This is a genomic window from Hymenobacter baengnokdamensis, assembly GCF_008728635.1.
Taxonomy (GTDB): Bacteria; Bacteroidota; Bacteroidia; order Cytophagales; family Hymenobacteraceae; genus Hymenobacter; species Hymenobacter baengnokdamensis.
In genome coordinates this window covers 400315-457985 of the sequence record NZ_CP044285.1, presented here as the reverse complement: position 1 = coordinate 457985, position 57671 = coordinate 400315, and the positions used below count along the sequence as shown (strand labels likewise).

Annotated in this window: 51 protein-coding genes and 4 tRNA genes (2 of these 55 only partly in view); 31 read left to right on the top strand and 24 right to left on the bottom strand. The window is 55.5% G+C overall.

What is annotated here, in order from left to right; all coding sequences use genetic code 11:
- Positions 1-952, top strand: the 3' portion of a protein-coding gene (locus F6X24_RS01975; RefSeq protein WP_151086140.1) for an alpha/beta hydrolase-fold protein. 245 nt of this gene lie to the left of the window's left edge; 952 of the gene's 1197 nt are visible here — the last part of the coding sequence; the start codon falls outside the window, past its left edge; its stop codon occupies positions 950-952.
- On the opposite strand, the gene nth is transcribed toward F6X24_RS01975, so the two are convergent.
- The 3 genes from nth to F6X24_RS01960 form a co-directional block, all read right to left on the bottom strand.
- Positions 889-1575: an endonuclease III gene (nth, locus tag F6X24_RS01970; protein WP_151086139.1), complete on the bottom strand. Its 687-nt coding sequence runs from the start codon at positions 1573-1575 to the stop codon at positions 889-891. The genes F6X24_RS01975 and nth overlap by 64 nt on opposite strands.
- Before the next feature lie 118 nt (positions 1576-1693).
- Entirely contained in the window at positions 1694-1867 is a 174-nt protein-coding gene (locus F6X24_RS01965; RefSeq protein ID WP_229725284.1) for a hypothetical protein, read from the bottom strand.
- Entirely contained in the window at positions 1857-2492 is a 636-nt protein-coding gene (locus tag F6X24_RS01960) for an RNA polymerase sigma factor (RefSeq protein ID WP_151086135.1), read from the bottom strand. Before F6X24_RS01960 ends, F6X24_RS01965 begins: the two co-directional genes overlap by 11 nt.
- A gap of 286 nt (positions 2493-2778) precedes the next feature.
- On the opposite strand from F6X24_RS01960, the gene F6X24_RS01955 reads away from it, so the two are divergent.
- Together F6X24_RS01955 and F6X24_RS01950 are read left to right on the top strand one after the other, a co-directional pair.
- Positions 2779-3471, top strand: coding sequence for an alpha/beta fold hydrolase (locus F6X24_RS01955; RefSeq protein ID WP_191906418.1), 693 nt, complete (start codon positions 2779-2781; stop codon positions 3469-3471).
- 56 nt (positions 3472-3527) lie between these two features.
- Positions 3528-4523: a glycoside hydrolase family 43 protein gene (locus F6X24_RS01950; RefSeq protein WP_151086131.1), complete on the top strand. Its 996-nt coding sequence runs from the start codon at positions 3528-3530 to the stop codon at positions 4521-4523.
- 1 nt (position 4524) lies between these two features.
- On the opposite strand, the gene F6X24_RS01945 is transcribed toward F6X24_RS01950, so the two are convergent.
- Entirely contained in the window at positions 4525-6831 is a 2307-nt protein-coding gene (locus F6X24_RS01945) for a patatin-like phospholipase family protein (RefSeq protein WP_191906417.1), read from the bottom strand.
- 231 nt (positions 6832-7062) lie between these two features.
- On the opposite strand from F6X24_RS01945, the gene F6X24_RS01940 reads away from it, so the two are divergent.
- Positions 7063-7422 (top strand): hypothetical protein, encoded by a 360-nt coding sequence (locus F6X24_RS01940; protein ID WP_151086127.1) that lies wholly within the window; start codon positions 7063-7065, stop codon positions 7420-7422.
- Positions 7423-7531: 109 nt separating this feature from the next.
- Here the strand turns inward: F6X24_RS01940 and F6X24_RS01935 are convergent, their stop codons facing one another.
- The 6 genes from F6X24_RS01935 to F6X24_RS01910 all read right to left on the bottom strand — a co-directional run bounded on the left by F6X24_RS01935 (position 7532) and on the right by F6X24_RS01910 (position 14726).
- The gene (locus F6X24_RS01935) at positions 7532-7714 is read right to left on the bottom strand and encodes a hypothetical protein (protein ID WP_191906416.1); all 183 of its coding nucleotides are present in this window, start codon (positions 7712-7714) and stop codon (positions 7532-7534) included.
- 348 nt (positions 7715-8062) lie between these two features.
- Positions 8063-10108, bottom strand: coding sequence for an excinuclease ABC subunit UvrB (uvrB, locus tag F6X24_RS01930; protein ID WP_151086124.1), 2046 nt, complete (start codon positions 10106-10108; stop codon positions 8063-8065).
- Between the two features lie 569 nt (positions 10109-10677).
- Positions 10678-12252 (bottom strand): hypothetical protein, encoded by a 1575-nt coding sequence (locus tag F6X24_RS01925; protein ID WP_151086122.1) that lies wholly within the window; start codon positions 12250-12252, stop codon positions 10678-10680.
- 18 nt (positions 12253-12270) lie between these two features.
- Complete coding sequence (locus F6X24_RS01920; RefSeq protein WP_229725282.1) at positions 12271-12960, bottom strand: RNA polymerase sigma factor; 690 nt, start codon at positions 12958-12960, stop codon at positions 12271-12273.
- A gap of 260 nt (positions 12961-13220) precedes the next feature.
- Complete coding sequence (locus F6X24_RS01915) at positions 13221-13958, bottom strand: shikimate dehydrogenase family protein (protein WP_151086120.1); 738 nt, start codon at positions 13956-13958, stop codon at positions 13221-13223.
- A gap of 117 nt (positions 13959-14075) precedes the next feature.
- Complete coding sequence (locus F6X24_RS01910) at positions 14076-14726, bottom strand: DedA family protein (protein ID WP_151086119.1); 651 nt, start codon at positions 14724-14726, stop codon at positions 14076-14078.
- Positions 14727-14838: 112 nt separating this feature from the next.
- On the opposite strand from F6X24_RS01910, the gene F6X24_RS01905 reads away from it, so the two are divergent.
- From F6X24_RS01905 to F6X24_RS01895, 3 genes are all read left to right on the top strand, one after another.
- The gene (locus tag F6X24_RS01905; protein WP_151086117.1) at positions 14839-15762 is read left to right on the top strand and encodes a bestrophin family protein; all 924 of its coding nucleotides are present in this window, start codon (positions 14839-14841) and stop codon (positions 15760-15762) included.
- 297 nt (positions 15763-16059) lie between these two features.
- Positions 16060-18897 carry a T9SS type A sorting domain-containing protein gene (locus F6X24_RS01900; protein WP_191906415.1) on the top strand — a complete coding sequence of 946 codons (2838 nt, stop codon included), beginning with the start codon at positions 16060-16062 and terminating at the stop codon, positions 18895-18897.
- Positions 18898-19123: 226 nt separating this feature from the next.
- Entirely contained in the window at positions 19124-21334 is a 2211-nt protein-coding gene (locus tag F6X24_RS01895; RefSeq protein WP_151086113.1) for a T9SS type A sorting domain-containing protein, read from the top strand.
- A gap of 96 nt (positions 21335-21430) precedes the next feature.
- Here F6X24_RS01895 and F6X24_RS01890 read toward each other — a convergent pair whose 3' ends face one another.
- The 6 genes from F6X24_RS01890 to F6X24_RS01865 all read right to left on the bottom strand — a co-directional run bounded on the left by F6X24_RS01890 (position 21431) and on the right by F6X24_RS01865 (position 29162).
- Positions 21431-22261 (bottom strand): phosphosulfolactate synthase, encoded by an 831-nt coding sequence (locus tag F6X24_RS01890; RefSeq protein WP_151086111.1) that lies wholly within the window; start codon positions 22259-22261, stop codon positions 21431-21433.
- Positions 22262-22397: 136 nt separating this feature from the next.
- A complete protein-coding gene (locus tag F6X24_RS01885) occupies positions 22398-23795 on the bottom strand; it encodes a tetratricopeptide repeat protein (protein WP_151086109.1) in 1398 nt (465 codons plus the stop codon).
- Between the two features lie 137 nt (positions 23796-23932).
- Entirely contained in the window at positions 23933-24949 is a 1017-nt protein-coding gene (locus tag F6X24_RS01880) for an NAD-dependent epimerase/dehydratase family protein (RefSeq protein ID WP_151086107.1), read from the bottom strand.
- A gap of 34 nt (positions 24950-24983) precedes the next feature.
- Positions 24984-25769: a tyrosine-protein phosphatase gene (locus F6X24_RS01875; RefSeq protein ID WP_151086105.1), complete on the bottom strand. Its 786-nt coding sequence runs from the start codon at positions 25767-25769 to the stop codon at positions 24984-24986.
- A 10-nt stretch (positions 25770-25779) separates the two neighbouring features.
- Positions 25780-28287 carry a polysaccharide biosynthesis tyrosine autokinase gene (locus F6X24_RS01870; RefSeq protein WP_151086103.1) on the bottom strand — a complete coding sequence of 836 codons (2508 nt, stop codon included), beginning with the start codon at positions 28285-28287 and terminating at the stop codon, positions 25780-25782.
- A gap of 35 nt (positions 28288-28322) precedes the next feature.
- The gene (locus tag F6X24_RS01865; RefSeq protein WP_151086102.1) at positions 28323-29162 is read right to left on the bottom strand and encodes a polysaccharide biosynthesis/export family protein; all 840 of its coding nucleotides are present in this window, start codon (positions 29160-29162) and stop codon (positions 28323-28325) included.
- A 356-nt stretch (positions 29163-29518) separates the two neighbouring features.
- Between F6X24_RS01865 and F6X24_RS01860 the strand changes: the two genes are divergently transcribed.
- From F6X24_RS01860 to hpf, 4 genes are all read left to right on the top strand, one after another.
- Positions 29519-30667 (top strand): acyl-CoA dehydrogenase family protein, encoded by a 1149-nt coding sequence (locus tag F6X24_RS01860; RefSeq protein ID WP_151086100.1) that lies wholly within the window; start codon positions 29519-29521, stop codon positions 30665-30667.
- A 190-nt stretch (positions 30668-30857) separates the two neighbouring features.
- On the top strand, positions 30858-31052 hold the full coding sequence (gene rpsU, locus F6X24_RS01855) for a 30S ribosomal protein S21 (RefSeq protein WP_151086098.1): 195 nt from the start codon (positions 30858-30860) through the stop codon (positions 31050-31052).
- Positions 31053-31201: 149 nt separating this feature from the next.
- Positions 31202-32086: a tyrosine-type recombinase/integrase gene (locus tag F6X24_RS01850; RefSeq protein ID WP_151086096.1), complete on the top strand. Its 885-nt coding sequence runs from the start codon at positions 31202-31204 to the stop codon at positions 32084-32086.
- A gap of 141 nt (positions 32087-32227) precedes the next feature.
- Complete coding sequence (hpf, locus tag F6X24_RS01845; RefSeq protein ID WP_151086094.1) at positions 32228-32527, top strand: ribosome hibernation-promoting factor, HPF/YfiA family; 300 nt, start codon at positions 32228-32230, stop codon at positions 32525-32527.
- Between the two features lie 69 nt (positions 32528-32596).
- On the opposite strand, the gene metK is transcribed toward hpf, so the two are convergent.
- The 3 genes from metK to F6X24_RS01830 form a co-directional block, all read right to left on the bottom strand.
- Positions 32597-33859, bottom strand: coding sequence for a methionine adenosyltransferase (gene metK, locus F6X24_RS01840; protein WP_151086093.1), 1263 nt, complete (start codon positions 33857-33859; stop codon positions 32597-32599).
- A gap of 130 nt (positions 33860-33989) precedes the next feature.
- Complete coding sequence (locus F6X24_RS01835; protein WP_229725281.1) at positions 33990-35144, bottom strand: class I SAM-dependent methyltransferase; 1155 nt, start codon at positions 35142-35144, stop codon at positions 33990-33992.
- Between the two features lie 141 nt (positions 35145-35285).
- Positions 35286-35906, bottom strand: coding sequence for a hypothetical protein (locus F6X24_RS01830; protein ID WP_151086089.1), 621 nt, complete (start codon positions 35904-35906; stop codon positions 35286-35288).
- A gap of 96 nt (positions 35907-36002) precedes the next feature.
- Here F6X24_RS01830 and ahcY point away from each other — a divergent pair, with 96 nt between their 5' ends.
- Positions 36003-37322: an adenosylhomocysteinase gene (gene ahcY, locus F6X24_RS01825; protein ID WP_151089479.1), complete on the top strand. Its 1320-nt coding sequence runs from the start codon at positions 36003-36005 to the stop codon at positions 37320-37322.
- A gap of 101 nt (positions 37323-37423) precedes the next feature.
- Here the strand turns inward: ahcY and F6X24_RS01820 are convergent, their stop codons facing one another.
- Both F6X24_RS01820 and F6X24_RS01815 read right to left on the bottom strand, forming a co-directional pair.
- Positions 37424-38293, bottom strand: coding sequence for an SDR family NAD(P)-dependent oxidoreductase (locus F6X24_RS01820; protein ID WP_151086088.1), 870 nt, complete (start codon positions 38291-38293; stop codon positions 37424-37426).
- 60 nt (positions 38294-38353) lie between these two features.
- A complete protein-coding gene (locus tag F6X24_RS01815) occupies positions 38354-39115 on the bottom strand; it encodes a hypothetical protein (RefSeq protein WP_151086087.1) in 762 nt (253 codons plus the stop codon).
- Between the two features lie 61 nt (positions 39116-39176).
- Between F6X24_RS01815 and F6X24_RS01810 the strand changes: the two genes are divergently transcribed.
- From F6X24_RS01810 to nadD, 6 genes are all read left to right on the top strand, one after another.
- The gene (locus F6X24_RS01810) at positions 39177-39947 is read left to right on the top strand and encodes a glycosyltransferase family 2 protein (protein ID WP_151086086.1); all 771 of its coding nucleotides are present in this window, start codon (positions 39177-39179) and stop codon (positions 39945-39947) included.
- The gene (locus tag F6X24_RS01805; protein ID WP_151086084.1) at positions 39944-40981 is read left to right on the top strand and encodes a glycosyltransferase family 9 protein; all 1038 of its coding nucleotides are present in this window, start codon (positions 39944-39946) and stop codon (positions 40979-40981) included. The genes F6X24_RS01810 and F6X24_RS01805 overlap by 4 nt, the downstream gene beginning before the upstream one ends.
- Positions 40982-41140: 159 nt before the next feature.
- Complete coding sequence (locus F6X24_RS01800; protein ID WP_151086083.1) at positions 41141-41791, top strand: sigma-70 family RNA polymerase sigma factor; 651 nt, start codon at positions 41141-41143, stop codon at positions 41789-41791.
- A gap of 51 nt (positions 41792-41842) precedes the next feature.
- The gene (locus tag F6X24_RS01795) at positions 41843-42139 is read left to right on the top strand and encodes a hypothetical protein (protein WP_151086081.1); all 297 of its coding nucleotides are present in this window, start codon (positions 41843-41845) and stop codon (positions 42137-42139) included.
- A gap of 12 nt (positions 42140-42151) precedes the next feature.
- Positions 42152-42742: a guanylate kinase gene (gene gmk / locus F6X24_RS01790; RefSeq protein WP_151086080.1), complete on the top strand. Its 591-nt coding sequence runs from the start codon at positions 42152-42154 to the stop codon at positions 42740-42742.
- The gene (gene nadD / locus F6X24_RS01785; RefSeq protein WP_229725280.1) at positions 42739-43335 is read left to right on the top strand and encodes a nicotinate (nicotinamide) nucleotide adenylyltransferase; all 597 of its coding nucleotides are present in this window, start codon (positions 42739-42741) and stop codon (positions 43333-43335) included. The genes gmk and nadD overlap by 4 nt, the downstream gene beginning before the upstream one ends.
- A gap of 82 nt (positions 43336-43417) precedes the next feature.
- Here the strand turns inward: nadD and frr are convergent, their stop codons facing one another.
- The 3 genes from frr to F6X24_RS01770 form a co-directional block, all read right to left on the bottom strand.
- Complete coding sequence (frr, locus tag F6X24_RS01780) at positions 43418-43981, bottom strand: ribosome recycling factor (RefSeq protein WP_151086078.1); 564 nt, start codon at positions 43979-43981, stop codon at positions 43418-43420.
- A gap of 79 nt (positions 43982-44060) precedes the next feature.
- Entirely contained in the window at positions 44061-44852 is a 792-nt protein-coding gene (gene pyrH / locus F6X24_RS01775) for a UMP kinase (RefSeq protein WP_151086076.1), read from the bottom strand.
- 40 nt (positions 44853-44892) lie between these two features.
- Positions 44893-45396: an acetyl-CoA carboxylase biotin carboxyl carrier protein subunit gene (locus F6X24_RS01770; protein ID WP_151086075.1), complete on the bottom strand. Its 504-nt coding sequence runs from the start codon at positions 45394-45396 to the stop codon at positions 44893-44895.
- Positions 45397-45492: 96 nt separating this feature from the next.
- Between F6X24_RS01770 and F6X24_RS01765 the strand changes: the two genes are divergently transcribed.
- The 13 genes from F6X24_RS01765 to rpoB form a co-directional block, all read left to right on the top strand.
- Complete coding sequence (locus tag F6X24_RS01765) at positions 45493-48057, top strand: M1 family metallopeptidase (RefSeq protein ID WP_151086073.1); 2565 nt, start codon at positions 45493-45495, stop codon at positions 48055-48057.
- A 170-nt stretch (positions 48058-48227) separates the two neighbouring features.
- A tRNA-Tyr gene (locus tag F6X24_RS01760) sits at positions 48228-48307 on the top strand.
- A gap of 23 nt (positions 48308-48330) precedes the next feature.
- Positions 48331-48403: transfer RNA gene (locus F6X24_RS01755), tRNA-Gly, on the top strand.
- 23 nt (positions 48404-48426) lie between these two features.
- Positions 48427-48498 (top strand) — tRNA-Thr (locus F6X24_RS01750).
- 166 nt (positions 48499-48664) lie between these two features.
- Complete coding sequence (tuf, locus tag F6X24_RS01745) at positions 48665-49855, top strand: elongation factor Tu (protein ID WP_151086072.1); 1191 nt, start codon at positions 48665-48667, stop codon at positions 49853-49855.
- Between the two features lie 746 nt (positions 49856-50601).
- Positions 50602-50675, top strand: a tRNA-Trp gene (locus tag F6X24_RS01740).
- 53 nt (positions 50676-50728) lie between these two features.
- Positions 50729-50926: a preprotein translocase subunit SecE gene (gene secE / locus F6X24_RS01735; protein ID WP_151086070.1), complete on the top strand. Its 198-nt coding sequence runs from the start codon at positions 50729-50731 to the stop codon at positions 50924-50926.
- 11 nt (positions 50927-50937) lie between these two features.
- Positions 50938-51495: a transcription termination/antitermination protein NusG gene (gene nusG / locus F6X24_RS01730; RefSeq protein ID WP_151086068.1), complete on the top strand. Its 558-nt coding sequence runs from the start codon at positions 50938-50940 to the stop codon at positions 51493-51495.
- A 116-nt stretch (positions 51496-51611) separates the two neighbouring features.
- Positions 51612-52055: a 50S ribosomal protein L11 gene (gene rplK, locus F6X24_RS01725; RefSeq protein ID WP_068340394.1), complete on the top strand. Its 444-nt coding sequence runs from the start codon at positions 51612-51614 to the stop codon at positions 52053-52055.
- Positions 52056-52075: 20 nt separating this feature from the next.
- A complete protein-coding gene (rplA, locus tag F6X24_RS01720) occupies positions 52076-52774 on the top strand; it encodes a 50S ribosomal protein L1 (RefSeq protein ID WP_151086067.1) in 699 nt (232 codons plus the stop codon).
- 15 nt (positions 52775-52789) lie between these two features.
- Positions 52790-53344, top strand: a complete 555-nt coding sequence (gene rplJ, locus F6X24_RS01715) for a 50S ribosomal protein L10 (RefSeq protein ID WP_151086065.1) — start codon at positions 52790-52792, stop codon at positions 53342-53344.
- Positions 53345-53404: 60 nt separating this feature from the next.
- Positions 53405-53785 (top strand): 50S ribosomal protein L7/L12, encoded by a 381-nt coding sequence (gene rplL / locus F6X24_RS01710; protein WP_151086063.1) that lies wholly within the window; start codon positions 53405-53407, stop codon positions 53783-53785.
- Positions 53786-54207: 422 nt separating this feature from the next.
- A protein-coding gene (rpoB, locus tag F6X24_RS01705) for a DNA-directed RNA polymerase subunit beta (RefSeq protein ID WP_151089477.1) crosses the window boundary here: on the top strand, positions 54208-57671 show its 5' portion. 403 nt of this gene lie beyond the right edge of the window; the window shows 3464 of its 3867 coding nt (coding positions 1-3464); it begins with the start codon at positions 54208-54210; the stop codon falls past the right edge of the window.

Below are 57671 nucleotides of genomic sequence, written 5' to 3'. Positions count from 1 at the left end.
CGGCAGCTGGGCTACCATCGAAACCGATGCCGATAACCGGGCCATGCCCAACCGGCGCTGTCAGTTTGGGCCGCGCCCGCGCGTGGTATCACTCCAGGTGCTCAATTGGGAAGACCAGGGTGGTATCATTCCGCCCCGCCAGCATTCGGCCTCACCCAATGTGCACATTCTGGCCCCGGCTTTTCCGATGCCGCAGCTGCGGCGTACGCGGCGCGTGTGGGTGTATCTGCCGCCCGGCTACGCGGCCGGCACCCGCCGCTACCCGGTGCTGTACCTGCAAGACGGCCAGAATGTATTTGACCAGTTTACGTCCTTTAGCGGCGAGTGGGGCGTCGATGAAACCCTCGACCGGCTCGCTGCTGCCGGCCACGACCTGGGCGGCTGCCTGGTAGTAGCCGTTGACAACGCGGGGCCGCACCGGCTCGATGAGTATTCGCCCTGGCGCAACCGCCGCGCCCGGCACGGCGGCCAGGGCGAGCAGTACGTCAACTTTCTGGTCCACACGCTCAAGCCTTACATCGACTACCACTACCGCACGCAGCCCGGCTGCGAAACGACTGGTATTGCCGGCTCCAGCATGGGCGGGCTGCTGGCTACCTACGCGGCGCTGCGCTACCCGGCGGTGTTTGGGCGGGTGGGCGTGTTTTCACCCGCCTACTGGTTTGCCGGGCAGTCGCTGCTGGCTTACGTGGCACAGCACCGGCCCCGGCCCGCTACCCGCTGGTATTTCGTGTGCGGGGCACAGGAAGGCCCCACGATGGTGCCCCTGATGGCCACGCTGCGCGAGGCGCTGCGCGAAGCCGGCGTGCCGGCCGCCAACCTCCGGTTCAACGTGCGGCCCGATGGTCAGCACGCCGAATGGTTCTGGCAGCGCGAATTTGCCGCGGCTTACGACTGGCTTTTTGCCGAAGGCTTACCCGTGGCGGTAGCCCCGGCTACTTCCCTGGCGTAGTAGGCGCAGAAGTCGGTGAGTGGGCAAATGCTGCACTTCGGCGAGCGGGCTACGCAAATATAGCGTCCGTGCAATATAAGCCAATGGTGCGATTTCGGGATAATTTCCTGCGGAATGTAGCGCACCAGCGCTTTTTCCACGGCCAGGGGCGTGGTGGCAGCTTTGGGCACGAGCCCCAGCCGGTGCGATACCCGGAAAACGTGCGTGTCGACGGCCATCGCGGGCTGGTTGTAAATCACCGACACGACCACATTGGCCGTTTTGCGGCCCACGCCGGGCAGGAGCTGCAGCTCCTCAATGCTGCTGGGTACTTCGCCGCCAAACTCTTCAAGCAGCAGGCGGCCCAGGCCCGCCAGGTGCTTGGCCTTGTTGTTGGGGTACGAAATACTGCGGATAAGCGGAAAAATGTCCTCGGCCGTGGCACTGCCCAGCTCGGCGGCCGTCGGAAACTGCTCCAGTAGGGCGGGCATTATCTGGTTTACGCGCTTGTCGGTACACTGCGCGCTCAACACTACCGCCACAATAAGCTCGTAGGGGTTACGGTACGCCAACTCGGTTTTAGGCTCCGGAAAATTACTGGTGAAATAGTCGAGAAAGCGGCGAAACCGTTCGGGGCGAGTCATTGCGGGAATGGCCCAGAAAGGGGCTGAGCTATCGACAAAATTACCCTACTAAAAGAGAACGTCATGCTTCGGCTGGCTCAGCCCGACGTTCTTTTCCCTACTGCTAAAAAGTAGCCCGCTAGCGCATAAAGGTGCGCGAATACTGCAGAATAGTCGCGGTAGTATCGGGGCGGGGGTTACGGGCCAGGCTATCGAGGGTACGCTGCGACAGCAGCAGGTCGGCGCAGGTGGCCGCCAGCTCAGCGTCGTGCAGGAGCGCGTCTTCGATAGTATGCTGTTCGTCAGCTGGCAATTCGTTGTACACGTAGCGGAGCAACGTCGGGTGGGGTAAGGTTTGAATCATATAAAAGCGAATGAGCGGCCATTTTCTTCCGCAGGTTAATAAGGGCGTAGCGCATACGGCCCAGCGCGGTATTGATGCTGACGCCGGTTGCGTCGGCTATTTCCTGAAAGCTCATGTCGCCGTAGTGGCGCATCAGCAATACTTCCTTTTGGGCAGTGGGCAGTTCCTGAATCAGCTGCCGGAGGTGCGCGTGGCTTTCCTCTCGGCCCAGCATATCGTCGGCCGACTCTTCCGAGAGGTGTAACGAGTTTGCCAGCCCCATGTTGTCATCGAGGCTGGTTTGGGGCGCTCGCTTGGCGCGGCGGAAGGCATCGATGGCCAGGTTGTGCGCAATGCGGCACAGCCAAGAGCCAAACTTGCCTTCGTCCTGGTACCGCCCGCTTTTGAGGGTATGAATGGCCTTGATAAACGTATCCTGCGTCAGGTCGTCGGCCAGGTCCTCATCGCGCACTACCAGCTGGATAGTCGTATAGACCCGCGCCTGATGGCGCTGGAGCAGCTGGGCAAAGGCCGTTTCGCGGCCGGCCAGGTAGAGAGCGATGAGCGCGGAGTCGCTCGGCTGCATGGGTTCCATAAAGAACTACGGGTTATAGGGGAACGTAGAGCTTCTGGTCGATAGTATGCAGCGTTAAGAAAAAAGATGGAGTGAGCTAAAAATGAAGCCCGCTATAATCAAGCCAAATGTAGCAGGTGAGCCGCAAGTTGTGCAAGTAAGTTATTGCCGGGCGCACAACTTTTTTTCGGAGGCTCCGGTAGCTCGGCGGGCCGCGGCTGCACGGGCCTGCGGGCAAGCCAAGCGCGGTACTAACTACCCCCAGCCCGTGCGTACAAGCCCGGGTATTACCTGTTCAGCTTTCTACATGGTTACTTACCTTGCGTTGCATTACTGGGCCGGCGCGGGCCGCGAGTTTGATTTGCTGCCGCTGCCTGCCGGCGCCCGGCTGCTGGCGCCCGACCTGCCGGGTTTTGGGGCGCAGGCCGCCCCGGCCGGGTTCGATTACTCAGTCAAAAGCTACGCCGACTGGCTGGCTGCCTACATTCACGAGCATCAACTAACCGATTATCAGCTCATCGGGCATAGCATGGGGGGCAAGTTTGCGCTGGCGCTGGCTGCCCGGCAGCCGGCGGGCCTGCGGGGCTTGTTATTGCTGTCGCCTTCGCCGCCTACCCCCGAGCCCATCAGCGAGGCTGACCGGGCTGCCAGCCGGACGGCTTTCGGCCAGCGGGCCGAAGCTGAAAAGACGTTCGACAAGATTACCGGCCTGCCCGTGCCCGCCGGCTGGCGCGAGCGCGTGGTGGCCGACAACCTGCGTACTTCGCACGTCGCCTGGGATGCCTGGCTGCAACGTGGTACCCGTGAAGACATAGCTGCCCTGATGCCCCACGTAGCCGTGCCTTGCCGCCTGCTGGTGGGCGAGCACGACCGCGCCATCTCACCCGCTACGCAACGCTCGCAAACCCTGCCGCTGCTGCCCGCCGGCTCGCGCCTGGAGCTGGTGCCCGGTGCCGGCCATCTGCTGCCGCTGGAAGCACCGGGTGCGCTGTGGGGTTAAATAAATCAAATATATTGAATAAATAATATTATTCTGTAAACTGGCTGTTGCGTCGTATGACTTACCAAAACCCGGTGCTGGATACCGATTTCCCGGACCCCAGCGTGCTGCTGGCACCCGATGGCTATTATTACGCCTATGCCACCCAAACAAAGTATCAAGGGCGCATCCTCAACTTTCAGGTGGCTCGCTCGCCCGACCTGGTAAGCTGGGAGCATCTGGGAGAAGCCATGCCCGCTAAGCCGGTATGGGCAGCCAGCACGCAGCGCTTTTGGGCACCCGATGTGAGCCGCCACGCCGATGGGCGGTACCTACTGTTCTATTCGGCGCAGCCTAACGACCTGGCGGCCGGCCTGTGCCTGGGCGTAGCCGTAGCTGAGCAGCCCGCCGGGCCGTTTGTCGACAGTGGCCACCCGCTGCTGGCCGGCGGGCCGGGCTTCGAGAATATCGACCCCATGCGCTTTGTAGAGGCGGGCTCGGGACAGCAGCTGCTATTCTGGGGCTCGGGCTTCGGGCCCCTGCGCGTGCGTGAGCTGGCGGCCGATGGCCTGGCTTTTGCTGCCGGAAGCGAAGCCCGGATAGTAGTGCAGCCTCGTCCTGCGCAAGCCAACGCGTACGGTCATCTCATTGAGGGCAGCTGGGTACACTACAGGCAGGGCTGGTACTACCTGTTTTACTCGGGCGATAACTGCTGCGGCCCCGATGCCCGCTATGCCGTGCTGGTGGCCCGCGCCCGGCAGGCGGCCGGCCCCTACCAAACGCTGGCCGAAGCTACCGGCACGGCCGGCACCATTCTCACCGAAAATGCGCGCTGGCAGGCGCCGGGCCATAACTGCCTCGTTACCGACTCGGCCGGCCACGACTGGCTGCTGTATCACGCCATCGACCGCCGCCAGCCCACCTTCGATGCCATCAACGACGAGCAGGGGTACTCCCGTCGGGTACTGCTCCTCGATAAAGTGGTGTATGATGCCGAAGGCTGGCCACACATTGGCACGCCTTCTACGGAACCTCAGCCGGGGCCGGAGATAGAAAAGCTGTTCAGGAGCTAGTTTATTCTAACGACCGGCCTCTGAATAGAATATATCCAAGGTGGCCATACACGCCCAGGCGGTGGTCGGGGTCGTCATAATATTCGGCATGAACTGCGAGCGGACCCACGGGCGTATTAAAAATAAAGCCCGTGGAGGCGGTTAGGTAAGGCCGGCTAAGGCCAGCGCCCCGCGTGGCCACCTGCTCATTATCAGCTAGCGGAGCGATGTTAAGGTGCGTAAATACTTCCGTGCGCCATTCGAGCTTGCCCAGCACCTGCTGCGAGTAGCGCAGCCCGGCCGCTGCAAAGCGGGGCGAGCGATAATGCTCCATAAACAGCGTGCGCGAGTCGGCCAGGGGGGAAAAGATGGGCGCAGTGGTCAGTGAGGAGCGGTAATTGAAAAACTCGCCCTGGCCGCTTATCATCAGCTCGCCAAAATAGCCCCAGGTCGATTTCTCGTTTTTAAGTGGCTGATACCGTTCGTATGTGCCCCGAAATTGCAGCCACTGGTGATGCTGCGACTGCTCGCCCAGTTGCTGAAACACGGAAGTGGTGCCGGGGTCGTACACCTCGGTGCCCGTTACGGCCCGCACTGTGAATACATAGCGCCGGCCGGCCGTGGCATACTGCTTGCGGTTGAGGGAGTTGCGGGCAAAGCGGATGGCGGCCGTACCACCCTTAAAGGAAGTGCGGTCTAGCACGTCCGACGACTGTAGCTCGGGCGTATTGGCATACGAATCAGTATTGTAGAAGGCCCCGATATCGAGCACCGTCCGCGAGCGGTAGCGGGGCGAAACGCCAATCTGCGTCCCAATCTTCGTGTCTTTCTGCTGCACCTGGGTGTTGAGCACGTTGCGGCCGAGCAGGCCCCCGGTTTGCTGGTAATCCCATTGGTTATAGGTAACAATAGGCGCCACGTAAAACGGCAGCCGGCCCGGCGCGTTTATCCGAAACGTGCCCTGCGCGCCATTATAAAAGCGCCCCACGCTCACGTTGGCCGCGGCCGAATAAAGCAGCTGCCGCAGGTAGCGGAATTCTACGCCCAAATAAAGACTTTCGATAGGCCGGGTACTGAGCGTGAAGCCTATCTCGGTAGCAATGTTGTTGTTACGCTGCGCATCTACGCTGAATACGTACCCCTTCAGGGCCTCGTCGTAGCGAATACGCGGGTAGATATTGCGGAAATAGTCGTCCGAGGCCAGGCGGTAATAGCCTTCTTCCAGGTCATCAATGCTATAGGTAGAGCCCTGCTTACGAAAAAAGCGCCGCGCATACTCGTTTTGGTCGGGGCGCAGGCCGTTTACCTCCACTTTTACAAAGCGCGGGGCCGGTACGCTCTGCTGAAAAGCCAGCCGGCGGCGCTGGAGCGCCACCGTGTCTACGCGGCGCGTAATGCGGCGCTTAATCTCGTCCAGCTTTAGCTGGGCAGCAGTGTCGCCTTTGGCAATGAGGGTGCGCACTTTGTCGAAGTCGGCGGCGCCGAGGTTTCCCAAATCGGGCTGGATATATATTCCGTTTTTGCCTACGCTGTTGGTGTCGGCTACGCTGGTGCCCAAAAAGAAAAGGGTGCTGGTCAGCAAGTCATCATCCTTTTTAAAAGGATATTTTTTAAGGGCCACATCACCTACGTTCACCCCGATAATGATGTCGGGCTGAAAGTCTTTCCGCATCACGTCGGTTGGGAAGTTGTCGAGTACTGCTCCGTCAAAAAGGTAGCGCCCGTCGAGGTTGCGAATAGGCCGGAAAGCCAGCGGGTAGGCCATCGAGTTGCGCACGGCATCGGCGAGCAAGCCCGATTTCTGGTCTACCTGCTTGCGCGTGAAGACCTCCGTAGCCAGGCAGCGGTAGGGTACAAATAAGTTATCGAAGTTGTATTTGGCCGCGGCGGCCGCCGGAGCCAATAGCCGGGCCAGCGCAAAGTTCAGGTTGAGGTCGTTGACCAGGTTGGGCGAGATATTGGCTTTGAACGAAGAATCAATCGATAGCCCCAGCCGCAAGGACGAGGGCGACGGCTCAGCAGTAAGGAAATTAAATGTTTTGTCGGGTAGCACTTTACCCGAGGCCCAGTTCTGGAATTCATCCGAGAGGACAATTTGCTCAATATCCTTTGGCGAATAGCCGGCGGCGTACATGGCGCCTACCACTGCCCCCATACTGTTGCCGACGATATAATCAATCGGAATGCCATTGGCTTCCAGCTGCTTAAGCACCCCGACATGCGCCAGGCCCTTGGCGCCACCACCACTCAGCACCAGGCCCACTTTCTGAGCCATGGTGGGCGCGGCCAGGCTAAGGGCCAGCAGCAGGCACAGTAATTTTTTAGGCATAGTAACTAAAATGGAGCAGCAAGGTACGTGCGCCTTACGCCGCTCCCGGTTTAACCGGTTTCTGACACTGGGAAAAGGCAGCAGCAGTATCAAGCGAGTAGCAGGCAATAAAGGTATTTTGTTTAAAAATCTGATAATTAACCTTAAACAGCGCATAGTGGCTTTGCTTAGTTCAGGCAACTTCTGTGTTTTCAGAACGTAGGTCAGGTGTTCTACTTTTCTGGCCCCCTGATGATAACTCCTGCCCCCGACGCCGACGCCAGTAGCACCCCGGCGCGCAAGCGAACCAAAACCCGCCCTGCCGCCCGCCGCCGTACCGACGAAAATACCTATACCGACCCCAGCCTGCGCGAACGACTGAAAACCGAGCTTCGGGCTGCTGCGAAAGGCGGTGAGCCCGGCACCTGGAGTGCCCGTAAATCACAGCTGCTGACCCTGGCTTATCAAAAAGCCGGCGGTGGCTACCTGCAACAGCATCCCAACTCGAAGCAGAAAAGCCCGCCTAAACTGCTGCAGAAGAAAGCCAATACAACTACCGCAAAGCAGCCTTCGTCCAAAAAGACAGTCCGGGCTAAAGCAAAAGCTAAGTAGCAAGCTGCGGGCGCTACTGCCCTGGCCGCCGACATAAAAAAGCCCGTCTTGCCTTCCAGTCGGAGCAAGACGGGCTTTTAAGGCTAAGCACAGAGCCGGTGCCCGGTTATCAGGTGGTGCTGCCCGTGGTAGAGCCAGTAGTGCTGCCCGAAGTAGTGCCGGTAGTGGTGCTGCCGGAGGTGGTGCTGGTAGTAGTGCTGCCCGAAGTAGTACCAGTTGTGGTAGTGCCCGAGGTGGAGCCGCTGGTAGTGCCCGACGTGCTATCGGCTCCGGTGGTAGCACAGGAGCTCATCAGGGCGAGGGAAGCGCAGAGCGCGGCACCCAGCAAAAAGGAACGTTGTGTCCGTTGCATAGATAGTGGAAAAGGTTAAGTGAATGGCTACTAACGAGTACACTGCCTTCCGGGTTACCATTGAAGCTACGGAATAAATATTAAAAATTTTGAATTTTTAATATTTAATAATGAATTAAGAATCTAACGAGTAATTTTCTTTTAATTTGGACATCATGCTGAGCTTGCCGAAGCATCTCGTCCGCACCGTATGAATCGTTCAGCGGCGCGGGAGAGATGCTTCGACAAGCTCAGCATGACGTGCTTTTGGATTCTTATTACTTTCTAAACAGCTTCAATAACAAGCCCTTATTCCCGCTTGCTTTTTAACAGTTGCTTAAGCGCGCCTAGCTCATCGCGTAGCTTGGCAGCCTGCAGAAAATCAAGCTCCTTCGCAGCCGCTTCCATCTGCTTTTCAGTGGTTTTGATGAGTTTTTCCAGCTCAGCACGATTCATCATAGCCACTACGGGCTCGGCGGCCAGCGCGAGTGCCGCGCCGCCATCGGCATAGGCACCGGCCGGGGCCGGGGCTTCCACGGTGCGGTAATCGGCCAGGTCGGTCTGGCCCATAATCTGGGCATGGCTCTTACGTACCGTGCGCGGCGTAATACCATGCTCCTCGTTGTAAGCCATTTGGGTAGCGCGGCGGCGATTGGTTTCATCAATTGCCCGCTGCATCGAGCCCGTCATGCGGTCGGCATACAGAATAACCTTGCCCCGCTCATTGCGCGCGGCCCGGCCCATCGTTTGTATCAGCGAGCGCTGGTCGCGCAGAAAGCCCTCCTTGTCGGCATCCAGAATCGCAACCAGGCTAACTTCGGGCAGGTCAAGGCCTTCGCGCAACAGGTTTACGCCAATAAGCACATCCACTTCGCCCAGCCGCAAGCGGCGCAGAATCTCCACGCGGTCCAGGGTTTTCACATCCGAGTGAATGTATTCGACCTTGATGCCCAGGCGCTCCATGTACTTGCTCAGCTCTTCGGCCATGCGCTTGGTGAGGGTAGTCACGAGCACGCGGTCGCCGGCTTTCACCCGCTCGTCCACTTCATCGAGCAGGTCATCAATCTGGTTGATGCTCGGGCGCAGGTCAATTTCGGGGTCGAGCAGACCGGTGGGGCGGATAATCTGCTCCACTACCACCCCATTAGCCTGGGTCAGCTCATAATCGGCCGGGGTGGCGCTTACGTATACCGCCTGCCGGTACATGCTCTCAAACTCATTGAAAGTCAGTGGCCGGTTATCAAACGCCGACGGCAGCCGGAAGCCATACTCGATAAGCGCAGTTTTGCGCGAGCGGTCGCCGCCCCACATGGCCCGAATCTGCGGAATGGTAGCGTGGCTCTCGTCGACCACCAGCAGGTAGTCATCGGGAAAATAATCGAGCAGGCAAAATGGGCGCGAGCCCGGCTCGCGCCGGTCAAAATAGCGCGAATAGTTCTCAATGCCCGAGCAGTAGCCCAGCTCGCGTATCATTTCGAGGTCAAACTCCGTGCGCTCCTGAATGCGGCGGGCTTCCACGTCGCGGCCTTCCTTCTCAAAATACTTGTGCTGCTGCACCATGTCATCCTGAATTTCGTGGATGGCAGTTTGCAGCGTCTCCTTGCCCGTCACAAACAGGTTGGCCGGATACAGCGTCATATTTTTTTCATCGCTGAGCTTCTTGCCGCTGGCCGGGTCTATCTTCTGAATCGCTTCAATCTCATCGCCAAAGAAATAGATGCGGTAGGCGTAGTCGGCGTAGGCCGGAAATACGTCCACGGTGTCGCCCTTCACCCGAAACGAGCCGCGCGTAAACTCGACCTCGGTGCGCGAATACAGAATCTGGACGAACTGGTAGAGCAGGTTGTTGCGCGAGTAGCGGTGGCCGGGCGCCAGAAATATTACATTTTTGCTGAATTCCTCGGGGTTGCCAATGCCGTAGATGCACGAAACGGAGGCCACCACCACCACATCGCGCCGTCCGCTAAGCAGCGTGGAGGTACAGTGCAGCCGCAGCTTCTCAATCTCCTCGTTAATAGCTAAGTCTTTCTCAATGAAGACGTCGGAGCTGGCAATGTAGGCCTCCGGCTGGTAATAGTCGTAGTAGCTGATATAGTATTCAACCGCATTCTGCGGAAAAAACGCTTTAAATTCGCCGTAGAGCTGGGCGGCCAGCGTTTTATTGTGGCACAGCACCAGTGCCGGCTTGCCGGTTTCGGCAATCACGTTGGCCATGGTGAAGGTTTTGCCCGTGCCGGTCGCTCCGAGTAGCACCTGGGCCGGTTCGCCGTTGTTTACGCCCTGCACAAGCTGCGCTATGGCGCGAGGCTGGTCGCCGGTGGGTTTAAATTCGGAGGTAAGCTGGTAGGTTGACATGCGCAAAATAGCCGGAAACAGGCCAACCCCCTTAACCCCGAACCGGCGGCTGGGGTTTCTGCCTTTTCAACAAAACCCTTTGCTTGCTTAATGCAGCTTACCCGCAGCCAGCTATTAGCTAAGGCTTTGCACACAGTAAAGTGGCACTGGCAAAGCAGTTACTACAGATGACGGGTTACAAATTCAGTGCGCCGCCCGGGGTAGGTAGGCGCACTACCCTGGTCACCAATAGGGCTGGCTGCCGGAGCCGGAAAACCAGATGGCCGGCTGCCCGCCAGCTGCTGATAGCTGTTGAAGAAAAGGGCCAGCGCCGCTGGGCTACCCGATGTCACGTAGCGGGGTAGGCTGGTCGTAGCGCGTCGGGTTGGAAGGCGGGGTAGGGAAGTAGCGGGCGGTGAGCTAGCTGCTTGTCTGGTAAGGGCTTGGCAAACAGTTTGGTGACGCGTGGCGAAGCGTGCGCCCAAAATACACACACTGGCCAGGCCGGCCAATAGTAAGCGTACAAAGACTGGCATAGGCTTGCTGGGTAAGAGTGGCAAACATAGCTGGCAGTAGAGGGAGTATGGTACTTACTTAAGTAGCTGGGTGCGGCCTAGCTCCAAGCCGGCTTCCAGCCCAATGCTGTAGGGGCGCTGCTGGTGCATAAAATCCTGCGCGGGGTCGGCATTCAGGCTCAAAATGCCCATTTCGGCCACGGGCCCCAGGTTAAGGGTCCATTGATGGCCCACTGGACGAAACTGCATGCCGGCCCCCGCGCGCACGCTGCCCGACAAATGCCGATAGGGGGAGCCGGTCGACGTCAGCGAATACGAGTGCGCAGCCTCGGGGCTGCCATCTACCTCGCTACGCGCGTTGAGCAGGGCCGTAAACAGTGCGCCTACCCGGCCATACAGCGAAAAACCGCTTTTGATGGGGTTAGTGTAGCGCATCTCGACCGGCACACTGGCTGAGCGATAATGATAGGAAGTGCGTTGCAGGTGCGGCTGCGTAGCCTGGGTGTATACCAGGTCGGCTACCTGCTCGCCCGTAAACGCAACCGAGCTGGCCGAGGTAGCAGTAGTTTGGGTAAGCTCCAGGCCCGTGCGCAAGCCCCAGCGGCTGGCCCCCAGGCGGCGGGTAGCCCAAAGGCTCAGGCGCTGCCCCAGGCCGGCCCGTAGATTACTGCGGTATTCGGCCGCCGCAGCTTGGGTAGTGAGGGCCGAGCTGGTCCCAACTGCCACGTTGTAGCTGGTGGTGGGCTTGGTAAAGTCAATATTTGGCTGAAAGGCCCCGGCCGCGTAGGAAAGCCCATATTGCCAGTTTCGGGTGGGCTTGGTCGGTGCCGGCTCATTCACCGCAACCTGGTTGAGCGTGCTTGGCAAGCTGCTGGTCGGGACCACTAAAGCGGCCGTGCGGGCCGCCAGCACGGCTACCTGGCTACTTGCTGCGCTTTGGCTACCCGTCTTGTCAAAGACATTGGTCAGGGCGCCCTCGCTGAGTGCCATGCCAAGGCCAGCGCTCGCCGCCGGCGCTGAAGCAGCAGCCTCGCCCTTGCCGTATGCCACTGTAGCAGGATAGATGGCTTCAGCTGTGCGGCCACCAGCTATCCTGGTCTTAGCTGCTAAGTAGCTGCCAGAAGGCCGGGCCGCTAACAGACTTGAGGACCCGTTCTGGGTCGTTAGCGGCTGGCTTCCAGCCTGCAGGCCAGTCAGGCCAGCGCCGGTAGTGCGGGCGTCAGCCATTGCTGAAGCCGAAAGAGTAGTGCTTGGGTCGATAGCGGGCGAGGTAAAAGTGGAAACAGTAGAAGCTGCAAAGCCGGTAAAATCTGGTTTCTCAGTACCAGGCCCTAAAGCAGCAGCCTGAGCTGCCGATGGCCGGGCAATGGTGGCAGTGGCGGGTCCAGTAGGCTCTGCCAGACCAGGAGTCTGCTGCCGGGTGTGCCACCAGCCACCGCTAGCCAGCGAAGCCACCAGCAAACTAGCCGCAATTGCCCAGCGATGGGCGCGCAGGCGGCGGCGATACTGCTCGTTCTGGGCGAGCAGCAGGCTATTGTCGAGCTGCTCCCATAGTTGGGGGCGCGGTGGTACCGCTGCCGCTTCGCTCTCCAATAAGTGGTGGCGAAACAGTTCTTCAAGACTACCCTTGGGAGGGGTGAATGGGTTCATAATAGCTTGACGGATAATTTAGTTGGTTGGTAGCTGCAGGCGGGCCAGCTTGTTTTGTAGCACCACGCGCGCCCGGGAGTATTGCGACTTGCTGGTGCCTTCCGAAATATCGAGCATTTCGCCGATTTCCTTGTGCGTATACCCTTCAATGGCGTACAGATTAAAGACCAGTCGGTAGCGCGGGGCCAGCTCCTGCACGATGGCTAGCAGCTCTTCATAAGCATAGTTGCTGAAAGTAAACTCCTCGCTGGCCAGCGTTTCGGGGTAGTCGCCATCGCTCATGGCTACCAGTGGGGCGTTGCGGCGGTGCTGCCGCAGGGCCGCGTTTATCATGATGCGCCGAATCCAGAACTCTAGCGGACACTCGCGCCGGAAACTAGCCAGGGTCCGGAAAACGGTTAAAAACCCTTCCTGTAGCACGTCTTCGGCCTCAAAGGTTGTTTGGGCATAACGAAGGCACACGGCCATCATGCGGGCGGCATAACGCTCGTACAGCAGCTTCTGCGCCAGTTGCCGGCCCTGCAGGCAGCCGTCGATTAGCTCGGCTTCGCTCGGGGCTGCTGCCGGTCCCGAGCGGCTCACCGTCAGGGTGCCGGCCACGGGCCTTTCCTCCTCATTGGCCAGGGCGGGCCAGGCCAGGGCACTCATGGCTGAGGCCGGATTGCGCCGGGGTAAAGTGCTTTCAACATACGCGGTGCGAACTGCCAACGAAAGATAGATTCCCTTACCGGGCGTTGCTGCCTTGCCTGGTTGTCAAGCCTTAAGAATCCCGAAGCCGGCTAATCGTTGCAAACGCCTCGGGTATTTTTTTATTGTTGTAATAATCAACTGATTATTAATTGACTAGCAATAAATCTGTCAGACCTGCCTACTGATGTAGCTACACCGAATTAAGCGGCAGCTATTGTCAGGCTGTTCTATAAAATGGTTTGTGCCTCAGGCCCTTTCCTGCCGTACTTACACAGCGTTTAGCCGTTCCAGATTGCCCAGGCAGCTTCTGCCTGAAGCTCCAGCATTTCGTAGCCGTTCTTGGTCTGCGCTCCGGCTTCCCGGCCGCGCCGCAAAAACAGCGTTTCGCCAGGATTATAAATTAAATCGAATAAATAGTGCGCCGTGCCCAGGGCACTGTAGGGCAGCGGCAGGCACTCGTTGGTGGCTGGAAAAGTGCCCACCGGCGTTGTATTTATAATAAGTGAGTGCGCCGCTATCACTTCCGGCGTTAGCTCTGCGTACGTAAGATTGGCGCCGTGCGGGTTGCGCGACACCAGCCAATACGGAATATGCAGCTCGCGGAGCGCAACGCCAACGGCCTTGGCAGCCCCCCCAGTACCCAGCACCAAAGCGCGGCTAGCCGGCGTTGCCGGATAAAAGGATTGTAGGGAGCGCATAAAGCCAACGTAATCTGTGTTGTGCCCGATGAGGCTGCCGTCGGGGCTGAATTCGACTACGTTGACCGCCCCAACCATCGCGGCCGATGGGGCCAACCGCGTGAGGTAGGGCCAGATTTGCTCTTTATAAGGAATGGTTACGTTCAGCCCGGCCAGGTGCGGGTGCTGAGCCAGCAGCTGAGGCAATTCGCTGGCCGTTGTCAGCTCAAACAGCTCGTACTGACAGTCTTCCAGGTGAAGCCGGGCGAACTTTTGCGTGAAGTATATCTGCGAAAACGAATGAACGAGCGAGCGTCCGATTAGCCCAAAAGTGCGCATAGGATACTGTATAAATATAATATATAATATATTTATTATATTAACGATAAATAGCTGCTTTGAAATGAAGCGTTGCTATTCAGGCTCGTCTGGCAGCTAGGGGGTTGGCCAGTTGGCTTAAGCAGGTTTGCTGCGCAGCTTACCAACCAGATACTGGAACAGGGGCGGGGCTATCGACAGCAGCACAATGCCAATTACTACCAACTCGAAGTTTTTTTGCACGACCGGAATATTGCCAAACAGATAGCCCAGCAAGCTCAGCGACAAGACCCACAATACGGCTCCTGCGATGCTAAAGGAAGCAAAGTGGCGGTACGTCATGGTTCCAATGCCAGCCACGAAAGGCGCAAAGGTGCGGACAATAGGCACGAAGCGGGCCATAATGATGGTTTTGCCGCCGTGCCTGGCATAAAACGCCTGGGTTTGCTCCAGGTATTTACGCTTTAAAAAGCGAAAGTCTTCACGAAAAGCCCTGGGGCCCAGGTAGTCGCCTACCGCATAATTGACGTTGTCACCAATAAAAGCTGCCGCGATAAGCAACGGAATAATAATCCATAAGCTCAGGCCCGTTTCGGGGCGGGCCGCGAGGGCGCCGGCCGCAAACAGCAGCGAATCACCAGGCAGGAAGGGAAATACAATGATGCCGGTCTCGGTGAAAATAATTAGAAACAGAATAAGATAAGTTAGATTTCCATAGTCGTGTACCACGTTAACCAACGTTTTGTCGAGATGCAAAATCAGGTCGAGAAAATGCTTGAGAAGCTCCATTATAAAGGGGTTGAGCCTGCAAAGAAAGCAGACTGGTACGAAGATTGTCGGGCCTGGCCCCAACGCGGACCTCCGGGATTGCGTTAAAGCCTCTCCGCATAAATCTACCGCCATGATAGTGTACAAGGGAGGTGACTGGTGGCAGGCACTTCGTCACTTTCATACCTCTGCCGTTATCCGCCATCTTTTAAAGCGAGTAACGCTGGTTGGGTTATACAATGCGGTAATTGCTATATGGGGGTTAGAGTTTCACCACCATATGCTTAATATAAGTCGGGAATATTTCTCTTTTCTGGGAATTCTATTAAGCCTGCTGCTGGTATTTCGCACAAATACAGCCTACGACCGCTATTACGAAGGGCGCAAGGTGTGGGGGCAACTCGTGTCGCAGTGCCGGGGCCTGGCAATAGAGTTTAATGCGGTGCTTCCGCGCGATGCCATTGCCAGCCGGCGCTACTTTGCGGCCCTCATCTCCAACTTTCCCTTTGCGCTCAAGGGCTCGCTGCGCAACGATATGAAGTTTGAGCAGATGGAAGCCACGCCCGATATAATGGAGCGACTACGTTCGGCTGAGAATGTGGCGGTTACGCTTATATCGGTATTGCAGGAGAGCCTGGAGCAGCTACGACAGGTGGAGATTGTCCGGGATATTCACCTGCTCAACTTCAAGCCGCACTTTCTGGGCATGATGTCGGTGAATGGCGTATGTGAGCGCATTAAGGCGACACCAATTCCTTTTTCCTATACGTTTTTTATTAAAGCGTATATTCTGATTTTTATCGGAGTGATGCCCTTCGTGCTGCTCTCGACTTCAGGCTATTTTATGATTCCGATTACCATGTTTGGGGCGTACGCGCTGCTGGGCCTGGAAATGATTGGCGAAGAGATAGAAAACCCTTTTGGACTTGATTCCAACGACCTGCCGCTCACGCAGCTCTCCAACAAGATTCGGGTGGCCGTTCACGATGTGCTGCGGGTAGAGCTTTCGGAGCAGAAGAAGGCGCTGGCTGCCGTGCCTTACAGTGTAGTGCATTAAGCCAGTTGGCGGCTATTTATTGCATTTAGGGGAGATAATATAGCAAATGGCCTGATTATTGCTAATCAAGCCATGCTACTACATTTGCATTATATGTGGTTAAAGTATAAAAAAACTGCTTAATCACTTTTTTTCACCCAAAATTCAAACTGGACTCAGGTGTTTGCGTACAAGCCCACAATTGCATTTTGATGCAACCCTGACCTCTGCTATTACATAACCTTATTTGTCATGCAAACTCCTACTTCCTTACGAAAGACGGGCCCTGTCCGGCTTTCCTGGCGTACTCTTCTTCCCTTGCTGGCTTTGTTCGTCAGCCTGGGTGCATCACGTACCGCTGCTGCTCAGACGCCTAACAGCCGCTACTACGACGAAAATATCACGCTCTCGGAAATGCAGAAAAATGCCACTTCCTCTACTTCCATAGAGTATGCTGGTGCTATCTATCCGGGTGACGCGCCTTATTCCACAACTGATGTGCCGCTGGGTAATAACCTGGCGACCAATCCGACAAGACCTAATCCTAATATAGGTACTTACGATATTACTGCTAATCCTGCCAGCACGCTGATGCTTACGGCAGGTTCTTTAGTTGCTGACCCGCCGGCTACCGATACAAAAAGCGGTACTCCAGTAACTTATACTGTTACGGGCGCACGCCTGCAGTACCGGGTCTACTTGAAAGGCTCTGCTGCGCCAGTATATAATCAGGTAAATCTTCCCTTGGTTGGTCCGGCCTACAATAGCACGCTTTACCAAACCAGTGGCTTGAACATAAATCTGTTGGCTGGTTTAATCAGCAGCGGCACGTATGTGATAGACGTTACTTACCAGACTGATGTAAAAGGTAGCGATAACTCTTCAGGTATATCGCAAGACCCTAGCGGTACGGCTTATCAGGCAGAATTTACGCTGGTAGCACCGCCAGCACCTTTGCTGGCTGGCCAGAATATCTTCACCCGTTCACAAACCAGCAGCGGTGCTACCGTAAATAACTCCACGTTTACAACTACGCAAATGGCCACGCCTCCCGGCCCTGACCTGGGGCTTGGTGCTACATTTGATGTTAATACCGGCCTGCTCACACTTACCGGCGGCACCGCAACTTCGTCTGAGAATCCGAACGGCTCGCAGCCGGTTACGAACGTTTCGCTCTATTACCGGGTAGTTTCCCCAAACGGTACTGCTGGTGGGTTCAACTTCATCAACTTACCGCAGACTACCACAGGTACAACTACCGTTAATAACCAGGACGGCACGACGACAACATATACTACACGGACGTTCTCGACTAATCTGGCCACTGCCAATCTGTTGTCTAATGTAAGTATTGCCGGCCAGTACACCTTACAGGTATATTATCAGTCGAGTGGCACTAACAACAATACCTCACCGGCCAGCTCCTTCACGGTAACCGATAACAACAACGGCAACTTCTACACGGCTACCTTCACCGTAACCGGTACGGCCACAGTTACTACCCAGTGGCAGGGTGGGGTTAACGATGACTGGTTTAATGCCGGCAACTGGACGCACGGGGTTCCGACCCGCTACACGAATGCCGAGATTCTGAACTTGGGAAGTGGCAATACTAATCCATATCCCAATATCTACTCTGGTACTTCTTACACTTACACTGCGAATGGCGTATCAACCACTATAAACAACACCAATTCCGGCCCTGCTGAAGCGCACAATGTGACGATGGATGGCGTTGACCAGGCTAATCGCTCGATTTTGCGCCTGAAGACCGGTAGCCTGAACGTGTATGGCGACTTTGATAATACCTATGCCAGCTACATTACGTCGCAGGGCACGGTAACTTCCTTCCGGGGTAATGCCCAGACGATTACCGGTGGTGACTTCTACAACGTTGAAATTGCTACGCCGCTGCTGGCCAACCCTACTGCAACGCACAAGCATGAGGATGGTATCAAGTCGCTGCTGGGCACGATGAGTATTACGCAAACGCTATCGTTTAATGGGGGCCTGCTGGTAACCGATATCACTCACCCAACCACTTCGGTAGTAGTCCTGGCCGACCGGTCGGATGCTAACAATAATGGCGGCGCCGTGCTGCAAGGCGAAACAGACGAAACGTACCTTCAGGGGTTTGTGCAGACTTCGCGTGGTTCTATCAACCAGGAGGAGCAATATGAGTTAGGTAACATGGGCTTGTTTCTTACCTTCCATGGTAATGCTCCCGAGAACAATCCTGGTAGCTTGCTGGTAACCCGTAATACTGTAAACGCCTACAATCCGGTAAGCACGACCAGCGGTATTCGCCGTATTTTCGGGGTGCGCCCCAGCAACCCAAACACCAACCACACGGTGAATGCTGACTTGGTATTTCAGTATCTGAACCGCGAGACTAAAAACCTTGGCTCTGATGGCAGTATCAGCATTCAAGAGCAGAACCTGGTTCTCTTCCTCTCGACCAACAGTGGCAACACGTTTACCAATCTGCAGAAGACAGCTCTAGACACGGTGTCTAATACTTTGACTCGCAACAACGTTACCACCTTCGCAACCTTCACACTGGGTGATAACACCCACCCGCTGCCAGTACACTTGGTAGCGTTTGATGCCAAGCGCTCGGGTAACAACACGCTGGTGACCTGGTCAACCGCTGGCGAGACCAACAGTGATGGGTTTGAAGTGCAGGTGTCGACCGATGGCACTACGTATCGTAAGCTGGCCTTCGTATCGAGCTACTCGGCTAACAGCAAGCAGTTCCAGACATACAGCTACACCGATATCGAGGCCAACAAATCCGGCGCCCGCTACTATCGCTTGCGTCAGGTAGACCTGGATGGTCAGTCTTCTTTCTCGCCCGTGCGGGTAGTGAGCTTTGCTACCCAAGCCGAGGGCACCGCCGCAGTAAGCATCTATCCTAACCCTTCTACCAGCAGCGACCAGGCAGCCATCGTAGTTCAGTCGCCCATAGCAGGTGCTGGCATGCTCCAAATAATGGACCTGACGGGTCGGGCTATTGTTAGCCAGAGCATCACGGCTGTAGCTGGTGTAACCGAACTGTCGGTGCCAAACAGCAGCCAGCTAAGCTCAGGTATCTACCTGGTTAAGGTGACGCTGCCTACCGGCGAGGTAAAAACCGTTCGGATGCAGAAGCGCTAAACCAGGCGCTATTGCTTCCTTAGTAAAAAAGGACTGGCTCGCAAGGGCCAGTCCTTTTTTATTAGCTATTTGCCATATAGATATCTAAGCTATGCCGGCGGGTAGCAAGTAAAATATAGCCTTAGTGTTGATTATGAGAAAATTTCAGTGCGGGCTCAACCTTTTTTTGAGCAGGTAAGTATATCGGCCCCGAAGGGTCTTTTAAGAATAAATTTCTTTGTCATCCATGGTACTCTCTACTTTTTCAGCTCCAGGTGTTGGCTATTCCTGGGGTAAGCTGCGGCAGCTATTGTTTTTATTGGCTGGTCTATTGTGCGCCACCAGTGCCCAGGCGCAGTATCCTTCTGACCTGGGCTTTTTCAACGATTACGTCATCCTGAATGGCACCTATTACAAAACCGATGTTGCTAATGCCAGTGATGCTACGAACGCTTCTTTTCCAAGCTCATTAGGCTCGTTTGACCGCACGAGTGGTACCTTGACGCTAGGTGCTCAGCTCAATACGTATGAACATAACGGCAACGTAGTGGCTAGTCCGGCTCAGGTATACTTCCGAGTATATCCTACTACTAATGCGGATGGGTCGGCGGGGCCTTCCGCTACGTATCGGTTTAATCCGATAAGCATCCCCCAAGACTATCAGACTGGAAGCGACGGCAATAGTGACCGTCGCTTTCAGACTCCGGATAATGCTACCGGAGCCAATGCGTCGGGCAACATTCTGAGATTTACTAGCGGTCCTGGCAACTACACGTTGGAATTATATATTCAAGCGAATGGCAGCAATAACGGTAATTCTTTTGCCATCTACGATTCGCGCAATGGGGCCAACTACAAAACGACGTTTACGGTAACCGGCACTGCCCCAAGCGCTACCACCTGGATTGGGGGCCCCAACCCTCAGTGCGCCAACCCGCAGCCCGCCAACTCTGGCGATTGGTTCGAGCCGCTGAACTGGAGCAACGGGGTGCCCACGGCCACGACGGATGTGGAAATCCCAAATTACAGTGACCCCTGCACCGTTTATCCTAATATTAACTCTACGGCGGCTACTGGCCCGGCACTGGCTCATAACCTGACTATTGAGGGTAACTCTACTGTTGACCGCGGCCTGGCCCGCCTGGTAACCGGTGAGTTGAGGGTATACGGTGACTTTGTAGACCATGCCAACGGGTTTATTCAACGGGAAACTTCAGTTTTCACGTTGGCTGGTGGCAACCAGGTATTTGCCAGGGAGCGCTACCAGGCATTTCGAGTTGACGGCGGAGGAATAAAAACGGTGAACAACAACGGGGAAAACGTTCAAATTTCTGCTATCATTCAGAAAAGTCTGACGCTGTTAAATGGAATTATCAGCACGGGCCCCCAGACGCTTTCGCTAGCCGATAATTCGGGCGCTACTATCACGGGGGAAAATGATACCAACTACATACTAGGCATCGTGCAAACCTACGAGCGGGCTGCCCCTGGCACTGCGCAAAATTTTAATAATATCGGTATCACGCTCACCTTTACCGGTAACGACCCAGGTAACGTGCGGGTCGTGCGCACCACGGGCCAGTCGGTAGTAACGGCTGGCAAGCCGAGCATCAGCCGTTCCTTTGGCTTGCAGCCCGACTATCCGACTGGTCTGAGCGCGACGGCGGTATTCCAATACCTCAACCACGAAACCATGAACGTGACGGCCGGCGGCCTGTCAGCGGCGCAACTTGACAAAAGCAAGCTTACCTTTTATGTGTCTGGCAACGGAGGCGCCGGCTTCATCAATAAAGGCCGCACCAGCACCGATGGCGCAACAGAGGTAACGCTTGCCAACCTGACCCAGTTTGCCACCACTACGCTCGGCGAAGACGACGGAACCCTGCCAGTGCACATGCTTTACTTCACGGCAATTCACGCCGCCGATGGCGCATTGCTGAACTGGGGTACCGCCAGCGAGCTGAACAATGCCGGCTTTGATGTACAAGTGAGCATAGATGGCGTCAGCTTCAGCACACTTGCTACCATAAAGCCCGCTACTGCAACCAGTGACGCCCCCCTGAATTATAGCTATACGGATAAGGAAGCACAAAGCGGCACCCGGTACTACCGGCTGCGCCAGGTGGACCTCGATGGTGTGGAGTCTTTCACGCCGGTACGGATTCTTACCTTCAAAGGCACCAACCAGGCGTCAGTAGCGGCAGCTTCCATCTTCCCCAATCCTTTCCGAGACGGTGACCAACTCCAGGTAGCTGTACAGCTTGCCCAGGCCGGCGGCGTCCAGGTACATATGACCGACTTGCTGGGCCGCGAGGTAGCAAATAAGGTTACCACTATAGCTGCGGGCTCGGCGACCATCGCAGTACCCCAGCCGCAGAGTCTGCCGTCCGGCTTGTACTTGGTGCGGGTAACATTGCCCGACGGTGAAGTGCAGCAGCTGAAGGTTGAGAAGAAATAACGGTCCTATTAAATAAGCATAAAAAAGCTGGCCTCCACTTCTGGAGGCCAGCTTTTTTGTGTCAGGCCACATAGCTTGCTTGCTATTCAGGCTGCGTTACCCGCGCGGCATAGATGTGCCCGGTTTACCCGTTTTGGCGGCCGGCTGAAACATCGGGTCTACACTGTCCATGTCGAGAAAATGCGAAAAAGTGTCGCCTCGCAGCCCCAGCCGGATTGTTTCGAGGCTCACAATCTCGTTGGGCGCAATGTTGCCCAGGTTTACGTTGGCTCCGAGCAGCTTTATAAACCATACCTGCTGCGCCTTCTGGGGTGCCTCCCAAATAATGCGCTCCGAAGGAATCTTGGTCAGAATCTCTTCTACCAAACCCGAGCGAACCTCGCCGGTGCTGCGAAAAAGGCCTACGTTGCCCCCTTCGCGCGCCTCCCCGATTACTTTCACGGCACCAGCCTCTAGCTCGGCCTGCATCTGCGAAATCCATTTGTAGGGCGGAATTATTTTTTCCGCGTCCTTGGAGCCTACTTCACTAAGCACCTTTACCGACTTGCTTAATTCACGAATAAACCCACACTTGCGGTCGTGGTCGAGGTCGATGCTCCCGTCCGATACCTCGGCGTACTCCAGACCAAAACTATCAAGCAGGCGGCGATAGTCGTCAAACTGATTGCGGATAATAAACGCCTCAAACAGAGTGCCGCCTAGATAAACCGGAATGCCGGCTTCGCGGTATATAGCAAGTTTGCGCTTTAGATTAGGCACCACATAGGAGGTAGCCCAGCCCAGCTTAACAATGTCGGTATAAGCCGCGCCTACCTCCAAAAAGTCTTCTACCTCCCGCATACTCAGCCCCTTATCCATCATCATAGTAAAGCCCTGCTCGCGAGGCTTCTGGGTGCGTTCGGGAAGTTGAGAAAGCGAATAGTTCATACTGTGCAGAGCAGGCGCTGGCCAGCCGATAAGAGAGAATAGGAACAAAAAAACCTGCCCACCACAAGGGCAGGCAGGTACAAAATTAACTCATAATGTAGTTGACAAGCTGCGCTAACTACCCGCCAGGAGTGGGCTACTTGCGAAACTGGTCGATAAGCCGCTGCAGGGCAGGCTGCTTTTCCAGCTCCGGGAAATAGTCAAACAGCAGAGTATGCTGCTCATAATTAAGCGTAAGCGCCGTTTCCAGTTCCTGGTAAGCTTCGCGCAAGCGGCCAGCCGCGAGCAGATAAGCACAAATCATATAGTGGAAATGTGCTTCGTGCGGGTGCAGCTCTACAGCGTGCTGAAGCAGGTCGGTAGCTTCTTCAAAATGACCTTGCTCGTACAGAATGGCGCTCCAGCTTACCCAGCCGGTAGCGTCTTCGGGGGCTACTTCCGTGGCTTTCTCATACGCCTCAAGCGCGCTGACAATATTGCCAACCTGATTCTCGGCGGCCCCAAGGGCCGACCAGTATTCACCACTTTCGCCGTATAGCTCCACCGCCCTGCGGAAGAAGTGCAATGCTTCGTAGGGGCGCTCCTGCTCCTGCAACAACACACCCTGGCCAAACCAGGCTTCGTCCATCTCTGGATTAATCTCCAGTGCCTTACGGTAGTACTGGCGGGCCAGGTCCCAGCTACGCATCTTTTCATAGCATTCCCCTATGTTGCAAAGGGCTTCGTCGGTAGGCGCTCCGGGCGGATAGCTAAGCTCAAACTCCGCAATAGCGCGCTCGTACTGCTGCTGGCACACAAAGGTGTCGGCCAGCCAGTGGTGAGCATCATGAAAATCGGCTTCGATAACAATGGCATAGTCAAAAGCCGCCGCTGCCTGCTCATACTTCTCGAGCCGGTAATAATACTGGCCCAGGTTGTACCATGCCACCGCCGAATACGGGTCATCGTCGGTGAAGCGCTGGAAAAACTCCTCATGCTCAGGTAGTCGGTTGCTGGCTTCCAGGCAGTTAAGCAATTCCTGAACGGTGGTTTCGTTGTCGGGCTGCAGGCGCAGGCTGTGCTTATAATGACGAGCCGCGCTCTTGAACTTATGCCAGCTCTGGTAAGCCAGCCCCAGGTTGAAGTGAATATCCTCGCGGTCGCTGTGGCGCTCAAGAGCTGCCTGAAAATAGCGGATGGCTTCTTCAAAGTCGCCCCGCTGCGTGGCAATAATGCCGCGCGTTACGGCCACATCGGCATTGTCGGGGTCGCGGGTAGCCACGCTGGCAATCTGGCGCTCGGCTTCCGCATAGTCGCCGCGCATAGCCGCAATCTGGGCACGGTCAATCAGCAGCTCAGTAGAAAAAGGATATTGGCTAAGGGCAGCCTCACAAGCCTGCTGTGCCTTGTCGAAAGCAGCGGAGGTGACATAATGGTCGATAATTACTTCAAACTCTTCCAGGTCAAAGAATACCGCCTCATCGTGAGCCAGCATTCGCTCGTAGCGACGCACGGTTTCCTGAGCAGCTCGTGGGTCGTCAAATGATTCGTTCATGCGCATAATAATCACAACTTATACAGGCTGGCCGGGCCCTTTGCTACCTGCAGGCAGTAGCGATAGGCTATAGGCAAGCAACGCAAATTAATCGCCCAGCTACGCTTATATTCCAAAAAACTGTGCCAGCCTTTTCGCTAAGTTACAACCGTTGGCCGGGCTGTCCGGTTCGTTTCAAGGGTTTGAGCCAGCCACGCAATGGTTTCGGCCAGTGGCCGAAAAGCAAGCCCCGTAGCAAGCTGGGCTTTACGTGCTTCATACACAAGCGGCTGGCGGCCGGCCCGGGCGGTATCACGGGTAATGAGCGGGCGGGCGTTGGTCAGTACAGACCGCACATGCTCCAGCCTCCAGATAACCTCCGCTGCCCAGTCGGGCACCGCAGTACGTGGGGGCCGCCGGCCAAATGCCAGGGCCGTCTGGGTCAGGAAGCTGCCCAGTGCGCAGGCCCCTCCGCTCAGGATGTAGCGGGCAGGTGGGAGCGTGGGTAGCTCCAGCGTAAGGCATAGCAGTTGCGCAACCACATCGCGCACATCTACAAAGTTGAGCTGGCTTTGCGTATAAAAGCGGTGCTCATCGTAGGCATAGCGCAGCAAACGGGTACTGCTCCGATGCCAATCGCCCGGACCTAGCACCACTGATGGGTTAACGATAACGGCCGATAGCCCTTCGGCAATGCCGCGCCATACTTCCAGCTCAGCCAGATACTTGCTGGTGGCATAGGCCGAGTGGCTGGCGCCCAGGTCCCAGGTTGCCGTTTCATCGAGCAGCAAGGGCGCACCGGTGGCGGCCCCGGCCGGCGCCTGGCCCAGCGCCGCTACCGACGACACGTAGCCCAGACGAATCGACGGCCGCCGCAGACAAGCATCCACAATAGCGGCCGTGCCTTCCACGTTTACTCGCAGCAGCTCATCTTCATCCTGAGGCGCATACGAAACCAGGCCAGCGCAGTGCAATACGTGCGTCACCTCGGGCGTTAATGCCTCCGCCAGTAGGGTAGTATCGAGAAGGTCACCCTGTAGCCAGTCGATGCCGGCCGCTATATCATCCGGGGGCTTGGCGCCGCGGTATAAAGCGCTGACAGCCAGCCCACGCTGCCGCAGCTCCCGCAGCACAAACGTGCCAATAAGACCCGTGCCACCCGTTACAAAAATCATTGCGCCGAAGATAGGAGAGCCTTTGCCCGCTGCCTCATAAGGTATTGTTAAGTAGCGGCAACGCCATCAACTTTCTAAAGTAAGCCGATTTCACCGTTTTGGTAGCCAGGGCAGCCGTATGGCGCAGGTGGTGCGTATCAGTACCCACGAAATCTACCAGGCCCTCGTCGATTAATTTTTCCGCTACCTGCCGGGCGGCCGGCGAGTAGTAACCAGCCAATGAGTTGAGATTGACCTGAAACAGGACGCCGTATTCCTGTCGTAATTTTTTGAGGTCGTCAAAGCGCCCATAAAAATATACGTAGCGTTCAGGGTGCGCCAGTACCGGCCGGTAGCCAGCCGCCTTAAGCTCAAAGATGACGGACTGCAGATTGAATGGCTCGTTAAGATAAGATGTTTCTATTAATATATATTTATTTCCATTGCCAAAGCTTAATAGCTCCGTGCCATCGGCCAGCTTACGGCCCAGCCATTCATCGAGATAATACTCGGCTGCGCATTCCAGCTCCACATCACCCAGGTCGGCCTCAGCGGCGGCGGCTTGCAGCGTTGCCAGCGCCCCCCGAATCTCAGCAGGGGTATTCTTATAGAAGTCGCCCATGATGTGAGGCGTCATGACCAGCTTGCGAAAGCCGAGGGCCCGCAACTCACGCAGCAGGTCCAGGCTGTGGGCTACTGTTTCGGCCCCGTCATCGAGCCCGGGCAGCAGGTGCGAGTGCATATCAGTCTTCAGCGTGGCCAATGGCAACGCCCGTGGGTACCCCTCATCCGGCACTGCCGATGCTTCGCCCCCAAAAAGCCGCTGCCAGAAACCCGCCATAGTTACTTATCTAACTGAAAAGGCCTTTAAGGCGCTGCTGCCAGGTTTTTTTCTGCGTAGGCTCTTCGTAGTAGCCCATGCCGTAGGTGCCATACCCGTAGCCGTAACCGTAGCCGTAGCCGTAGCCATAGCCGTAGCTGCCCTGCGCTTTGGCGTCGTTAAGAATCGTGCACATACGCGTAAACTGATTGTTGCGCATCAACCGGTTAAGGTTTTTGAGGAATGACTTGCGGGAATAGTTGGCCCGAACAATGTAGATGGGTACGTCGGCCTTGCGCATGATGAGAATGCCATCTGTCACCAGGCCTACTGGGGGCGTATCAATCATGATAACATCGTACGTCAGGTACAACTCTTCCAGCATCTGGTCGAAACGCGGATTCAGAATCAGCTCCGAGGGGTTGGGCGGCGTGGGCCCGGCCGAGATGAAATCCAGCGCTGAGATATCGGTATGCTGAATACATTCCGCAACCGTGTGGCGGTCGATAAGAATGGTGCTGATGCCGCGCACGTTTTCCGCCCCAAACGCCAGGTTCACCTTGGGTTTGCGCATATCAAGGTCGAGCACTATTACCCGCTGCCCCGACTGGGCAATAATGCCCGCAAGGTTGACTGTTACAAACGTTTTGCCTTCGCCCGAAATGGTCGAGGTTACCGAAATCAACCGCCTCTTGGTAGAGGGGCTGATAAAATCCAGGTTAGTTCGAATAGAGCGAATGGCTTCCGATACCGAGGATTTGGGGTTTTTATCTACCACCAGCCGCGATACATCCAGTCGCTCTTTCTCATAAGTAGGAATTACGCCCAATACCGATGCTTTGGTATTATGTTCCAGCTCACTTACGCTCGAAACGGTGTTGTGCATCAGGTAGCGGACGGCAATCAGGCCCAGGCCCAGCACCAGCCCGCCTACCAGCCCAATGATATAGACAAGAATGCGTACCGGTGAAATTGGAGTTTCCGGTGCAAAGCCAGGCGAAAGAATCTGGAAATCTGCTGTTGTGCCAGCATTCTTGATATTATATTCCACCTTCTTTTCCAGCAGCATCTGGTAGCTCTTACCATACAGTTCTAGGGGGCGCTTCAAACGTTCCAGTTCTGTTTCCTTGCCGGGCAGCGACTGCAAGGCACCTCCCAGTTGTAGCTGCTGCTTGTCCAGCAGCGCCATTTCGGTTTGCAACTGCTTGCGGGCTTGAGAAAGCTGCCGGTTTAGGGTATTAGTAGCAAACTTCACCTGTGCCCGTATCTGAGCCAGCGCCTCCGTTTTGTCGGTATAAGAGCGCTCCACGCGCCGCAGGTTCTGCTGCAGCGCATTAAGCTCGGTAAGCTGTTGGGCGAGCGAAGGGTCTTCCAGCATCGCCAGTTCAGGGATAGACTGCGTGATGGGTATATCGTCGCTGGGCGTCAACCGCTCCTGAGTAGCCAACTGAGCAACTTCCGTCAATACGGCAATCTTTTGTTGCAACTTCAGCCGACTGGTTTGAATTTCCTCAAGCTTGGTTGTGATATCTCCCAACTCGCTCTTTGCGTCGTACGTACCGTTGCGCTGAACAAAATTCTTAAGGTTATCCTCGGCCTTGGCCAGGTTTCTGCCATTCTCATCAAGCTGCTGGTCCAGATAAGCAAGAGCCTTCTCCGTTGATTCCTGCTTGCGTGCCAGCTTGGCGTCGCGATAAACTGTGTCAAGCGCATCTACCAGTCGTTGGGCTTTAACGCGGTTGTTATCTAAAAAAGAAACCTGGATAGTATTCGCATTTGCATTTAGAATCTCCGCAGTCAGGTTCTGGTCCAGATAAGCATTTATAGTATTATCGTCAAGGATAGTAAAATGGTAATTCGCCTCGGTTGAGATAGAGGCAGTAGCAGAAGGAAGCAGGCGCAGACGCATGCCTGGTAGCTGCACATATTGCCCCAACTCATAATTTCCAGCTAGTGTTTCGTTATTCTTCAGAGAAACCTGGAGATGATAATGCTTAGCATCCAGGTACTCAACGCTAAATTTATGATTATAATAAACAGGGTCTTTTATGGAATACTCTACCTTAAAAGGGCTAGTCCCAAATAGTTCTGTTTCGAGGACTGTCCCTTGGGTGTAGTAATTAATATCGAGCGGAACTGTCTGCTTCAGCCGTTTATAAGTAAGCCCTGACTTGATAAGCTCAACCTCACCGGCAAGTTGCGCGGCCTGCTTGTTATCAACTCCAGCAGCATTCATTGCCAGGCCCAGGCCTAAGGCATTAGCATCACTACGCTCGTCTATCTTTAAAATAGAAGTCGCTTTATAAATAGGCTTGGTATAGCGTAAATAAAGCCAGGAGCCCGTGAAGCCTAAGGCAAGCAACAGAATCACCCATAACAAGCTACGCCGGGCTACTAAAACCAATGTATTCAGGTCAAAGCTACCGGCTCCTTCACCATCATCATCGGGCGAAGAAAGGATAGTAGACGGTGCTGCTTCTGACCCCGATGAAGCTCGTCGGATTAGCTCTTCTAACTCTGCGTTTTCGCTTAATGCCATAGTAATAATATCAAATTGAGAAATAGCTTACTAAACTATTTTTTCGCTAGAACGGCAAAAGTGAAAATAAAGCTTATTGTGGAAAAAACGGTTGTGAGCAGGCTTAGCGCCGGGCCAGCATCAATTATAGCATCCGTAAAAGGACGGCGTAATGGCTGAATATAGATAATATCGTTAGGCTCAATTTGCAAATTGCCCCGTCGCATACCCTCTAAAGTGCTTAAGTCAACAAACTGCACTTGTGGGTTTTTTAAATCTCCTCTGATAATACGAATGTTAGTTATGCGTCCCCCATTACGATTGAAACTGCTGCCAGTAATACCTGAACTGCTAGAAACGTTCATTCCATCAGGGCCGCCAGCTAGTGCTAACACTTCCAGTAAATTCATATTATCATTAGTGAGCGGAATCACTAGCCCACCGGGTGAGCCAAGAATAATGACGCGATTGTTTGTGACAGTAGTCTTAACAAAAGGCTCTTTATAATATTCACTGTAGCGCACCCGCAGGACACTATCTGCCTGTATTAAACTCAGGCCTCTTACTTGCACCCGGTCCACGAGCGGCAGCCTAACTGTACCATCTGCTTGAACGGTGAATTGAGTAGCGCCGGGGGTAGTACTCGTTCCCTGACCCGTGGAGCGCTGACCAGGGCTAGTAAAGGAAGGGCTAGGTGCTGGACTAGTACCAATGCTAGGGGAGCCAAACCGCAACTCCCCATTAGGGTCAATTAGTTTCTCGCCTTTGTTGGTATAAACCTGAACGTTGAGAATATCGTTGCTATGAATACGATAATTACGGTCCGTTCGGTTGACGGCCCGACGTAGCTTCGCTGTATCTACCACCCCATCTTTTCCCTTGGTGAGCTGGAACATAGTGCGCTGGTTATAGTATTTGGTTGTAGCGCACGACGAAAGCAGGCCGAGTATCGGTAAAGCCAAAAGCAGTAACCGACGAAGCGGCCCAGACGAAAGCGAAGATATAAAAGCCAAAAGAGAGCCGGGTTAACAAAGCCGGGCAAGCGAAAGGTGCTGACCGCAGGCTTCTACAAGTAAAAAATGTCCCAAAAGTAACCTATTTACGCCGGGCTTTCAAAAATCCGGTCTTGCCGTCTCATAATAGCCCACGGCAGGCAACAGCCTCAGAATCGTATTTTTGTAAGCGCGAACCCCCTAGGTGGGGTTCTACACACTTCTCCCTCCCCTTACCCACCCCACTTTAACGTATCCTTATGGAAGCTACCGTAGCGACCGAAAACCAGGCCATGATTGCACAAATGGTGCGTGACTTTGGTCTCCAGCACATCAAGCCCAATATGATGCGCTGGGATAATACCCAGGAATTTCCCCGCGACCTGTTTCGCCAGCTTGGTGAGCTTGGGCTGATGGGGGTGCTGGTGCCACACCAATATGGTGGTTCAGGCTTTGGCTACCAGGAGTATGTGACGGCTATTGCCGAGCTTTCCAAGATTGATGGTAGCATTGGCCTGAGCATGGCGGCTCATAACTCGCTCTGCACCGGGCACATCCTGCAGCACGCTTCCGAGGAGCAGAAGCAGAAGTACCTGCCGCGCCTGGCTTCGGGGGAGTGGCTGGGTGCCTGGGGCCTGACCGAGCCTAATACCGGCTCTGATGCGGGCAATATGCGCACCACCGCCACGCTTGATGCCAGCGGGGAGAATTATGTGCTGAACGGCGCCAAAAACTTTATCACCCACGGCAAAAGCGGCGACGTGGCCGTGGTTATTGCCCGTACCGGTGAGGTCGGCGACTCTCATGGTATGACGGCCTTTATCGTGGAGCGCGGCACGCCGGGTTTTGAGGGCGGCCGCAAAGAAGACAAGCTGGGAATGCGGGCTTCCGAAACCACGGAAATGATTTTTACCGATTGCCGGGTGCCTGTAGAAAACGTCATCGGTAAGGTAGGGGATGGTTTTGTCCAAAGCCTGAAGGTGCTCGATGGTGGGCGTATCAGTATTGCGGCGCTAAGCCTGGGAATTGCGCAGGGCGCTTACGAAGCTGCTCTGCAATACAGTAAAGAGCGCCAGCAGTTCAACCAGCCTATCAGCAATTTCCAGGGTATTGCCTTTAAGCTGGCCGATATGGCTACCGAGATTGAGGCCGCCAGCCAGCTCACCTACCGCGCCGCTGCCATGAAAGACCGGGGCGAAAATGTAAATCGCGAATCGGCAATGGCCAAGCTTTACGCCTCGGAGGTAAGCGTGCGGGTAGCCAATGAGGGTGTCCAAATTTTTGGCGGTTATGGCTATACCAAAGACTATCCGGCCGAAAAGTATTACCGCGACGCCAAGCTCTGCACCATAGGGGAGGGTACGAGTGAAATTCAGAAGCTCGTTATTGCCCGCACTTTGCTGAAGTAAACGTCAGGAATTATGCGGATTCAAACCGGTTTCACAGCTTTTGCGGGTATTCGGCTTCTTCTCTGGTAACGGGTTGAGCGCGAATCATCCGCAAAATCCGGCAAATGGGTTTGAATCCGCGTAATCCCTGAGTATCTTTGCGGCCCGATTTACTCGGCTTCCCGTAGCGAAAGCATTCTCACTCCCCGATATGATTATCGTTCAAATCAAAGACAACGAAACCGTTGACCGCGCTCTGAAGCGCTTCAAGAAGAAATTCGAGCGCACTGGCGTGTTGAAAGAGCTGCGTCGCCGCACGTTCTTCCAGAAGCCGAGCATCACTAAGCGCAAGCTGAAGCAGAAAGCAGTATATAAGCTGGCTACCTACGGCGGCGAAAACGAGTAATCGTTTTATTGCGCTGTAGCGGCTGCGAAAGCCCGCCCGATTACCAGGGGTAATCGGGCGGGCTTTTGGCGTTGCAGATTTGGGAAAAACACAGCCGGGCACTACTTTGCACACCCGGCCGTTGGCCAAAGCTTTGGTCTGATTTGAAGATGGATGAATTTCTGGATTTTTTGCGGTACGAGAAACGCTTCAGCCCGCATACTGTTACTTCATACCAAACTGACCTGACGCAGTTTAGCGCGTATATACAGGCTGAGTATGAGCTAGCCGACCCTGCTCAGGCTACTCATCCGCTTATCCGGGGCTGGGTGGTAAGCCTGATGGACCAGGACCTCGACCCGCGTACTGTAAACCGGAAAGTGGCTTGCCTGCGCTCATTCTATAAGTTTTTGTTGCGCGGGCACCGCATCGAAGCCAATCCTATGCTGCGCATCAAGGCCCCCAAAATGGCCCAGAAGCTGCCCGAATTCGTGCCTGAAGAGTCGCTCAACCGGCTGCTCAACTCTTTCGAGTTTGAGGAGAGCTTTGCTGGCGTCCGCGACCAGCTGGTGCTGGAAACGCTGTACGGAACCGGTATCCGCCTTTCAGAGCTGCTGGGCATTACCGATAACGACCTGGATATCAGTGCACGCACTGTGCGCGTAACCGGCAAGGGCAACAAGCAGCGCGTAGTACCCCTGAACCCGTCGCTGCTGCTGGTGCTGGAAAAGTACCGCACCTACCGGAGCGCTGAGTTTGGCGCTATCGCGCCGGGCAGCGCTTTTCTGCGTACCGATAAGGGCGAGCCGCTGTACGAGAAGCTGGTATACCGTACGGTGAAAAAATACCTAAGTCAGGCATCCACATCGGCCGCCCACCAGCATCCGCATGCGCTGCGCCACGCGTTTGCCACGCACCTGCTGGGCAAGGGAGCCGACCTCAATTCTATCAAAGAATTGTTGGGGCATGCAAGCCTGGCAGCTACGCAAGTGTACACCCACTTGTCCGTAGACCGCCTAAAATCCGTATTTGAACAAGCCCACCCAAGGGCCTGAGTTCAGTTTAGAATGAAGCAGGAGAAACGAATGATTATAAGTGATTGCTGCTCAGCTTATGGCTGGATAGCACGCAGCACTTAGTCCTTTGGTATTACGGCTTTGTTCTCGATTTCCCATCCACCCAATTCCCTTTTGCCCATGAAAGTGCAAATGCAATCGGTGCATTTCGATGCCGACAAAACCCTGCTCGACTTCATTCAGCAGCGCCTCAACAAGCTAGAACATTTTTACGACCGTGTAACGGATGGCGAAGTTATTTTGCGCCTCAACAACAAAGATGGGGTGGCCAACAAAACCGTTGAAATCAAGCTGATGGTGCCTGGTAGTACCCTTTTTAGCCAGGAGGATGCGGCCTCTTTCGAAGCGGCTACCGATGCTGCGGTGGAAGCCCTGAAGCGGCAGATTACCCGGTATAAAGAAAAATCACTAAGCCATTAGGTTTGTTATATATATAAAAACCCCCTGTGGTCAACGACCGCAGGGGGGTTTTGCTAGGAGGATAGTCAGTTAGAGGCTAAACGCGGCTTTGATACGGTCCACGTAGTCCAGCTTTTCCCAGGTAAAGGTTTCGAAGGTTTTTTCCTCGCCGTCCTTCATCTTAACGGTAATGGTGCCGGGCTGGCGGCCCATGTGGCCGTAGGCGGCTGTAGCGCCAAAAATAGGATTTCGCAGTCCCAGCCGCTCTACAATGGCGTAAGGCCGCAGGTCGAATAGCTCGTTTACCTTATCCGAAATCTCCCCATCGGTGAGTGTGTGGCCGGCCGCATTGGTGGCCTTGGTGGTGCCCGAGGTAGTGACGTACAGGCCTACTGGCTTGGCTACGCCAATGGCGTAGGCAACCTGCACCAACGCCTGGTCGGCCACCCCAGCGGCTACGAGGTTTTTGGCAATGTGGCGGGCAGCGTAGGCGGCCGAGCGGTCTACCTTGCTCGAGTCTTTGCCGGAGAAGGCGCCGCCGCCGTGCGCGCCCTTGCCGCCGTAGGTATCGACGATAATCTTGCGGCCCGTGAGGCCCGAGTCGCCATGCGGCCCACCGATAACAAATTTGCCGGTGGGGTTGATGTGGTGCTTGATATCGCCAGTGAACAGCGCCTGCACTTCGGCGCTTAGCTTGGCTTTCACGCGCGGAATGAGAATAGCGATGATATCCTGCTTGATGCGGGCCAGCATGTGCTCTTCCGACGGGTCGAAGTCGTCGTGCTGGGTACTGATAACAATGGTATCGATGGCCACCGGGCGGTGGTCGTCGGAATACCGGATGGTTACCTGGCTTTTGGCGTCGGGGCGCAGGTAAGTCATTTCCTGGCCGGCCTTGCGGATAGCGGCCAGCTCTTCGAGCAGGGCGTGCGAAAGGTCGAGGGCCAGGGGCATATAGTTGGCCGTTTCGTTCGTAGCGTAGCCAAACATCATGCCCTGGTCGCCGGCGCCCTGCTCTTCCGGAGCCTGGCGCACCACTCCCTGGTTGATATCGGGCGACTGCTCGTGCAGCGCCGACAGGATGCCGCAGCTCTCGGCTTCAAACTTATACTCAGCCTTGGTATAGCCGATGCGACGGATGACGTTGCGGGCAATGCTCTGAACATCTACGTAAGCCGACGATTTTACTTCGCCGGCAATAACGACCAGGCCGGTGGTTACCATCGTTTCGCAGGCAACTTTTGCGGCCGGGTCCTGGCGCAGGAAGTCGTCCAGAATAGCATCCGAAATTTGGTCGGCAACTTTATCGGGGTGGCCTTCCGAAACCGATTCGGAAGTGAACAGATAGGGCATGGCAAGGGATTAATCAAACAAAAATGCTGCCTATGGCAGCGCGTAGCGCCTGGGACAGCAGGCTGCAAAACTACTCACTAAATTCTTGGCTGAACTCACGTTGCGGCTAGTCGGCAGCACGGCCAGATACTTATAGCTTAGCGCAGATGAGCACGACCAGCCGGCCACGCAGGTCGGTAGTAGCAAACAGGTACTGGTCGCCGCCCTCCCGAATACCCGTGCGCCGCCGGAAATCGGCTACCGACTCGGGAAAATTGCGGGTCGTAACGTGTGCTCGCCCCTCGGGGCCAAGGTGCGCTTTCAGGATAGGGCCATCGGCCTTCTCCGTAGCCAAGATGCGGAACGTTCGCCCCGGAAAATCGGCTCGCAGCTCCTGGCTGGTATATAAGTGGCTGTGTTGATGAAGCTTGAGCAGCTCAAACGCGGTGCCAATACTTTTAAAGGCTCCGGCTTTCAGAATGGCAGCATTGGGCTCATACAGATACTGTTGGGCCTCGGCGTAGCGGGGTACGGCGCGTGCTTCACGCGCCCGGTTAACGCGAAATTCCTGCTGGCTGCCATCGCGCCGCAGGTTCACTGCCAGGCGCTCAGGGTCGATGGCCGGCTCGGCACCGAGCTCATAGAGCACTTCCTTTACTTCATTTTCCACGGCCAGCACCCACAGGCGGCGCACGTGGCGCAGCTCCTCAATGGCCAACTCTATATCGAGCATGGGCGAAGTCTTGAGCAGAATGCGTGGGGCGTGCCGCAGTAGCAGTGGCAGCAGGCGCGGCACGTCGGGCTCGCAGTCGGCCAGCCGAAAGAGCTTGCCGCCGCGCTGGTCGCGCCGGGCCGGGTCGAGGTATAGCCAGTCGAACGGCTGGTCGGCAGTCTTCAGAAAGCTAACGGCATCCGCCGCATGCGTCGTTACGTTGCCGATGCGTAGCTGCGCGAGGTTGTAGGCTACTATCTCCGCCAGCCGGGGGTCGCGCTCCACATAGGCTACCTGGTCAACTACCTCCGCAAAGTGGGCCGAATCGGCGCCAAAGCCGCCCGTAAGGTCAGCGAGCCGGGCGGCTCCGGCCACCAGGTTGGCCTTATAGGTAGCCGTTTTTTCAGACGAAGCCTGCTCGACTGACAGTGCCGGGGGGAAAATCAATTCCTGGTTATCGGCCCAGGCGGGCAGTTTCACGCGGGCTTTCTGGCGGGCCTGAATCTGACGCACCAAATCGGGCACGGGCAGATGAGGGTAGCGACGGGCCTGGAGGGCAAGGTGGGCCGGGTCGTCGTGAAGGTGAGCAGCCACATACTTGCGAGCTGCCTCGGGCAAAGGAAACGTCATTGTGCAGCCACTAACGCAAAAACCGGCTAACAGGTGCAATGCCCATCGGCCGGTTTCGCTTAATTTAAAAGTTAGTAGATTAGTAACGGCAAGAAAATCTGCTTGTTACAGCTGCCAGCGTAGCGCCAGCAGTGGCTGGCCAGCCACTGCTGGCGCTACCCCTATGCTGGTTGGCCGCAGGCGAGGCCACACTGCCCCATGCTTGGCGGGTGGCTGGGTGTTGTATTCATCTATCGATTGCTTGATATACTCATTAGTATGGTGGTTAATGAATATTGTTGCCAGTAAGCTGGCTACCGCTACGCCAGCCGCTACCTGCTGATTACTGCTGAAATACACCGGGTCGCCATGGGCGAACACCTGCGAAGCATAGTAGCCGAGGCTGCCAACCAGTACGACCTTATCAACCAGGTAAAAGGTTTTCTGGCGCTTATACTTGTCCAGCTCGCGCAGAGCCTGCGTGTTGCCCGCCAGGTAGGGGCGCAGCCGTTGACCAAAAAAACCGGCACTCTGGTAGTCTTCCCCGGTTTTGCCGGGAGCCAGGAAATAAAAATTCTGCTGATGCCCGTACTGCCCGCGCTCCTCATCTTCGGGTAGAAGCCGGATGGTAGCAGGGCTGGCTTGCTGAGCAAGCACGGGCCGGCCCGTCAGGCTCAGGCCCACGGCCAGGCACGAAACTGTGAGCCAGCGCGCTACGCTGCCCGAATAACGAATAGAAGCGGTCATAGCCGGCAAAGATATAGCACATACTCACGGCCAGCGCATCCTAACAAAAGCGTATCTTTGCGGTTGGAATCCACGACCTTTCATTTACTGACTATCATGGTAGAGACCAAGCCTACAACCTACGTTCCTTATAAAGTAAAAGACCTGAGCCTGGCCGAATGGGGGCGCAAGGAGATTCGCTTGGCTGAAGCCGAGATGCCCGGCCTGATGGCATTGCGGGCGGAGTTTGGCCCGAGCCAGCCACTGAAAGGTGCCCGCATTGCGGGCTGCCTGCACATGACTATCCAAACCGCGGTACTCATCGAAACCCTTATTGCCCTGGGGGCTGAGGTTACCTGGTCGTCGTGCAATATATTTTCGACGCAGGACCATGCGGCGGCGGCCATCGCGGCGGCCGGCATTCCGGTGTATGCCTGGAAGGGCATGAGCGAGGAAGAATTTAACTGGTGCATCGAGCAGACGCTGTTTTTCGGAGAAGGGCGCCAGCCGCTCAACATGATTCTCGACGATGGTGGCGACCTCACCAACATGGTACTCAATCAGTTCCCCGAGCTGGCTGCCGGTATCAGAGGGGTGAGCGAAGAAACTACGACCGGCGTCCTGCGTCTTATCGAGCGCGTGAAAAACGGCTCACTGCCTTTCCCGGCCTTTAATGTGAACGACTCGGTAACGAAGTCGAAATTTGATAACAAGTACGGCTGCAAGGAGTCGGCAGTAGATGCTATCCGCCGGGCTACCGACGTGATGATGGCGGGCAAAGTGGCCGTAGTGGCCGGCTACGGCGACGTAGGAAAAGGCACCGCGGCCTCGCTGCGCGGCGCTGGTGCCCGCGTTATCGTCACCGAGATTGACCCCATCTGCGCGCTGCAAGCCGCCATGGATAGCTACGAGGTGAAGAAGATGGAGAACGCTATTCCGCGGGCTGATATCGTTATCACTACCACGGGCAACTGCGATATTATCCGTGAGGAGCACTTCCGAGCCCTTAAGGACAAGGCCATCGTCTGCAACATCGGGCACTTCGACGATGAAATCGACATGGCGTGGCTAAACAAAAACTATGGCCACACCAAAGACACTGTAAAGCCGCAAGTCGATATTTATAACATCGACGGGAAAGAGGTTATCATTCTGGCCGAAGGCCGCCTGGTAAACCTGGGCTGCGCCACGGGCCACCCGTCGTTCGTGATGTCGAACTCGTTTACCAACCAGACGCTGGCGCAGCTGGAGCTGTGGAAGAACGCCAGCCACTACGAAAACCAGGTATATACCCTGCCCAAGCACCTGGATGAGAAAGTAGCCCGCCTGCACCTCGCCAAAATTGGGGTGGAGCTGGACGAGCTGACGCCCAAGCAGGCCGACTATATCAAAGTGCCAGTGGAGGGCCCGTTCAAGTCGGACCTGTACCGCTACTAATACATAGCGAATAGCTTATATTAAAGCCCCGTCAGCAAGTGCTGACGGGGCTTTCTGTTGTGGTGCGCTGAAGCTTTGCGTGGTAAAATCGCCCCAAAACCCTAATTGAGAAACTTTGTGCCGGTCAGCTGCTCCGTCAGCTCCCAGAGGCGCCGGTTGTTTTCGGGGGTATTAAAGCTGCTTTTCACCGGCTCGGGCTTTTTCTTATTGTAGAAGCCCCCGCTGACTGCGCCGGCCTGGGCATCAGTGGCCAGAAAAATGCTGGTTTCGGCTCCTTTCTCGGGTGATAGCATAAAAGGCCGACCCAGGGTAAGCACGGCCGTTAGCCAGCCGCCCGACTGCTGCCCGTAGCCGGTGGCCACCGCGCCGGGGTGCAGCGAGTTGGTAGTGACGTTGGTGATGCCGTGCTCGCGCAGGCGCCGCGCCAGCTCCTGGGTAAACATGATATTCCAGAGCTTGGTGTTGCCATACTCCCACACGGGGCTGTATGAGCGCTCCGACTGCAGGTCGTCGAGCGTAGGCTTGGAAAAGCGATATGCCATTGAGGCCACGTTTACGATGCGAGCCGCCGGGCTTTTTTGCAGTAAGTCGAAAAGCAGGCTGGTGAGCAGAAACGGCCCCAGGTGGTTGGTAGCCAGCGTCAGCTCATTGCCATCGGCCGATACCTGGCGCTCAGCCCCAAACATAAGCCCCGCATTGTTTACCAGCACGTCGAGGCGCGGATAGTTGTCATGAATCTGCGCCGCCACGTCGCGCACCTGCTGAAGCACCGAAAGGTCGGCCAGCACGATGTCAACGTGCTTGTTGCCAGTAGTATCGATGATGTCGCGCTGCGTGCGCTCGGCCTTGGCCCGGTTGCGGGCCAGAATAACGACATGCGCACCCTGACGGGCCAGCTCACGGGCCGTTACTTCGCCAATGCCGGAAGTAGCGCCGGTGACAAGAATGAGTTTATTCTGTACGTCAGCCATAGAGGTTTAGCGTAATAGACTGCCCTATACGCAACGGCCGCCATAACGGTGGCGCCCCGGCTATCGGCGTGGTGCTGGCTTTGGCTTAGGCAGCGCCGCCAGGTAAGGTTTGACGTAGCGATTACCGGGAAAAAACTTCAGCGTTCGCTGCCCAAAATAACGGCACAGCTCAAGCTGATGCAGGTTAGCAAAACATTCCGTTTGATACTGCAAAATTTGCTCACGCAAGGAGGAATTCTCAGCGGCAGCATCAGGCATACTTTGTAAAGCCGCTGCCGCGCGTGAGAGGTTGTACGAGGCCGCTGCCCACTGCTGGTCGTCGAGCTGCAAAGTAGCCAGCTTGAAATAAGCCTCCACGAAAGGCATGTAGACCGTAACGGCCTGTGGGCTTTCGCGGCCGTACATATCCAGCAACGCAATCAAACGCTGGTAAACCGGATAGCTCAACTCACGAGTATTGGCGCCTCGGTACAGGGCCCTGGCATAGCAGTTCAGCACCGATGGGTCGGCCGGGGTAAGGTTAGCTGCGTCTGCCACGAGGGCCGCTGCCTCATCATACTTGCCATCGGTATAAGCACGGTCCGACTCCGCTACTTCGATGGGGTGAGGCGTGGCTGGTACTATGGGCGCTTGCTTGGGAAGCAAGGCAGGTACGCCCTCAAAGTCTTCGTCGCGTAGCGGCTGGTCGTCGCCCACATAATGAAAGTTGTGCTTGGTTTTGATGAAGGCGCAATCGTCTGTAGTCTGATATGTTTGGGCCCGGCCAATACCCGGAAGCAGCACCAAAGCCAGCACGAGCCCCGTGAGTAGCGTTGTTTTCATTTCCAAAGCTATCAACAGCAGCGGTTCTACCCGCAGCCGGGCTGCTAGCTTTGCAGTGCCCATGCCAGTCTCGCTCTCTGTCGTCGTTATTACCTTCAATGAGGAAGCCAACATTGCCCGCTGCCTGCAGGCGCTGGGCACGGTAGCCGACGAAGTATTGGTAGTCGATTCGTTCTCCTCCGACGGCACGGTGGAAATCTGCCGCCAGCACGGCGCCCGCGTTATTCAAAATGCCTTCGCCGGCTACGTCGAGCAAAAAAACTTCGCTACCGACCAGGCTACGTTCGACTACATTTTGCAGCTCGATGCCGACGAAGTGCTGACCGATGAGCTGCGCCAGAGCATTCAGGCTGTAAAAAATAACTGGCAGCATGCGGCTTACTCGCTGGCGCGCCTCACCAACTACTGCGGCACCTGGGTGCGCCACGGCGGCTGGTACCCCGACCGCAAGCTGCGCCTCTACGACCGCCGCCTGGGCCGCTGGCAGGGCCTGCTGCTGCACGAGCACTACGAAGTGAACACTGGGCAGTTTACCGGTCAGCTTATGGGTGATATATTGCATTTTTCATATATTTCAATTGCACAGCACGTCAGCCAGCTGAATAAATTCACGAGTATCACGGCGCAGGAGCGGGCGCTGAAGGGCCAGACCCGCGTAACGTTCTTTCATCTCTTACTGAAGCCGCTCTGGAAATTTGTGCATGGCTATGTGTTCCGGCTGGGCTTTCTGGATGGCTTCGCAGGCCTAAGTATCGCGGTCATTTCGGCCTGGGGGGTATTTCTGAAGTTCGCGAAGCTGAAAACCGGCACCCAAAACGCGCCCACGTCATGAGTCCGACTTTCCTCATTTCGCGTACCGATGCCATCGGCGATGTGGTTTTGACGCTGCCCGTAGCCGGCTGGCTCAAGCAGCATTATCCCGCCTGCCGCGTAGTGCTCATTGGGCGCAGCTACACCGCTGCCGTATCTTCCGCTTGCCCCCAGCTAGATGATTTTCTGGCTATTGATACCTTACAAAAGCTGCCTGCGGCCGAGCAGCTGGCGCAGGTGCGCAGCTACGAGGCGGCGGCTATTATCCACGTTTTTCCAAATAAATTTCTCGCGAAACTGGCTCGGCAAGCCAATATTCCGGTTCGCATCGGCACGCGCAACCGCTTGTTTCACTGGCTCGCCTGCAACCGGCTGGTCGCGCTCAGCCGCCGCCACTCGCCGCTGCACGAGGCCCAGCTGAACCTGCAGCTCTTGCAGCCGCTTGGATACAGCCAGGTGCTTAGTCTGGCTGCCATCATAGCGCTGACGGGCCTGCGGGCAGCTACGCCGCTTCGTGCTGAATATCAGCAGCTGCTGGCTGCCCGGCAGCCGGGCCAGCTCAATGTTGTGCTGCACCCGCGCAGCCGGGGCAGTGCCCGCGAGTGGGGCCTACCGCATTTTGGCGAGCTAGCCCGGCTGCTTCACAAGGCCGGGCACCGCGTTTTCATCAGTGGCACGGCTGCCGAAGGTGAGGAGCTGGCCGGCTGGCTGCGCGAAAACGCCCGCTTCATCACCGCCGACCTGACCGGCCAGCTGGCACTTCCCGAGTTCATCACCTTTATTGCCGCCGCTGATGGGCTGGTGGCCGGCAGTACCGGGCCCTTGCACCTGGCTGCCGCGCTTGGTCGCCAGGCGCTGGGGTTGTACCCGCCCATTCGGCCCATGCACCCCAGCCGCTGGGCTCCGCTTGGGCCGCATGCCGAATACCTGGTAGTTGACCGGCCCAACTGCCAGGATTGTGAGGCACAGCCAACCGAATGTACCTGCATCAAGGCAATTGCGGCAGCTACCGTAGCAGCCCAAATTGCTCGCTGGCAGCCTTTGCAGGCAACCTAGCAGCCACTTCCTACCGTACGTAGCATTTACTGTCGGCACATCAGGCTCTATATTGTTGCCGCTAGCAAGGCCATGCGGCTCGCGCACTAGTCGAATCGATGCTGTCTGGTCTTACTTTTGCCCAGTTCCTGGTTTTATTACCTGCCCTATCTACCCATTATGAGTGACTCTCCCGAACGGGTGAAGCTGAGCAAAGAGGAAAAAGACCGGCGCTTTCAGGCCGAGCTGATGCCGGTGCTCGACCCGCTCTACAACTTCGCCTATCGCCTCACGCTCGACGAAGACGATGCCAACGACCTGGTGCAGGAAACCTACCTCAAGGCGTACCGCTTTTTTGAGTACTTCGAGCCCGGCACCAATGCCAAGGCCTGGCTTTTTCGTATTCTGAAAAACTCGTTTATCAACGATTTTCGGAAGAAAAGCAAGCAGCCGGCGAAAGTCGATTACAGCGAAGTTGAAGGATATTATAATCCGGATGAAGTAGAGGGCGATGCCGATACCGGGGCTTCGTCGTCTGACCTGCGGCAACAGTCCTCGCGCGACCTTATCGGCGACGAAGTAGCCAGCGCCTTAAACTCGCTACCAGTTGATTTTCGGACGGTTATCATCTTGTGCGACCTTGAGGGCTTTACCTATGAGGAAATGGCCAAGGTGCTCGATATTCCGATTGGTACGGTGCGCTCACGGCTGCACCGGGCGCGTAATTTCCTCAAAGACAAGCTCGAAAAATATGCCTCATCCATGGGCTACGGGAACGATGCCTCTGATGATGCCGTTAATGCCGCCGAGCCCGACGACGAAAACAGTTAATTTTTTCTTCACCATTTAACCCCAGGCTAAGACCCTGTTCCCGATTCGCCCATGGAAGCTACTGCTACTACAACCAATCTGTCGGCCCCCCTTGCCTCGCCCTTGGCTAGCGCCCCCGACTGCGACCGCGTGAACATTGTACTTGACCAACTTCTCGAAGGCCGGAGCCTGACCGAAGAAGATGAGGATTACCTCATCCACCACGGCGACGATTGCTCGCCCTGCTTCGATGATATTAAGAAGCAGCAAGTGTTTATCGGCTTTCTGAATCAGAAAGTTGGGCGTCGGCCGGCTCCTTCGGCACTGCCACACGCTATCATGGCGCGGTTGCACGCCGAAATAGCCTAGCTTTGTAGCCCTATGCAGGGCAAAATCATTGTATTCTCGGCTCCGTCAGGAGCGGGCAAGACGACTATCGTACATCGGCTCATGGAGTTAATCCCGGAGCTGAGCTTCTCCATCTCGGCCTGTACCCGCGACCGCCGCGGCCGCGCCGAGGTCAATGGCAAAGACTATCACTTCATTACGGTAGCCGATTTTCAGGATAAAATTCGTCACAACGAGTTTGTGGAGTGGGAAGAGGTATACGAAGGGGCCTTCTATGGTACCCTCAAATCGGAGATTGAGCGTATCTGGGCCACTGGCAAGCACGCTATTCTCGATGTGGATGTGAAGGGTGGCCTCAGCATCAAAGCGTTTTATAAAGAGCGGGCGCTCGCCGTTTTTGTGCGGCCGCCTTCCATCGAAGCCCTGGCTGAGCGGCTCACGGCGCGGGCCACCGACTCTACTTCCAGTATTTCTTCGCGGGTGTACAAAGCGACTTTCGAGCTGGCCTTTGAGGACAAGTTCGACGTCACGGTTGTGAACGATAAGCTGGAGGAGGCAGTCGCCCACGCCGAAAAGCTGGTGCGCGACTTCATTCAATCCGATACGCCAGCTGAGGCGGTATGATGCCGGCTGCTTTCGGCCCTGCACAACGAATCGGACTACTATTCGGCTCGTTTAATCCGGTGCATACCGGCCACCTTATTCTGGCCGAGCACTTTGCCACCCGCACCGACTTGGCGGAAGTATGGCTGGTCGTATCGCCCCAAAACCCGTTTAAAGCGGGAGCCGAGTTGCTGCCCGAAGCCCAGCGCCTGAGCCTGGTAGAACTAGCCATTGCCGGCAATCCGCGCCTGCGAGTAGAAGCCATTGAGTTTGGCCTGCCGCGCCCCAGCTATACCATTGCCACCCTCGATGCGCTGCAGCAGCGCCATCCCGACACGGAGTTTGTGCTGCTAATGGGTGCCGACAACCTGCCCGGCCTGCCGCGCTGGCAGCAAGCAGCCCGCTTGCTGGCCGAAATTGATATCTACGTTTACCCGCGCCCCGGCACCGCCTTGCCCGAGCTGGCTCTCTTTCCGCGTGTGCAGGTAATGCAGGCGCCTTTACTGGATATCTCGGCTACCTACATCCGCGAGAGCCTGCGCCTCGGCCGCTCTATTCGTTACCTGGTACCCGCTTCTGTAGAAACCGCGCTGCTATCGTACGGGGATGAATAATATTGTTTTTAATATATAATTAATATAAGATAATAAAAAAGCCCAGCGAGCAATCGCCGGGCTTTTTTGCTGAGAAAAGACCTCAGATAGTCATAATCTCCGATTCTTTTTTAGAGAAGAGTTTATCTACTTCGGTGATGTGGGCATCGGTGTACTTCTGCACTTTGGCCTCGGCATCCTTGATGGCGTCCTCCGGTGCACCATCTTTCTGGAGCTTGCGCAGGGCCTCGTTTACATCCTTGCGGATACCGCGTACCCGTACTTTGCCAGCTTCGGCTTCGTTTTTGGCCTGCTTTACCAGGTCACGGCGGCGCTCTTCAGTCATGGGCGGAATGTTGAGGCGCACACCATCGGCATCAGCAACGGGATTCAGGCCCAGGTCGCTATTTTTGATGGCTTTGGCCACCTCATTTACCATATTTTTTTCCCAGGGCTTAATAAGCAGCGAACGAGGGTCGGGGGCGGAGATATTCGCAATTTGCGCTACTGGGGTGGGCGTACCGTAGTAGTCTACGCGCAGGCCATCGAGCATGGACGGTGAGGCTTTGCCGGCCCGGATGCGACCCATTTCTACGCCTACGTGGGCAATGGCCTTGCCCATCGACTCCTCAGCATCGCTGAGGTAAAATTGAATTTCCTCGTCCATGTTAAAAATTAGCGTTTTTTGTTGGCAGCTGCCGGTTCTTGTTAGCAAAGTTTATAAAAGTGCCGGACAACTACTAAAATCAGGCTTGTTCGGGCAGGTTACCTACCAGCGGTGGCAGGCCGCTTAGCTCGGGCAGCGCATTGGCCGCGCGCGCAAGGCCGCCAGCCATTGTTACCAGGGTACCAAGGTCTTCGCCAGCCACCAGGCGCTCCAGATTGCCCGCCGTATTCATATCGAAAACGATGATAGGCAGGTTATTCTCTTTGCAAAGTGTGAAGGCCGTCATATCCATCACGCTCAGGTTTTTCTCCATTACCTCATCAAACGAAATGCGTGAGTAGCGCACGGCGTTGGGGTGCTTCTCGGGGTCAGCTGAATAAATGCCATCTACCCGGGTGCCTTTCAGCACTACGTCGGCTTCAATCTCGATGGCCCGCAGCGACGCAGCCGAGTCGGTAGTAAAGTAGGGCGAGCCAATACCGGCGCCAAAAATTACCACGCGGCCTTTCTCCAGATGGCGCATGGCGCGGCGTCGGATGTAGGGCTCGCACACCCGCTGAATGGTAAGGCCCGAAAGCAGGCGGGTAGGGACGTCCATTTTTTCCAGGGCGCTTTGCAGGGCCATCGAGTTGATAACCGTGGCCAGCATGCCCATGTAGTCGCCCTGCACGCGGTCGAGGCCAAAGTGCTCGGCCTGCACACCCCGGAAAATATTGCCGCCGCCAATTACTACGGCTACCTGCACACCCTGCGCTGCTACCGCCTTTATTTCGGTAGCGTACTGCATGAGCCGGTCAGCATCAATGCCGTATTGCTGCTGGCCCATAAGCGCTTCGCCGCTGAGCTTGAGAAGAATTCGGTGATAAGTCAAAATAGAGAGTAAGTAAGGATGAGCAGGGGAGAGGGTAGAATCAGGCAAACTGTACCAGTACCTGGCCTTTGGTAACATTGGCCCGCAGGTCTACTTTGATGCTGCCGATAGTCCCGTCGGCCGGGGCTTTTAAAATATTTTCCATTTTCATGGCTTCCAGTACCAGCAGCGGGTCGCCCTTCAGCACGGCCTGGCCGGGCTGCACCCGAATGTCAATAATGAGGCCCGGCATGGGGGCCTTCAACTCGTTTATCCGGGCAACATTGGCATCGCTCAGCCCCAGCCGGTCGAGGAGTAAGTCGAACCGGTCTTTGGCGTGCAAGTCTACCCGCTGGCCATTGATTTTCAGCGTGAAGGTCTTGGCCGCATAATCGGCTTCTACCAGCTCGGCAGTATACGACTGCCCCTGGTAAAGCACGTGATAGCGCCCGTTTCCGAGCGGTGCCACATCCCAGGCAAAGGGCTGGCCATTGAGGGTAAGGGAGTCGGTGGCCTGAAAATCCACCTCCCAGCTATGTGCTGAGCCAATGCTGATACTAAGCATAGAGAAGCCGGCCCTGCTGGCCGAAACTGGGTTAAAGGTACGGTGAATCTTAATTTCGTCGGAACTTGCCAGCCTTTTCCAGGGTCCGATAGTAATATGCGATTTATAATTCCCGCTAGTTTTATTGTTTGTGTAGCGATTGCCCTGCCTTCCCGAGGCCAGTCGACTGGTGGCTCAAGCAAGGATAATCATAAGAAAGCGGTTGAGGCTCCCGTCGCGCCTGCTTCGGCCAGTATCACCGTCCCTTCGTGGCTGCCGCCCACCGCGCCCCTGCAGCCGGCCGCTACCCAGCTCACGGATGTACTGGATACCAAGCTCGATGTGCGTTTTGATTACGCGCACCAGTATCTGCTTGGAACGGCGGTGCTTACGCTACGCCCGCATTTTTATGCCCAAAGCGATTTGAAGCTTGACGCCAAAGGCTTTGATATAAAAAGTGTGCAGCTGCTAAGCGGGAAAGCACCCAAGGTTCTGACGTATAAGTACGATGGCCGTCGGCTTACCATTGCCCTCGACCACGCGTACTCACGGGAGCAGCCTTATCAGGTACGCATTGCCTACGTAGCTAAGCCCAATGAGCTGCCGGCCGGTGGTAGCGAAGCCATTACGGCGGCCAAGGGCCTGTATTTTATTAATCCGCTGGGCAAGGAGGCCAACAAGCCCCGGCAAATCTGGACGCAGGGTGAGACGCAAAGCAGCTCCTGCTGGTTTCCGACCATCGACGAGCCAAACCAGCGCATGACCCAGGAGATTGTAATGACGGTCGAGGACCAGTTCAAAACGCTTTCCAATGGCCTGCTGATAGCCTCCCGAAAGAATGCCGACGGCTCGCGCACCGATACCTGGCGCCAAACCCTGCCCGCCGCCCCTTACCTCACCATGATGGCCGTTGGCGACTTTGCCGTAGTAGCCGATACCTGGCACGGCAAAGCGGTTGACTACTATGTAGAGCCCAAGTATAAGAGCACAGCTAAAGCCGTTTTTGGGCGCACGCCCGAAATGATGGACTTCTTTTCCAAAAAGCTCGGCATTGACTATCCGTGGGAGAAATATTCGCAGATAGCAGTACGCGACTATGTGAGTGGGGCTATGGAAAATGCGACTGCTACGGTCCACGGTGCTACCATCCAGGCCACCCGCCGCGAGCTGCTCGATGCTGCCTACGAGACCTCCGAGTCCATTATTGCCCACGAGCTATTTCACCACTGGTTTGGCGACTACGTCACCTGCGAGTCGTGGAGCAACCTGCCGCTCAATGAGAGCTTTGCTAACTACTCGCAGTATCTCTGGGCCGAGTACAAATACGGCGCCGATGCCGCGGCACTGGTGCAGCAGCAGGACTTGGCCCATTACCTCGAAGAAGCCGAGTCGAAGCGCGAGCCGCTCATCCGCTACCATTATGCCAACCGCGAGGATATGTTCGACCGCCATTCCTACGAGAAGGGGGGACGGGTATTGCATATGCTGCGTAAATATATAGGTGATGATGCATTTTTTGCCGGCCTCAATCATTACCTCACCAAAAACAAGCTCACCGCCGTTGAAATCAGCAAGCTGCGCACGGCTTTCGAAGAAACGACGGGCGAAGACCTGCACTGGTTCTTCGACCAGTGGTTTATGCAGCGCGGTCATCCCGAGCTGAAAATCACCCATTCCTACAGCAACGGTCAGGTGCTGCTGCATGTGCAGCAAACGCAGGATACGCTCTTCCAGCCAGTGTTTCGCCTGCCGGTAGCCGTTACGGTGTGGCAAAAGGAGAAGCCTACCGAGCACCGCATCACTATCACGAAAGCCGACCAGACCTTCTCTTTCCTCGCTGCCGATAAGCCCACAATGGTGAAATTCGATAGCGAAGGCCAACTGCTGGCTCAACTAGACGAAGAGCGTAGTATGGAGGAGCTGGTATTTCAGTTTTACCACGCCCGCAGCTACTTGCAGAAATATGAGGCAATGGACCTGCTGCAAAATAAGACGACCGACTTTGGCGTCAGCGGCCTGTTTCGCAATGCGCTGACTGATAACTTCTTCGCCGTGCGCCGCACGGCGCTCGACCATCTGCGCGGCTACCGCGGTCCGTCGGCCAACGCCGTGCGGGCCGAAATTCAGCATCTGGCTACCACCGACCCGAATAGTGCCGTGCGGGCGCAGGCGCTTATCACGCTGGCTTCCTTCCCCGGCGAAAATTACGCCTCCACTTACCTCACGGCGCTGCGCGACAGCTCTTACCTGGTGGAGGCTAGCGCTATTGATGCCCTTGCCAAACTCCCTACCTCGCCTGCCCGCACCCAGCTGGCGGCCCTAGATAATACAACTAATTCTACCCTGCTTGTGTCGCTGGCCGGCTATTATGCCCAGCGCGGCAGCATCGACCAGTACGCCTGGTTTATGCGCCGTCTGCCCGACCTCACCGACACCGACCTCTATACCTACCTGCAGGCATTTGGCGCCTTTATGGTGCAGATGCCCGTCATTGAGCGCGAAAAGGGAGTACAAACCCTGGAGACCATTGCCCGTACCCATCCCCAATACTTCGTGCGGCTGGGGGCATATAAAGGCCTCATGGTGCTCGCACCCAGCCAGCCCGACCTTAAAGCAGTGCTGCTTGACATAAAAAGTAAAGAAACGGATGAGCGGCTCAAAGCATTTTATAACTTAATGTGAACCAACCCAAAGGATAGCCTGAGCGCTGCTTACGAAGCCGTATAAAGCGCGTAGTTACCGGAAATGAGCGTCCCGGCACACAACTTTTTCTTGAGCAGTACTTGCATCTTCCCGAAAAACCTGTACTTTTGCGTCTCAATTCCAGCAAGCGGCCGGATTTGCAAACAAATGGGGGTATCGCATAGCGGCAATTGCGGGTGACTGTAACTCACCTCCTTCGGGTTCATAGGTTCGAGTCCTGTTACCCCCACTTTAATAAAATGAGTACCATCTGCGGGAGTAGCTCAGTTGGTAGAGCGGCAGCCTTCCAAGCTGCAGGTCGCGGGTTCGAACCTCGTCTCCCGCTCATTTTATCATTTTATAGAATAAGCCGTTTTAGCTCAGTGGTAGAGCACTTCCTTGGTAAGGAAGAGGTCATGGGTTCAAATCCCATAAATGGCTCAGCAGTTACGGAACTACCCGCCCTTTGGGTGGGTTAGGGCCGGGTCAGCAAGAGAAGCGATACGCAGCACCTAAGCCTGAATTGGCCCAAGCTGGGTTTCGCTTTCTTGCCATATAGACTACTTGCTTTTACTTTAATTCCCCTCTTTTTTCTCAACTCTTTACAATGGCTAAAGAAAATTTCGACCGGTCGAAGCCGCACGTAAACATCGGCACCATCGGTCACGTTGACCACGGCAAGACGACCCTGACCGCAGCTATCACCACGGTGCTGGCTAACCAGGGTCTGGCTGAAAAGCGCGACTTCTCCTCGATTGACAACGCCCCCGAGGAAAAAGAGCGTGGTATCACCATCAACACCGCCCACGTAGAGTACTCTACCGCCAACCGTCACTATGCGCACGTTGACTGCCCCGGTCACGCTGACTATGTGAAGAACATGGTAACGGGTGCTGCCCAAATGGACGGCGCTATCCTCGTGGTAGCTGCTACCGACGGCCCAATGCCCCAGACCCGTGAGCACATCCTGCTCGCCCGTCAGGTAGGTGTTCCCCAACTGGTAGTGTTCATGAACAAAGTGGACATGGTGGATGACCCCGAGCTGCTTGAGCTGGTGGAAATGGAAATCCGCGAACTCCTCTCGTTCTACAACTTCGACGGCGACAACATTCCGGTTATCCAGGGCTCGGCGCTGGGCGGCCTGAACGGCGATGCCAACTGGGTTCCCAAAATCAACGAGCTGATGGCTGCAGTGGATTCGTTTATTCCGATTCCTGCCCGTCTGACCGACTTGCCTTTCCTGATGCCAGTAGAGGACGTGTTCTCGATTACGGGTCGTGGCACGGTTGCTACCGGTCGTATCGAGCGCGGTATCATCAACTCGGGCGAGCAGGTTGACATCCTGGGTATGGGTGCTGCTGAAGGCCTGAAGTCGACGGTAACGGGTGTGGAAATGTTCCGCAAAATCCTGGACCGCGGCGAAGCTGGTGACAACGTAGGTCTGCTGCTCCGTGGCATTGAGAAAGAAGCCATCCGTCGCGGCATGGTTATCTGCAAGCCCGGCTCGGTAAAGCCTCACCAGAAGTTCAAGGCTGAGGTATACGTGCTCTCGAAAGAGGAAGGCGGCCGCCACACTCCTTTCTTCAACAACTACCGTCCGCAGTTCTACCTGCGTACCACCGACGTTACCGGCATCATCACCCTCCCCGAGGGCGTTGAAATGGTAATGCCCGGCGATAACATCACCATCACGGTGGAGCTTATCAGCAAAGTGGCAATGGAGAAAGGCCTCCGCTTCGCTATCCGTGAAGGTGGCCGTACGGTAGGTGCCGGTCAGGTAACCGAAATCCTCGACTAGTTTTAGGTTAATTCCTAACTATAAAAACGCCCTCGATTGCTCGGGGGCGTTTTTTGTTGTACTATCAATTATAATTGCGTGTAAAATCCTCTCTTTGAAACTGATGGAACACAAGTTAACCCTGACTACTATGCAAAGCAAGTACGGTAAGCAGCCAATTCCCTATCACCAGCTACTTCAAACATCCGAATGGGCTGGCAGAAGGAAGGAAATTATAGTAAGAGATGGATGTAAATGTGCCAGATGTCAAACAGCAGAAACCGAAGTAATTGGTGCAGCTCGAGATGAAAATGGTAAGTACAGACATTTTTTCATTGAGAAAGTTAGGAAAGGAAACGATGAGATAGTTAATAGCCTTGAGTTGTCGCCGAAAGGAGCAGTATGGTTTGAGGTCCATCATAAATTTTATATAATTAATAGATACCCTTGGGATTATCCTGACAGCGCATTAATAACTCTTTGCAACTGGTGCCATCAAGAGATACACGATACAACTGTGATACCTGTCCTTAGCTATGAAGGCGAAGCTTTGGGATATACTCCCTGTAGCCGTTGCAACGGGTCAGGGTCATTTTCTGAATATAGTCATGTTCAGAGTGGCGTGTGCTTCAAGTGCAATGGAGCACGTTATGAAGAGCTGATAGATAAGTAAATTGTTGAAATACACACTTAGTCTTGTTTTTTCTACCATGTTTGTTTACCTTTGCACTCCCATTGACGAATTGCGTCTGATGGGAACCACTTACACGAGTGTAGTTCAAGGGTAGAATAGAGGTCTCCAAAACCTTTGATGGGAGTTCGAATCTCTCCACTCGTGCCACTTTCAGCCGCTGTTGCGGCTGTTTTATCTGCCCTCACCGGCTTTTTGCAACCATGGCTAAGCTGAACAACTATTTCCGCGACACCATCGAGGAAATGCGTTACAACGTAACGTGGCCCTCAACTACCGAGCTGCAAAAGAGCGCCGGTCTGGTGCTGATTGGCTCCCTCGTGTTCGCCGCCGTGGTGGGCCTGATGGACGTGAGCTTTAACACCGCCCTGAACGCATTTTATCAAACTTTCGCCCGCTAGGTTTTAAGAAGATGGGTGAATTGAAATGGTATGTGGTACGCTCGGTGAGCGGCCAAGAGAAAAAAGCCAAAACGTATATGGAGACCGAAGTTGGTCGCCACAACTTGCAGGAGCTGCTTCCGCAGGTGCTGATTCCGGTTGAGAAGGTGTTTGAGATGCGCAACGGCAAGAAGCGCGTGCGCGAGCGCAACCTGTATCCCGGCTATATTATTATTCATTCGGACCTGACGCACGGTGAGGTGCAGAATATCATCACCTCCACGCCGGGCGTAATTGGTTTTCTGGGCGATAAGGAAACCAAGACGACCAACGCCAAGCCAGTGCCTTTGTCGCTGAACGAGGTAAACCGCCTGCTGGGCGTAGTTGACGAGGCCGAAGAAAAGACAGCCGAACTGGAAACTCCTTTCACGGTTGGTGAGCTGGTAAAAGTTATTGATGGTCCGTTCAACGGCTTCAGCGGCAACGTCAACGAAGTATTTGAGGAGCGTAAGAAACTGAATGTTATCGTGAAAATTTTCGGCCGCGCTCAGCCCGTAGAGTTGAGCTACACGCAGGTCGAGAAAGAGTAACAAACCCTATACGTCGTCTGATATCCACTCCGGTCAGGCGGGGCTTCCACTAGGAGTATTATCTGAACTGAGGCTAGCGCGAGTTACGTCGTGCCTGCCGCAGCTTTATCAACCAAATGGCCAAAGAAATTAGAGGTTACCTGAAACTTCAGGTAAAGGGAGGCTCCGCGAATCCCGCGCCGCCGATTGGACCTGCGCTTGGTAGTAAAGGCTTGAATATCATGGAGTTTTGCAAGCAGTTTAATGCGCGCACCCAGGATAAAGCCGGCCAAATCTGCCCCGTCCTGATTACGATGTACACCGATAAGTCTTTTGACTTCGTCATCAAGACTCCTCCGGTACCGGTTCTCCTGATGGATGCCGCCAAGTTGCAGAACGGCTCGAAAGAGCCTAACCGTAACAAAGTGGGCTCGGTAACCTGGGACCAGGTTCGGACCATCGCCGAAACCAAAATGCCCGACCTGAACGCTTTCAAAGTGGAGTCGGCCATGAAGCAGGTAGCCGGTACGGCTCGCAGCATGGGTATCACCGTGAAGGGCGACTCGCCTTTTGCTGAATAACTAACCGGAGGACATACACAATGGCAGCAATCAGCAAAAAGCGCAAGGAAGCCCTTGCCAAGCATGACCTGACGCAGGTACGCAGCCTGCTCGAAGCCGCGCAAGTGGTGAAGGACATTACGTACACCAAGTTCGACGCCTCGGTTGATATCGACGTTCGCCTCGGTGTAGACCCCCGCAAAGCCGACCAGATGGTGCGTGGCGTAGCCACCCTGCCCCACGGCACTGGCAAAACCGTTCGCGTACTGGCCCTGGTGCCTGCCGATAAGGAAGCCGAAGCTACCGCCGCCGGTGCCGACTTCGTAGGTCTGGACGACTACATTGCTAAAATCGAAAAAGGCTGGACCGACATCGACGTAATTATCACCATGCCTTCGGTAATGGCGAAAGTTGGTCGCCTCGGTCGCGTACTTGGCCCGCGTGGTCTGATGCCAAACCCGAAGTCGGGTACGGTAACGACCGACGTAGCTAAGGCGGTGCAGGAAGTGAAGGCTGGTAAAATCGACTTCAAAGTTGACAAAACCGGTATCATTCACTGCTCGGTAGGTAAAGTATCGTTCGACCCCAGCAAGCTGGCTGAGAACGCACTGGAAGTGATTCAGACGCTCGGTCGCCTGAAGCCATCTTCTTCGAAAGGTACCTACATCCGCAGCATCACGCTCAGCAGCACTATGTCGCCGGCCGTACCGGTTGACAGCACGGTTTCTTCCGCTAACTAATAATATCAACCAACCATGAATCGGGAAGAAAAACAAGCCCTCGTGGATGAGTTGAGCGAGAAGTTTCAGTCGCACAACGCATTCTATATTGCCGATGCCTCGGGCATGTCGGTAGCGAAAATCAATGACTTCCGTCGCCTCTGCTTCAACCGCGGCATGGAATTCAAGGTGTATAAGAACTCGTTCATCCGCAAAGCGCTCGACACCCTCGGTGGCGACACCAGCGAGATGGACGCAGCGCTGAAAGGCCAGTCGGGCGTATTGTTCTCGAAAGAGAGTGGTAATGCCCCGGCCAAGCTGCTGAAGGACTTCTACAAAGCCCAGTCTTATGGTCGTGGCGTAACGCCGAAGCCCGCGCTGAAAGGGGCCTTTATCGACGCCAGCATTTATATCGGTGCTGACCAGCTCGAAGGCCTTACCACCATCAAAGGCAAGCAGGAGCTGCTCGGTGAACTCATCGGCCTGCTGCAATCGCCCGCCAAAAACGTTATCTCTGCTCTGTCGAGTGGCGGCAACAAGCTGGCTGGCATCCTCAAAACGCTTTCCGAAAAAGAAGAAGCTGCTGGCTAACCGCTGCTCACCTTTTTCAACTTTCAATTTTCAACTTACACCCCCTAATACCCTACCGAAATGGCCGATTTGAAAGCCTTCGCTGAGCAGCTTGTTAGCCTCACCGTTAAAGAAGTAAACGAACTCGCTGGTATCCTGAAAGACGAGTATGGCATCGAGCCTGCTGCTGCCGCTCCTGCTCCTGCCAGCAACGGTGGTGGCGCCGCTGCTGCTGAGGCTCCTGAGGAGAAAACCACGTTTGACGTAATCCTGAAAGCTGCCGGTGGCGCTAAGCTGCAGGTAGTTAAGCTGGTAAAAGACCTGACCGGCCTGGGCCTGAAAGAAGCCAAGGAACTGGTTGACGGTGCTCCCAAGCCCCTGAAAGAAGGTGTTACCAAGGATGAGGCCGAAGGCCTGAAGAAGCAGCTCGAAGAAGCTGGTGCTGAAGTAGAAGTTAAGTAGGTTCGCCTACGGGCTTGCTCCCGAATCGGATTAGGCCTGGCACTTAGTCAGGTCTTTTCCTGTTTGTAGAGAATAAGTTACCTTTTGCAACTGAAAGCTACTGTTTTTGGTTGTCCTACACTAGCAGTTTTCTTCTTCTATCATCTGGCATGGAGCGAAGCAAAATACAAGGACCTTATCACGTTACACGTCGCAGGAGTTTCGGACTCATTTGACAAACAGCGTGGTAAGGTCCTTTGCTGCGCTCATAACCCCTGAATTCGTCTGAAGGCTTTTACCGTAGGTGCAGGTGTAAAAGCAACCTTCCGAACTTAGGTTGATAGTAGAGTCAACTCGCGTAGCTACAATAGCTTACGTGTACATTTTTAAAACCTTTCCAATTGGCTACACCGCAAGCAACTGAGGCCGCCGAAGTCAAACACCTGACTGGGGCCAGTGAGCGAATCAATTTCGCCAAGATTAAGAAAGTTATCGAGTACCCGGACTTTCTGGACGTGCAGGTGCAGTCGTTCCAGGAGTTCTTTCAGCTCGAAACAGCCGCTGCCAGCCGCACGAATGAAGGCTTGTTCAAGGTATTTGCCGAGAACTTCCCGATTTCGGACTCGCGCGAAAACTTCGTGCTGAACTTTATCGATTATCACGTTGACCCACCCAAGTATACGGTGGATGAGTGCATCGACCGCGGCCTGACCTATGCCGTGCCGCTGAAGGCGAAGCTGCAGCTCATTTGCAACGACAAGGACAACGAGGACTTCCAGACTATTGAGCAGGAGGTTTTCCTGGGCAATATTCCGTACATGACGGAAAAAGGCTCGTTTGTTATTAACGGTGCCGAGCGCGTTATCGTATCGCAATTGCACCGCTCGCCGGGCGTTTTCTTCGCTCAGAGCAAGCACACGAACGGTACTAAGCTGTATTCGGCCCGCATTATTCCGTTCAAAGGCTCGTGGATTGAATTTGCCACGGACGTGAACAACGTGATGTACGCCTACATCGACCGCAAGAAGAAATTCCCGGTTACTACGCTGTTGCGCGCTATCGGCTACGGCACGGACAAGGACATTCTGGACTTGTTTGGCCTTAGCGAAGAAGTGAAAGCCGACAAGAAGAGCCTCAAAAAGGCCGTTGGCCGTAAGCTGGCCGCCCGGGTGCTGCGCACCTGGACGGAAGACTTCGTGGACGAGGATACCGGGGAGGTAGTTTCTATCGACCGGAACGAAGTGCTGCTGGAGCGCGACTCGACCATCAACGAGGAAGATATTGACACCATTGTGGAGGCCGGTGCTAAATCGGTGATTCTGCACAAGGAGAATGTGAATATTGCGGATTTTGCAATTATTTACAACACCTTGCAGAAGGACAACTCCAACTCGGAGAAAGAAGCCGTTGAGCAGATTTACCGTCAGCTCCGCAACACCGAGGCGCCCGACGAAGAAACCGCTCGTGATATTATCCAGAAGCTGTTCTTCTCCGACAAGCGCTACGACCTTGGGGAAGTAGGCCGCTACCGGATTAACAAGAAGCTCCAGATTGACATGAGTCAGGAGTCGCGGGTATTGACTAATCAGGATATTGTACTGATTGTGAAGTACCTGATTGGCCTGATTAACTCGAAGGCGATTGTCGATGACATTGACCACTTGAGCAATCGCCGTGTGCGCACAGTGGGTGAGCAGCTCTACGCCCAGTTCGGCGTGGGCCTGGCCCGTATGGCACGTACCATCAAGGAGCGCATGAACGTGCGCGACAACGAAGACTTCAAGCCGGTTGACCTGATTAATGCCCGCACGCTTTCGAGCGTGATTAACTCGTTCTTCGGCACCAACCAGCTGTCGCAGTTCATGGACCAGACCAACCCGCTGGCCGAGGTGACGCACAAGCGTCGCGTTTCGGCGCTCGGGCCGGGAGGTTTGAGCCGGGAGCGCGCTGGTTTCGAGGTGCGTGACGTTCACTACACGCACTACGGCCGCCTGTGCACCATTGAAACGCCGGAAGGCCCGAACATTGGTCTGATTTCGTCACTCTGCGTGCACGCCCGCGTAAACTCGATGGGTTTCATCGAAACGCCTTACCGCCACGTAAAAGCTGGTACGGTAGACATGACTTCTAATGTGAAGTTCCTGACTGCCGAAGAAGAAGACACGCACCACATTGCCCAGGCCAACTCGCTGCTAAGCGAGGAAGGTAAAATGACGCAGCAGTTGGTGAAAGGTCGTTTTGAAGGTGACTTCCCGGTGGTAGCACCGGATGAGTATACCTACATGGACGTAGCCCCAAACCAGATTGTATCGGTTGCTGCTTCGCTGATTCCGTTCCTGGAGCACGATGACGCCAACCGGGCGCTCATGGGCTCGAACATGCAGCGCCAGGCGGTGCCGCTGCTCCGTCCCGAGGCCCCGATTGTGGGCACGGGTCTGGAAGGCCGTACGGCCATCGACTCGCGCGCGCTAATCATCGCCGAGGGCGAAGGCGTGGTTGACTCGGTTGACGCTAACCGCATTATTATTAAGTACGACCTGTCGGACGACGATGTGGCTGTAAGCTTTGACGCTGAGCGTAAAACGTACAGCCTCATTAAGTTCCGTCGTACCAACCAGGATACCTGCCTCAACCTCACGCCGCTGGTGAAAAACGGCGAGCGCGTAACCAAAGGCCAGGTGCTTTGCGAAGGCTATGGTACCAACCGCGGCGAGCTGGCCCTAGGCCGCAACATGCAGGTTGCCTTCATGCCGTGGCAGGGCTACAACTTCGAGGACGCCATCGTCATCTCGGAGCGCGTAGTACGCGACGATATCTTTACTTCGATTCACATCGAAGAGTTTGAGCTGGAAGTGCGCGAGACCAAGCGCGGCGAAGAAGAGCTGACTTCGGAAATTCCGAACGTGAGTGAGGAAGCCGTTCGCAACCTCGACGACAACGGCATTATCCGCCTTGGGGCGGAGGTGAAGGAAGGCGATATCCTCATCGGCAAGATTACGCCGAAGGGCGAAACCGACCCGACTCCGGAAGAGAAACTGCTCCGCGCCATCTTCGGCGACAAAGCCGGCGACGTGAAGGATGCTTCACTTAAGGCGCCCCCCTCCCTGAATGGGGTAGTTATCGGCACCAAACTCTTCTCGCGGCCCAAGAAGGACAAAAACCTTCGTGCCAAGTCGAAGAAAGAAGTAGAAGATTTGAAGGAAGGCTATGCCCGTGAATTGCGCGGCGTGAAGGCGATAATGATTGATAAGCTGGTAGGCTTGCTGGAAGGCAAGACGAGCCAGGGCATCAAGCACCGCTTTGGCGACGACGTGCTGACGAAAGGCGTGAAGTTCAACCGGAAAAACATCAGCGAGGCGCTGTTCCCCGATAAGAATGCTTATCGCGACGAAAGCAACTACGCGGTGCCGGAAGAAGTGAACCTCTTCAAAGACCTGCAGCTGGAAGGCTGGACCGCGGATGCTCGCGTGAATGAGCTGCTGCTCCGCCTGGTGAAAAACTACGCCAAGCGCCGCAACACCATCACGGCTCGCTTCAAGCGGGAGCGCTTCACGCTGGAAGTTGGCGACGAGCTGCCCGCCGGCATTGTTCAATTAGCGAAAGTCTATATTGCCAAGAAGCGCAAGCTGAAAGTAGGTGATAAGATGGCCGGCCGCCACGGTAACAAAGGGGTAGTAGCCCGTATCGTGCGCGATGAGGACATGCCCTTCCTGCCCGACGGCACCCCGATGGACATTGTGCTCAACCCGCTCGGCGTACCGAGCCGGATGAACATCGGTCAGATTTACGAAACCGTACTCGGTTGGGCTGGTCTGAAAATGGGGCGCACTTATGCAACCCCGATTTTCGACGGCGCTACCGAAGACGAAGTTGCCCGTGAGTTGACCGAAGCTGGCCTGCCCGACTG

Coding starts and splice junctions, on each gene's coding strand:
- F6X24_RS01915 (WP_151086120.1), bottom strand. CDS start 13,958: ATGCGCACTTTTGGGCTAATCGGACGCTCGCTCGTTCATTCGTTTTCG.
- F6X24_RS01940 (WP_151086127.1), top strand. CDS start 7,063: ATGATAACTCCTGCCCCCGACGCCGACGCCAGTAGCACCCCGGCGCGC.
- rplA (WP_151086067.1), top strand. CDS start 52,076: ATGGCAGCAATCAGCAAAAAGCGCAAGGAAGCCCTTGCCAAGCATGAC.
- F6X24_RS01805 (WP_151086084.1), top strand. CDS start 39,944: ATGAGTCCGACTTTCCTCATTTCGCGTACCGATGCCATCGGCGATGTG.
- uvrB (WP_151086124.1), bottom strand. CDS start 10,108: ATGTCAACCTACCAGCTTACCTCCGAATTTAAACCCACCGGCGACCAG.
- nadD (WP_229725280.1), top strand. CDS start 42,739: ATGATGCCGGCTGCTTTCGGCCCTGCACAACGAATCGGACTACTATTC.
- F6X24_RS01950 (WP_151086131.1), top strand. CDS start 3,528: ATGACTTACCAAAACCCGGTGCTGGATACCGATTTCCCGGACCCCAGC.
- F6X24_RS01890 (WP_151086111.1), bottom strand. CDS start 22,261: ATGAACTATTCGCTTTCTCAACTTCCCGAACGCACCCAGAAGCCTCGC.
- rplK (WP_068340394.1), top strand. CDS start 51,612: ATGGCCAAAGAAATTAGAGGTTACCTGAAACTTCAGGTAAAGGGAGGC.
- secE (WP_151086070.1), top strand. CDS start 50,729: ATGGCTAAGCTGAACAACTATTTCCGCGACACCATCGAGGAAATGCGT.
- F6X24_RS01960 (WP_151086135.1), bottom strand. CDS start 2,492: ATGGAACCCATGCAGCCGAGCGACTCCGCGCTCATCGCTCTCTACCTG.
- frr (WP_151086078.1), bottom strand. CDS start 43,981: ATGGACGAGGAAATTCAATTTTACCTCAGCGATGCTGAGGAGTCGATG.
- nusG (WP_151086068.1), top strand. CDS start 50,938: ATGGGTGAATTGAAATGGTATGTGGTACGCTCGGTGAGCGGCCAAGAG.
- F6X24_RS01925 (WP_151086122.1), bottom strand. CDS start 12,252: ATGAACCCATTCACCCCTCCCAAGGGTAGTCTTGAAGAACTGTTTCGC.
- rplJ (WP_151086065.1), top strand. CDS start 52,790: ATGAATCGGGAAGAAAAACAAGCCCTCGTGGATGAGTTGAGCGAGAAG.
- F6X24_RS01795 (WP_151086081.1), top strand. CDS start 41,843: ATGGAAGCTACTGCTACTACAACCAATCTGTCGGCCCCCCTTGCCTCG.
- F6X24_RS01765 (WP_151086073.1), top strand. CDS start 45,493: ATGCGATTTATAATTCCCGCTAGTTTTATTGTTTGTGTAGCGATTGCC.
- F6X24_RS01830 (WP_151086089.1), bottom strand. CDS start 35,906: ATGACCGCTTCTATTCGTTATTCGGGCAGCGTAGCGCGCTGGCTCACA.
- hpf (WP_151086094.1), top strand. CDS start 32,228: ATGAAAGTGCAAATGCAATCGGTGCATTTCGATGCCGACAAAACCCTG.
- tuf (WP_151086072.1), top strand. CDS start 48,665: ATGGCTAAAGAAAATTTCGACCGGTCGAAGCCGCACGTAAACATCGGC.
- F6X24_RS01885 (WP_151086109.1), bottom strand. CDS start 23,795: ATGAACGAATCATTTGACGACCCACGAGCTGCTCAGGAAACCGTGCGT.
- F6X24_RS01865 (WP_151086102.1), bottom strand. CDS start 29,162: ATGTTCCAGCTCACCAAGGGAAAAGATGGGGTGGTAGATACAGCGAAG.
- ahcY (WP_151089479.1), top strand. CDS start 36,003: ATGGTAGAGACCAAGCCTACAACCTACGTTCCTTATAAAGTAAAAGAC.
- F6X24_RS01905 (WP_151086117.1), top strand. CDS start 14,839: ATGATAGTGTACAAGGGAGGTGACTGGTGGCAGGCACTTCGTCACTTT.
- gmk (WP_151086080.1), top strand. CDS start 42,152: ATGCAGGGCAAAATCATTGTATTCTCGGCTCCGTCAGGAGCGGGCAAG.
- F6X24_RS01895 (WP_151086113.1), top strand. CDS start 19,124: ATGGTACTCTCTACTTTTTCAGCTCCAGGTGTTGGCTATTCCTGGGGT.
- F6X24_RS01955 (WP_191906418.1), top strand. CDS start 2,779: ATGGTTACTTACCTTGCGTTGCATTACTGGGCCGGCGCGGGCCGCGAG.
- F6X24_RS01820 (WP_151086088.1), bottom strand. CDS start 38,293: ATGGCTGACGTACAGAATAAACTCATTCTTGTCACCGGCGCTACTTCC.
- F6X24_RS01935 (WP_191906416.1), bottom strand. CDS start 7,714: ATGAGCTCCTGTGCTACCACCGGAGCCGATAGCACGTCGGGCACTACC.
- F6X24_RS01800 (WP_151086083.1), top strand. CDS start 41,141: ATGAGTGACTCTCCCGAACGGGTGAAGCTGAGCAAAGAGGAAAAAGAC.
- F6X24_RS01880 (WP_151086107.1), bottom strand. CDS start 24,949: ATGATTTTTGTAACGGGTGGCACGGGTCTTATTGGCACGTTTGTGCTG.
- F6X24_RS01870 (WP_151086103.1), bottom strand. CDS start 28,287: ATGGCATTAAGCGAAAACGCAGAGTTAGAAGAGCTAATCCGACGAGCT.
- F6X24_RS01945 (WP_191906417.1), bottom strand. CDS start 6,831: ATGCCTAAAAAATTACTGTGCCTGCTGCTGGCCCTTAGCCTGGCCGCG.
- rpsU (WP_151086098.1), top strand. CDS start 30,858: ATGATTATCGTTCAAATCAAAGACAACGAAACCGTTGACCGCGCTCTG.
- rplL (WP_151086063.1), top strand. CDS start 53,405: ATGGCCGATTTGAAAGCCTTCGCTGAGCAGCTTGTTAGCCTCACCGTT.
- F6X24_RS01860 (WP_151086100.1), top strand. CDS start 29,519: ATGGAAGCTACCGTAGCGACCGAAAACCAGGCCATGATTGCACAAATG.
- F6X24_RS01815 (WP_151086087.1), bottom strand. CDS start 39,115: ATGAAAACAACGCTACTCACGGGGCTCGTGCTGGCTTTGGTGCTGCTT.
- F6X24_RS01810 (WP_151086086.1), top strand. CDS start 39,177: ATGCCAGTCTCGCTCTCTGTCGTCGTTATTACCTTCAATGAGGAAGCC.
- F6X24_RS01910 (WP_151086119.1), bottom strand. CDS start 14,726: ATGGAGCTTCTCAAGCATTTTCTCGACCTGATTTTGCATCTCGACAAA.
- F6X24_RS01770 (WP_151086075.1), bottom strand. CDS start 45,396: ATGCTTAGTATCAGCATTGGCTCAGCACATAGCTGGGAGGTGGATTTT.
- F6X24_RS01850 (WP_151086096.1), top strand. CDS start 31,202: ATGGATGAATTTCTGGATTTTTTGCGGTACGAGAAACGCTTCAGCCCG.
- nth (WP_151086139.1), bottom strand. CDS start 1,575: ATGACTCGCCCCGAACGGTTTCGCCGCTTTCTCGACTATTTCACCAGT.
- F6X24_RS01875 (WP_151086105.1), bottom strand. CDS start 25,769: ATGGCGGGTTTCTGGCAGCGGCTTTTTGGGGGCGAAGCATCGGCAGTG.
- metK (WP_151086093.1), bottom strand. CDS start 33,859: ATGCCCTATCTGTTCACTTCCGAATCGGTTTCGGAAGGCCACCCCGAT.